This window comes from Acinetobacter uliginosus, assembly GCF_044130295.1.
Lineage (GTDB): Bacteria > Pseudomonadota > Gammaproteobacteria > Pseudomonadales > Moraxellaceae > Acinetobacter.
On record NZ_JBIQOC010000002.1, the window covers coordinates 55,916 to 106,847 of the forward strand.

Genomic DNA, 50,932 nt, shown 5'->3' on the forward strand with positions numbered 1-50,932 from the left:
CAGTTGGGTCATCAAAATCTGAATATCATTGGACAGGTGAAATTCCCTCATGCGCAGGGTGAAAACTTAAGCAAAAAATTTGCGGATGCAGACCAGTTTTATGATTTTATTTTAAACCATTATACCTCATACCGTCAGGCTCAAGAGATTATGGGTTTTGGCTGTAATTTAAAAGCGGCGCTGCATTAATTAAAAATAGGATAAACAAAAAAGCCCATTCAGTGATGGGCTTTTTATAGGCTGAAATTCGGATTTAACAACCAGTTAATTTTCCAGGTTGTGGTCGTTTGTCCGGGAAGAAAACTGGACGAAGTTTGATGCCAATACTGTTACCCAGTAAGGCAAAGATCAACCATAACCAGCCATGCAAACTCCTTGAAGCAATCCTGCTGAAGTAAGCACCAGATATACAGTCATATGTGAGACGAACACCGTATCCGAGCAGTAATTCTCCAACTAGCGCAGCAATAAAGTATGTAGATATACACTACTGATAGCCATACCCATAATTAAGCTGGTCACGGAAATAATTCCGTCATTTGCTCCTAATACTACAGTACGTAATAATCTACCTGTTCTTTGAACATAATATTTTTCATGAAGATATGAATATGGTATGTGAACATGCTTTGAATCATTATTTCTTGCAACTATCATCGAAGTAATGTGCATAAAAAAGTCAGATTTTTCAATAAAAAAGCTCCTTTTTAAAGGAGCTTTTTTATTTCAACCATTCACATTATTGTTGAGCTTTTTCTCGAACATTCGAAGCACCTTCTTCCACAGCACCGGCAGTTTTTGCAGTAGCTTCTTTCGCTGCATTTTTAATATCTTTTGCTGCGGCTTCAGTTTTAGCAGCAGCTTCATCACTTGCTGCTTCAATTTTAGAGCTGGCTTCATCAGCAGCAGCTTGAGTTTTCGCTTCAGCTTCCTTTGTGGCATCAGAAATATCATGACCTGCTTGATTGGCTGCATTTTCAAGATGTTCGCCAGTAGTTGCACCTGTTTCTGGTGCTTCTTGTTTATTACAACCCACCAGGGCAACGCTAGCAGCAAGACCTAAAGCAATAAGCAATTTATTCATTTTCATTTCCTTCTAATTGTGGCACCCACCTAAATAGGGGTATTTTGAATATAGCTAAAAAAATGCACAAATTATGAGCTAAAATTGTTAATTAAATGTAATTATTTTTTATGAAAAAATGAGGGAAAAAAAAGGCTTATACCACATTGTGATATAAGCCAGATCAAACTATTTATGCTGAATATAGATTACTGTCCCGAACGGATAATGTAATCAAAGGCAGATAGCGATGCCTTGGCACCTTCACCTGTAGCAATGATGATTTGCTTGTACGGTACGGTAGTACAGTCACCGGCAGCAAACACACCCTTCACGTTGGTTTCGTTGCGCTCGTTAATCACGATCTCGCCACGATTGGTCAGTTCAACAGCGGTTTCTTTCAGGAAGTCCGTGTTTGGCAACAAACCGATCTGTACAAAAATTCCCGCCAGTTCAATCGTATGTTCCTCATCCGTTGCACGGTCCTTGTATTTCAGTGCAGTGACCTGTGAACCGTCACCGACTACTTCAGTCGACAGCGCATTCTTGATCACAGTGGTATTTGGCAAGCTGTTAAGCTTGTCTTGTAAGACCTGATCGGCACGCAGTTTGGTATCAAACTCCACCAAAGTTACATGCTCGACAATCCCGGCCAGGTCAATCGCCGCTTCCACACCCGAGTTACCGCCACCGATGACTGCAACGGGTTTGCCTTTAAACAGTGGACCATCACAGTGCGGACAGTATGCTACACCACGGGTTTTATATTCCTGCTCACCCGGAACGTTCATCTCTCTCCAGCGTGCACCGGTCGATAGAATGATGGTTTTGGATTCTAACTTCGCCCCATTTTCCAAAGTGACTTCAACTAGGCCATTCGCCGTTTCATCCGCACCTTTGATGTTGGATACACGTTGCAGGTTCATGATGTCCACACCATACTCACGTACATGTGCTTCCATCTCGGCGGCAAATTTCGGGCCCTGGGTTTTCTGCACGGAAGTGAAGTTTTCAATGTCCATGGTATCCATGACCTGACCGCCCATACGTTCCGCTACGATTCCGGTTTTAATGCCTTTACGCGCGGCATAAATCGCTGCGGTGTTACCAGCAGGACCGCCACCAATCACCAGCACATCAAACGCGTCTTTGGCATTTAACTTTGCTGCATCTTTGGCTGCAGAATTGCTATCCAGTTTGGCAATGATTTCTTCCAGCGTCATACGGCCCTGACCGATGTGGGCGTTGTCCTGGAACACCATTGGTACCGCCATGATCTTGCGCTGTTCCACTTCATCCTGGAAAAATGCACCGTCAATCATGGTGGCCGTAGTGCCCGGGTTATAGATCGCAATTAAGTTTAGGGCTTGTACCACGTCCGGACAGTTATGGCAGCTTAACGATACAAAGACATCGAAGTCCGCTTTAAGGTCAAGACCTTTAATGCTTGCAAGCACTTCATCTGACACTTTTGGGGCATAACCTGACACTTGTAACAAGGCCAGAATCAGGGAAGTAAATTCATGTCCCATCGGCAAGCCGGCAAAGAAGACACGCGGTTCTTCACCTTGTTTTGCCACCCCAAAGCTTGGGGCACGTTTATTTGTACCGTCGAAGCGTGCAGTGACTAAATCAGATAAGGCTGCAACTTCAGTCACCAGTTCTTTAATCTTGTCAGATTTATCTGAACCATCTAGAGTTGCGACCAGTTCAATCGGGCTTTCCAGACGTTCCAAGAGTGTTTTAAGTTGTGCTGAAGTATTTTGGTCTAACATGGCTAATGTCTCCAAGGGAGTAAATGCTGATTTAATAAAGCTATAGTAGGCTAAATATTTAAATAGGTAAAACATTTCATTTTTATAAAAACAATCGGTTTAATGGATTGATGGGTTTTTTACAAAAATACTGTCTTAAGTAAATGCTGATTTAGTGTGAATATTCAAGTATTAAGTTGAAATTAGAGCATTTTTAATAAATTGCTGCATATTTCTGGGTAATTTTGATTATGATGACCCTATGTTTTAACAAGGTTATAAAAATGCAATTCAAAGTCGGGATTTATCAACACTATAAAGGCAAGTTATATCAGGTCTTTCATGTTGCTACGCATAGTGAAACAGCTGAGAAACTGGTGGTATATCAATGTTTGTATGGCGATTATTCAATGTGGGTACGTCCCCTGGAAATGTTTCAGGAAATGGTCACACTCGATAATGGTACAGTTGTTCCACGATTTAAATTAATTCAAGCAACTTCATGAACTAGATTAACGACATCAATAAACGCTAGACTCAACAGAATAACAAGACAGGAATAGCTGTGATGAGCATGAGTGAAATATTCCAGAAGCGAATGCAGGAGTTGCATCAAAGTTTTATTAAATTTGATGCCTTACAAAAAGACCGTATTCAACGTTATCGAAATATAGAACCGGATTCTGCATTATTTTTAGCCATGCAAGTGCGCATCCAACAATCTAAAAATATTTTGGAGATTGGCACTTCAACAGGTTATTCGACTTTATGGCTGGCGAATGCAGCACAGACTTCACAAGGTCATGTCACTACTTTGGAAATTGATCCGGCACGTACCCAGCAAGCTCAGCAATATGCCAATGAACTACAATTGAGTGAAGTGATTGATTTTTGGGTAGGGGATGCACAAAGTTTTCTTGAAAAGGCCGAACAGCAATATGACTTTATTTTGTTAGATGCTGAACGGGATGCCTATATGGATTACTGGCAGTATTTGCCGCATATGCTGCATCCTAAAAATGGCGTCATATTTGTCGACAATGTCATATCACATGCAGCAGAAGTTCAGCAATTTATTGCACTGGTGAAAAGTGATGAACGTTTTATGAGTATGACTTTATCGATTGGCTCAGGTCTGTTGATGCTTTGCTATAAATAAATTTGTATGAATAAAAATATCTGTGAATCAGGGCAGAGCCCTGATCATTCAAGCCATGGAAATGCGAGTAAAATGTAAGTCATATTCTAAATATTTATGTACAAAAGCAGCCTTGTCATGACATCGGAGCATGTTGTTATAAATAAATTCCGGAACTGGATGGTACAGTTCTGCTGAACCATTGTTATAAAAAATTTTAAGATAACGTGATGAAGAACTGTAAGTATAGGAAGTTACAGTAAGTATTGATCCCATAAGCACTCCTTTTTTATATTATGTTTCACAGATTTTGTCTGTCATTTGACGTGAAGCTATAGAGGTTATGCGCTGTAGAGCAGCCTTGTAAAACATTCGTCACAAACCTGTATAAGACTTACATTACAATAAAAAGTGACAAAATATAATAGAAATAAATATATTAAATTGATGAATTATAGATAGATATATTTTGTATTGAAGAATAGGGCTGTACGCTATTCAGCTTTTTATTGTTGAAGTAAAAAATATAAATTCTGTTATGTTGACAATTATAGGAAATACTAAAGATATTTGAAAACAGTGTTTTATTCAAAATGTATAAAACCACGCAAAAGAGCGTGGTTTTTTACATCAGTTCAATCTAAATAGAGATTAGATTTTACCTACTAGGTCGATTGAAGGAGCTAGAGTAGCGTCGCCTTCTTTCCATTTAGCTGGGCAAACTTCACCTGGGTGAGCATGAACGTATTGAGCTGCTTTAACTTTACGAAGAAGTTCTTGAGCATCACGGCCAACACCACCAGCGTTGATTTCAACGATTTGGATTTTGCCTTCAGGATCGATAACGAAAGTACCACGGTCAGCAAGACCAGCAGCTTCGATTAATACGTCAAAGTTTTTAGCTAGAGTCCAAGTTGGATCACCAACCATTACATATTCAATTTTTTTGATTTCTTCTGAAGAATCATGCCAAGCTTTGTGCGTGAAGTGAGTGTCAGTAGAAACTGAATAGATTTCAACGCCTAATTTTTTGAATTCAGCGTAGTTATCAGCAAGGTCACCTAATTCAGTTGGGCAAACGAAAGTAAAGTCAGCTGGGTAGAAGAATACAACAGACCATTTGCCTTTAAGATCAGCTTCAGTCACTTCAATAAATTGACCGTTTTGGAATGCAGTTGCTTTAAATGGTTTAACTTCAGTATTAATTAAGCTCATCATTGTCTCCATGATTGAGGTTTGTATTTGATTTCCAAAAGGATAGCGAATTTTTTCTTATTGCTGAAACAGTATTTTTACATTATTGAAATCGGAAAAACCGAATTAACTAATATAAAGTCTACAATTCCACCAAATCTGATTCTTTATCTATTTAATCATTTAAAGATGATTATTAAATGACAAATATGCAGTTTTTCAGCTTGTCTAAGAACATGAAGGCTTGAGACTTAAAATTCAAGGGTAAATTTTTTTAAATTAAATTTATTTTTGACGCTCGAATCATTTTTAGGCTGAGTAATGGTGATCAGAAGATGTGTGTGAACATCATTAAAGATGGTGAATAGTGTAACTCTTGTTATACGTGGCGGATTTTAGCGTGGTTGATGATCTATTTTCCATGCTTTTGAATATTCTTTACCTCAAACGCCATGAATAAATATTTGCCTGTCTTTCTCTCTGCGGCGTTACAGCGTAAAATATTCAGTTCAATTTTTTGTTTTGGGATAAATTATCTGTGTTAAGTCATTTAAATGTAGATCAATGGGTCATGGCACGTGACCGTCATCGTTTAAATCGACTACGCAAAGGTAAAGATGCCAACGAGAAACAGTATCAAGAATTATTAGAAAAATCGAATCATAAAGTGCGTGAGCGCCTGTCCCGTGTTCCGAACATCAAACTCAATCAAGACCTGCCTGTTACCCAATATAAAGATAAGTTGATTGAAGCGATTCAACAACACCAGGTGATTATTGTGGCAGGGGAAACTGGTTCAGGTAAAACCACGCAATTACCACAAATTGCCATGCTGGCCGGTCGCGGTTTAACCGGAATGATTGGTCATACCCAACCGCGTCGATTGGCTGCGCGTAGTGTATCGCAGCGTATTGCCGAAGAGGTGGGTGAGAAGCTGGGTGAATCCATCGGTTTTAAAATCCGTTTTAACGAACAGGGTTCGCAAGACTCGATAGTTCGTTTGATGACGGACGGTATTTTACTGGCTGAACTAGCCAATGACCGTTATTTGACCAAATATGACACCATTATTATTGATGAAGCGCATGAACGTTCATTGAACATCGACTTCATCATGGGCTATTTAAAACAGCTTCTACCACGCCGCAAAGATTTAAAAGTCATCATTACTTCTGCAACCTTAGATGTAAACCGTTTTAGTAACTACTTTAACGGTGCACCTGTTTTTGAAGTGGAAGGGCGCAGTTATCCGGTAGAAGTGCGTTATCGTCCAATTTCAGAAATGAGTATTGGCGGTAGTGATGACGACGAGTTTGATGACTTTGAAGAAAACTTGCCGCGTGCAGTGGTACAAGCGGTAGAAGAATGTTTTGCCGATGCACAGCAAAAAGGCCATCCTGAACATGCCGATATTCTGATTTTTGCCAGTACCGAACAGGAAATTCGTGAATTGCAGGAAACCTTGCAAAAGCATAGTCCACGGCATACTGAAATTTTGCCTTTATATGCGCGTTTAGCCATAGCTGAACAGCAAAAGATTTTCAATCCTGGCGGTGGTGGACGACGCATTATTATTGCCACCAACGTGGCTGAAACAGCTTTAACCGTACCCAATATCCGTTATGTAATCGACAGCGGTTTTGCCCGTATTTCACGCTATAGCTACCGTTCACGGGTGCAGCGCTTACCGATTGAGGCAGTATCACAGGCGGCTGCCAACCAGCGTAAAGGCCGCTGTGGCCGTATTGCGCCTGGTGTTTGTATCCGGCTGTATAGTGAGGAAGATTTCCAGAGCCGTCCTGAATTTACCGAACCAGAGATTAAACGAACTAACCTGGCATCGGTTATTTTACAGATGCAGAGTTTAAATCTGGGTGATCTGGAAAGTTTTGACTTTATTGAGCCACCAGATCATCGCTTGGTTAATGATGGCCGTAAGTTGTTGATTGAACTGGGTGCTTTAAACGAGAAGAAATCAGAACTGACAAAAATCGGTCAGCAAATGGCAAAAATGCCAATCGACCCGCGTCTGGCACGGATGATTTTAGGCGGTGCGCATTTTGGTGTGCTGAATGAAGTCCTGATTATTGTCGCAGCTTTGGCCGTGCAGGATCCGCGTGAACGTCCGGCCGATAAACAGATGCAAGCCGACCAGAAGCATGCCTTGTTTAAAGAAGGTGACTCTGACTTTTTGTTCTACATCAAGTTATGGGAAACCTTGCAAGCTAACCGTGCCTCGATGAATGAGAACAAGCGTCGTAATTTTGCACGGCAGCATTTTTTAAGCTGGTTACGTTTACGCGAATGGAAGAAAACCCATGAACAGTTGACGGAATTGGCGCAAGGCTTAAAGCTTTCCTTTAATGATAAAAAAGCCAGTTATGAAAACTTGCACCGTGCCTTATTGACCGGTTTGCTTTCGTTTATTGCCAATAAGACCGATGAACGCAATATGTTTATGGCCGTTCGTCAGCAAAAAGCCCGTATTTTCCCGGCATCGACTTTGCATAAAACCAATACGCCGTGGGTAATGGCCTTTGAGATGGTGGAAACCTCTCAGGTATATTTGCGTACCTTGGCGAAGATCGAACCGGAATGGATTCTGCTGGCTGCGCGTGACTTACTGAAACATCACTATTTTGAGCCACATTGGTCGAAGAAAGCCGGTATCGTTAATTGTTATGATCAGATTTCCTTGTTTGGTTTAATTATCGAACCGAAACGTTTGATGAATTATGAAAAGGTTGATCAGGCGGCAGCGCATGAAATCTTCCTGCGCGATGCTTTAACCACAGGCAATTTGGGTATCACCCCGCCATTCTTAAAGAATAATCTGCTCAAGCTGGAAGAAGTGGAACGGGTAGAAGATAAGCTGCGTCGTCGTGATCTGGTGGTGGATGAAGAAACCATCTATCAGTTTTATGCCGAGAAAGTACCGCCAGAAGTGGCGAGCCGTCGAAGTTTTGAAGACTGGCGTGCGACAGTTGAGCCGCAAAATCCGCGCTATTTATTTGTCGAAGATGATGCGCTGTGGATAAATGACCGTCCGACCACGCAGCAATTTCCGGATTATTTGCATAATGACGCTTTGCGTCTGGCAACGAGCTACCGTTTTGATCCAAGCCATGATGAAGATGGAGCGACGGTTAAAATCCCGCTACAGGCCTTGCCACAGGTCGATGAAGGTATCTGGTCATGGGGCATCCCAGGCTGGCGTGAGGACTTGATTGAAGCCTTATTGAAATCCTTGCCTAAAGACAAGCGTCGCAATCTGGTGCCGATTCCGGATACTGCACGCAAACTGATGAAAATCATTGATGCAGTTCATTTACGTGAGCATATCTTCAAGTTTTTGGCTTTCCAGTTGCGTGGCGAACAAATTAGCGAAAAAGACTTTTCCTTTGAACGGATCGAGCAGTATTTGCTGCCGTTGATTAAAGTGATTGATGAAAAAGGTCGGGTGATTGAAAAAGGTCGTGATCTGCCAGAACTGAAAGCACGTTGCCGTACCGAAACACATAGTCCGGTCAAGCAGCTCAAAGGCGAATTTAAAGTTTTCCCTGAAAATTTTACTTTTGAAGCTTCACAAAAAGTGACCGGTGTTGTGGTAAAGCAATATCAGGCGCTGGTACCGACCAAAGCATTTGCAGAACTAGATGCCAAAGATGAATCTGGTGTGGTGATTCAAACCTTTAATGACCAGGCGGAAGCGATTAAACAGCATCGGGAAGGGGTCATTCGTCTGGTGTATATGCAGCTCGGCGATCTGGTACGTCAGCTGAAAAAACAGATTTCCAAACCGCTGGCTTTGGCTTATTCGCCTCTGGGCGATAAGGCCCAACTGGAGCAGATGTTGGTTTATGCCACCCTTCAGATGGCAATAAATGAGCTTCCTGTCAATACTGAAGAGTTTCAAAACTTGCTTTTAAATGTAAAAAAATCTTTCCTAACGCATGGTCAAGTGGCATTATCTATACTGAGCGATATTTATATTCAATGGCAGGATATTCGTCGAAAATTGTTGGTTTTAGACGATTCTATCTTTGGAAAAAATATTGATGATCTTGAAGATCAGCTTGATTTAATGAGTCTTTCCAACTGTGTGTATGTCAAATCTTTTGATATATGGCAGGAATTTCCACGCTATTTAAAGGCCTTGGTCTTGCGTCTAGAACGCTTGCCAAATAACCTGCAAAGGGATAATTCTGCCATTGAGCAAGTTGACCCATGGATGGAAAAATTGTTTAAGTTTAAAAATGACGCTCGCCTGAAAGATCTGTACTTTATGGTCGAAGAATTTCGTATTTCCCTGTTCTCACAACCAATGAAAACAAAAATGCCGGTTTCTCCAACCCGCCTGCAAAAAGTATGGCATCAATTGGGCATTAATTAACAGAGCGCAAAATTAACGGGAGTTTTACATGGGCATTCGTATTACCGGTACCGGTCTTTATCATCCAGAAGAATCCATTAGCAATGATGAATTGGTTGCAAGTTTAAATGCTTATGTGGAACAGTTTAACCACGACAACGCGGACAAAATTGCAGCGGGTGAGATTGAAGCGCGTCGCGGTTCAGATGCAGAATTTATCGAAAAAGCATCCGGTGTTAAAAGTCGCTATGTTGCTGAAAAGTCAGGTATCCTTGATCCGAAGCGTCTATATCCGCGTTTACGTGAACGTAGCAATGATGAACTTTCCATTCAAGCCGAATGGGGTGTGATTGCTGCTAAACAGGCGATGGAAAATGCAGGGGTTACAGCTGAAGATATCGACGTTGTGATTCTTTCATGTTCAAACATCCAGCGTGCTTATCCTGCTGTTTCAATTGAAATTCAAACCGCTTTGGGCATTCAAGGCTATGCCTATGACATGAACGTTGCCTGTTCTGCTGCAACCTTTGGTTTAAAACAGGCTGCGGATGCAATCAGAAGCGGTGCACGTCGTGTCTTATTGGTCAATGTAGAAATTACCTCTGGTCATACCGATTTCCGTTCACGTGACTGCCACTTTATTTTTGGTGATGTGGCGACAGCATCGATTATTGAAGATACGACTACTAAAACCGGTTTTGATATTTTAGATACGCATTTGTTTACGCAATTTTCTAACAATATCCGTAACAACTTCGGTTATTTAAATCGTAGTGAAGATGCAGTGGTGGATGACAAGCTGTTCCGTCAGGACGGTCGTAAAGTGTTTAAAGAAGTGTGCCCGCTGGTTGCAAAAATCATTACCAAACAGCTGGAGAAAAATAACATTGCACCAAGCAATGTGAAACGTTTCTGGTTACACCAAGCCAATGCCAGCATGAATGACTTGATCTTGAAATATGTAGTCGGTAAAGATGCTGACCGTGCGCTAGTACCTATTATTCTGGATGAATTTGCCAATACCTCTTCTGCAGGTGTGATCATTGCATTACACCGTACTGCACATGAAGTGAATGATGGTGAATATGGTCTGCTTTGTTCATTCGGTGCGGGTTATTCTGTTGGCTCGGTTCTGGTGCAAAAACACGTTGTAGCATAAGGAATCATCTATTGCAGGTTAAGCATGATGCCAGATGGATTAAATGCCTCAGTGCGTTGTCCAAACTGTATTTCACCCCAACCTTTTTAGGGGCTGAACAGATTGATGCTGCCAAACCTGCAATGTATGTCGGGAATCACACCCTATATGGGATATTTGATTCCCCGATTCTGATTGATTATTTATATAATCATCATCAAGTGGCTGTGGTCAGTGTTGCTGATCATGGCCATTTTTATTTGCCTGGCTGGCGTACCCTGTTTAAGAAATTCGGTGCTGTCGATGGTGAAAAAGCCTATATTCGTGCAGCGATGCAGCAAGGTTATTCGATTCTGGTCTTTCCCGGAGGCGGGCGGGAAGTTTTAAAAAGAAAGGGCGAAGCTTATCAACTGATCTGGAAACAGCGTTATGGTTTTCTAAAACTCGCGCAAGAATTTAACTATGATATTGTCCCTTTTGCGGCTTTAGGCGGCGATGAAGTTTTTGAGCTGGGATTCGATGCCAATCGGATTATTGAAAGCGCGTGGTTTCAAAAATTGTTAAAGTTGCCGCAACTGGATAAATTGTTGCGTCATGGTGATGTCATTCCATCCTTGCCTAAAAGTATCATTCCGAAGCGTCTGCCTTTTTATTTTCAATTTATGCCGCGACAAAGCTTGATGCATATCAAAAATACGGAACAATTAAAAGATTTTCGTGATCAGATTCAGCAGCAAATTTATGCAGGTTTAGACGATTTAAAACGACAACGTGACCACAGAAAAGTTTGACTAGGTTTGGCCTGTATTTCATTTCCACAAGTATAAATGGATGAAGCAGTGATTGGGTTTTAGCAATTGATCAGGCAAATTTGCTTAAATTTTGAACTCAGCATACAGTATCTTTACTAGATTACTATATGATTAACATGATTAAATTCATCTTAGGATGATTATTCAATTTGAGGCGAGTATGGAACAGGATCGTTTAGTACCGCAATATCAAGGGATTGCGAAACAGTTACTCAGAATTTCTAAAAGTCTAAATGACATTCTTCAACATCAGCTCAATATTGTCGGTGGGCTGAATGCACAAAATATGTTTCGTATTGATCAGGAATGGCATACGGTACAAGTGGCCAATGGTCTGTTTCAGTTACAATTTTATGCCCCTGACTCTGCGCAGAAAAGCATTTTGCATGGTGATTTTACTTATCTTGGACAAAAAGCTGAACTACTGGAAGAGTTTATCCTTCATGATCTGTACTTTCTCACCAATGATTTAAAGCCGCAACATTCTTTGTATCTGCGTCAAAAAGCCCAGCAGCTGCGACAGCTCTTGCTTGATCAGCTGTATCTGTGGGTGCATGGTGCGGAACGGGTGCGAGCCTATCTGAAAAATCTTTCATTGCTTGAAGCTGAAATTATTGATCAGCTGATGATTAAAGCCAATATCTATTCTTTTGCTGTTTTGACAGATTATGTGATGAATAAAACCGCATTGCCTGAAACGCTCATCCAGTTTTTACAAGAGATGTGTTCTATTCAAAAGGTGTATGGAGATGAATTTTTACCCTTGCAGCCTTTAATGGAAGCGCTGGATGAGTTTTGTTTTAGCGCTGCGCAGTTTTTACCTGTGGCCATGTACCGCATTATGGCACTTTCATTTGAAGAGCGTTTTAACTTGCATGAGTTAATGGAACATCAGGATGATATCCATTTGCTCTATCGGCATGCCCAGGAACAACCTGCCTTGCTTGGCTTTGTGCGTTTAATGCGGCGTGAACTCTGGCAGCGTGATAATTTACTCTCAAAACATAATTTTCTGCATGGCTCGACTGTGGTCTGGCAAAAGAAAGTTGCAAAATTGCCGTTATTTGATTATCCGCGAGTGGTAAACTGGCTGTTTAAACAGTCTGCCGAGGTTCTGGACTGGCTGAGCCGTAATATTCAGCACAGCAGTGTCCGGGTAGCAGTCACGGCATTCAGTTTTATCGATAGCAGTCAGGTTCACCCCCAGGTCATTCTGGCAACTTTACAGTACTTTCAGCATTGTTCAGCACGCATGTTTATTCATAGCTGTCATTATTTTGCCCTGCAGGAAGCCTGGTTTGAGCATGAATATAATCAGAGTATGATGCTTAAAGGACAGAGCCAGTCTCTGGAAGACCATCGCATTGCTATCAGTCCTTCCATTTTGTATCTGGATGAATGGATGGACTTAATGCGCAATGTCACACAAGGCAATGAGCAAACAGTCAAGAAAATCTATTTGCGTTTAAGTCGGGTGATGCAGGCCTATATGTTGTATCTGCACAAAATAACCCGAGGTTTCGGCAATGATTTAATGGCATATATCCGACCGGAAACCCATCAAAATCGCGAATTTTATAGCGTATTGCAGCACTACAAAATGCGTCAGGATGAGTTCCGGCAGATTTTTTATCTGCGTGGTCGAAATATCCGGGTGTCGGTGTTCGACTCCTATGTGCGAGATTATCTGGTTGAGTTTTTTAAGGATAATCAGCCTGTAGCGAAAAATACCAGCTGGATCGGGTTTTATCATCAGGCCACGGATTGGCATAATCACATCCAGAAGCGGGAAATTATCAGCCAGCTCAGGAAAAATTATGCGGTGTCGGTCTGGCAAGCTGTGATGCCGGAAAAATTCATGCACTTTTCCAGCTGGAGCTTTGAAGAATTGACAGATCTGGACCGTCTTATTGAAGAGTCGCAGAGATGTCAGAATTGTCTGGCGGCAAGCTATGCACAGCGCATTATGGAAAGAGAGTATGTGGCTTTTCATATGGTTTCACAAACCGGCAAGCTGCATATGACCTTAGGCTGCTACCTGCGAGAAGGTCAGCTGATCTATGACCAGCTGGAATATCCGCATAATAGAAAAACCGAATATCTTTTTGTCAATATTGCGTTGCAATTTATCTCCTGGTTAAACCAGCAGTTTGCGCCGTTTAAGTGACAGTGGCTGTCGCTAAACTTTTTTCTGGGCTTAACTTTTAGGGAAAAAATCGGTAGGCTATAGCCGTTAATTTACGGTTATAGGTCTTATGAAACAAGAAACTGCACTCAAGCTTTTGAAAGCGGGCGAAAATGTCTTTTTAACAGGTTCGGCAGGTGCAGGGAAAACCTATACACTCAATCAGTACATCAATTATTTAAAAGCCCGTAAGGTGCCTGTGGCGATTACGGCATCAACCGGGATTGCTGCAACGCATATGAATGGCATGACCATTCATACCTGGGCGGGAATCGGCATCAAGGATTTTTTATCCGATGCTGACCTGAAAAACATGAAAGAGCGCAAGTACCTTAAAGAGCATTTAGAAAATGCCCAGGTACTGATTATTGATGAAATTTCCATGCTGCATGCCAAGCAGCTGAATCTGGTCAATCAGGTTTTAAAATATTTTAAAGAAAGTGATGAAGCCTTTGGCGGGATTCAGGTCATCGTTGCTGGCGATTTTTTCCAGTTGCCACCGGTAGGTAAAAATGAAGAACGTAACCGGGATAAATTCTGCTTTATGTCGGATGCGTGGGTGGAAGCCAAATTTCGCGTTTGTTATCTGACCGAGCAGCACCGACAAGGTAATGACTATTTAAATGATATTTTAAATGCCATTCGCAACCAGAGTATAAGTGTCGAACATCTTCAGGCTTTGGAGCAGACCCGCCAGCAGAACGTGGGAGAAACCTTTACCCGTTTATATACCCACAATATGGATGTGGATAGCATCAACTTTAAGCATCTGAATGCTATTGATGCCGAAAGCAAGCAGTTTGACGCCATCTGTGATGGCAATGACAAGCTGATTGAAACCCTAAAATCTTCGGTTCGTGCGCCTGAAAACCTGACTTTAAAGAAAAATGCCAAGGTCATGTTTGTCAAAAACAACTTTGATATGGGCTATATTAACGGCAGTCTGGGCGAGGTCATTGGCTTTGAAGAAGATGATGAATATGGCATTTTGCCAAAAGTAAAATTAACCGACGGTACGGTACTGCTGGTGGAACCTGAAACCTGGTCAGTCGATAATGATGCAGGTAAAACTATTGCCAGTTTTCAGCAGATTCCATTACGTCTGGCTTGGGCCATTACTATTCATAAGTCGCAAGGCATGACGCTGGAAGCGGCCGAGATTAATCTGGCGCATACCTTTGAGAAAGGTCAGGGTTATGTGGCGTTGTCGCGTTTAAAAGCATTAAGTGGCTTAAAGCTGCTGGGTATGAATGAACAGGCTTTGGAGTTGGACAGTTTGGCCATTAAGGCCGATCGACGTTTTCAGGAACTGTCTGAAGAAGCGGAAAATCACTTCCAACTGATTGATTTAACACCGCAGCATAAAGCTTTTATTCGTCACTGTGGTGGTACCTTGAATGAAGCTGAAATTCAGCGTAATGAAAAGAAAATAGCGAAAAGTGGTGGCAAAACCAATTATGCGACAGCCACACTGGATGAAACTCGTGAATTGTTTGAAGAAGGTTATGAAATTCAGGATATTGCCGTTGAGCGTGGCTTGACTCCTGCGACCATTATCAATCATTTGGCGAAATTACATAAAGAGCAGGGCTTGGACATTTCCGTGGCTCATCCGGGGGATGAAGTGGTGGAACAGGTGCGTAAAATTTATAAACGCTTGATGAAACGTCAAAGTCCTGAAAACTTTAGTGAGGATGGTGCAATTAAGCTGCGTCCGATTGTAGAAGCGACCAGTCCACGTATGGGCTATGACCAAGTACGTTTAGCTTTGCTTTTTGTTGAATAAATTGAAATAAAATAAAATGAATGCGTGATGAGGGCTTCTTGGCTTGTCACGCATTACATCTTTTCCAACTTGGGTTAAACTACAGCCTTTAAATTACAACATGTACGGCTATGGCATTTAGCACGTGGTATACACTAAGAAGATTCGTTTATAACAATTTACATAATGAAGACTACGAAACCAGGTTTAGTCGGACGATCAACTATTTTTTAATTTTATTGATCCTGGGTAATGCGGCAGCCATATTATTGGAGTCGGTAAATGATGTGTATCAATCCTATGCGGCATTTTTCGATTTTTTCGAATATTTTTCTATCTTCATTTTTTCGCTTGAATATTTACTCCGTTTTTGGTCAGTTGCCGAAGAAAATCCATTTTACAGTGCCTGGAAGAATCGCCTGAACTGGGTCAAAAGTGGTGCAGCAATCATTGATTTATTTGCCATCTTGCCAGCTTATATTAATTTCTGGGTGCCGATTGATTTACGCTTCCTGAGAATTTTACGGCTCATGCGACTGTTAAAGTTGACACGCTATTTTGTCTCCCTGCAAATTCTATTGCGCGTGATTGAACGTGAAAAAGGGTCTTTTCAGGCGGTTCTCTTTATTTTAAGCATCATGATTGTGATGGCTGCCGCCTGTATTTACGTGGTCGAAAGTAAAGCTCAACCTGAGGTGTTTACTTCAATTCCAGCATCGATGTGGTGGGCGGTAGTGACCTTGACCACTGTGGGTTATGGAGATGTAACACCGATTACTCCTTTGGGGCGTTTTTTGGGCGCAATTATTACCATTTTAGGCGTGGGGCTGGCCGCTTTACCGGCAGGTATCTTGGCAACCGGCCTGACCTATGAACTCGAACAGCGTAAGCAGAATCTGGAATTGAAATTTAGAGAGTTATTGCAAAGTTCTGAAATTGATCTATTCAATGATCAGGAAAAAATAGAAAGTATGCGTAAAGAGGTGGGACTCACTTCAGAGCAAACGCGCAATATTATTTTCCAGTTGCTGCGCGAGCAACGAGAAGAAGCATTGAAGCAAGAACGCGAGCAATATGCCTATTGCCCACATTGCGGAAAAAAATTGCCAGATTAAGCTGATATTTAGGTTCTGTTGACATTTCATACATGGCTTGCATTGCAAAAAATCATCACTTTGAGTTAGAAAAATAATTTGTTATGTTATTTGTGAAGAACAATAATCTGTATCAGTTTTAAAGTTGAAAAAACAGGATGATTTTTTCATTAACTTAAAATAAAAATTAAAAGGAAAATAAATGAAACAGTATCAGCGAGCGGCTTTGGCTTTGGTGGTGGCCAAGCTGGAATTCGGCAATCATAAGTCAAATATTTATGATTACAATGAAAGTGCCTATTCTCAAATCAGCGGCAACGTCAATGCGGGCGAGGCAAAACTTTATGATTATCACCGATCAGCTGTTTTTGAGGGACGAAACACCGGCCGTGAGTTTAACCTGTATGATTATGGTCATAGCGAATTTATCAGTTTAAAAAAGAAAGGCATAAAAAAATACGAAGGCTATCATTATGGCAACTCAAGTTACTACGAAATTACCATTTCTGGCTCGACCATAACGCTGTATGATTTTAGTACAGGACAATATTATAATTTTAGTTAGTTCATCCTGAATTGGATGCTAAAAATAGCTCCGATAAAGGAGCTATTTTTATTGTGCAATCTGGATTATGCAGCTTGCAGCTCTTTACGTACTTCTTTGGCCATTTTCACTAGCGTTGCCAGTGCTATTTTCGTCTCAGCCCAACCACGTGTTTTTAAGCCGCAGTCCGGATTGACCCATAAACGTTCAGCAGGAATGGTTTTTAATGCACCATCAATCACGGTACGCATGTTGTCACTGGTAGGGGTACGTGGACTGTGAATGTCATACACACCTGGACCAACTGCATTGGGATAACCTTGCTCGTGGAACACGTCTAACAGCTGTAAACCTGAACGGGAAGTTTCAATCGTGATGACATCTGCATCCATCGCTGTGATTTGTGGCAGGCAGTCTTTAAAGTCTGAATAACACATGTGGGTATGAATTTGCGTATCCATACGTGCGCTGCTTGAACAGTGTTTGAACGATTTTACCGCCCAATCCCAGTATTCAGCCTGATCGGCTTTACGCAGGGGTAAACCTTCACGGAATGCCGCTTCATCAATCTGGATAATTTCGACACCAGCATCTTGCAGATCAGAGACTTCCTGACGGATTGCTTCAGCCAGCTGTAAACATACTTCACGACGAGTCCGATGCGCAGGAGGGAATGACCAGTTTAGAATAGTAACCGGGCCGGTCAACATGCCTTTGACAATCTTGTCAGATAAGGTATTGGCATACTCAATCCATTTCACTGTCATTGCATTTGGACGAGTGATATCCCCCACGATGATTGGCGGGCGAACACAGCGACTACCGTAAGACTGAACCCAACCAAACTTGGATAACCAGAAGCCGTCCAGCAGACCTGCAAAGTATTCAACCATGTCGGTACGTTCGGCTTCACCATGTACCAGAACATCTAGACCAAGTTCTTCTTGCTGTTGAATCGCATATGCGATTTCTTTTTTCATTGCTGCTTCATAGGCATCGTTGGTCAAATTTCCGTTATTCCAGGCTGCACGTGCTGCACGAATTTCAGCAGTTTGTGGGAATGAACCGATGGTCGTGGTCGGGATCAAAGGCAACTTCAGTTTTTCTTGTTGGGCCTTGAAACGAATTTCAAACGGTGCTTGGCGAGATTGGGCCACTAAATCAAATGGTGCATCCACAGCTTTAGAAAGTTTTCCATTTGCATAAATGTGACCGTTTGCTAAGGCGACAAGCTCCTCTAGTTTTTGGCGGGCAAAAGCAAGTTTGCCATCTACTTCAGCAGGAATAGTTTCAGAACGCAGATCAACCGGCACGTGCAGCAATGAACAGCCCGTAGCAAGCCATAAACGCTCACCTAAAGATTTTTGTGCTGTTTGAACAATATCATTCAGGGCCACTAGGTCACTTGCCCAAACACTACGACCGTTGATTAAGCCCAAAGACAAGATTTTGTGTGTGGGTAATTGGTCAATGACTTTTTTCCAGAAAAACTCACCCACTTTTTCACGGGTAATGTCAATGTGTAAGCCTGCAACTGGGAGATTGACAGCAAGATTTAAATTGGCACCTAGAGTTTCAAAATAACTTGCCACAATCAATTTTAAACCATCATGACGTTGTAACAGATAATAAACCTGTTCAAATGCAGCTTGCCATTCTGGTGCAAGATCAAGTACTAAAGCCGGTTCATCGACCTGTACATATTCTACGCCGCGTGCTTTGAGTTCATCGAATAATGCTGCATAAATTGGCAGCAATGCATCTACAAATTTTAAATTTGTCTGATCTGCGCTTATGTCAGCATGATCATTTCCACATTCACAGGCATGTTTTTCTGCTTCTGCTGTATTTGCATCGACAATACGGGATAAATACAGAAAGCTGACTAAACCAGGGAGTACCACTTTAAGTGGTTGATTCAATGCCTTGGCGCGATCGACTTGCGCCAGTAAATCAGAAAAATCAGCTTTAAACTGTTGTGCTGAATTTAATTCAGGTACTAAGTAGTGGTAGTTGGTGTCAAACCATTTGGTCATTTCTAGTGCAGCAACATCGGTGCAGTGGGGTGCACGACCCCGTGCCAAATAGAACTGTTGATCAACTTGATTTAGCTTTTCAGCTTCTTTAAAGCGGGCTGGAATTACTCCTAAACGCACGGCATGGGTTAAAATACTGTCATAAAATACAAAGTCACCCACAGTCACCAAAGATAAGCCGGCATCTATTTGTGCTTGCCAGTTACTTGCTTCTAGCGCTTGGGCTTTTGCTAAAAATTCTGCTTGAGTTATTTCACCTTTCCAATAGCTTTCTTCTGCAAATTTAAGTTCACGTTTTGCACCAATGCGTGGGTAGCCCAAAATATGTGTAGTTAAAGTCATGATATTTCCAGGGAGATAGATGATCTCATTTTGTTGCAACTATCATGAACAAAAATAAAGATGAATCAAACTCATTATTTTCATGTTAAAATTATTTTTATTCATTATGTGATTTTTTGCTTTTGGGCTTCACGTACAAGGCCTCAAAAATTATGCTCTGTTGGAATGACTATTAATATGTTAGAAATTCGCCATTTAAAAACACTGACTGCTCTGCGTGAACATGGTTCACTGGTGGCTGCTGCCAATGACTTGTGTTTAACACCATCGGCTATTTCACATCAGTTAAAAGAACTCGATCACTGGTATGGGGTAGAGGTGGTCAATCGCCGTAGCCGACCGGTCACTTTTTCCAATGTGGGGCAGCGTTTGCTCAAATTGGCAGATGATGTACTGCCACAAATTCAGATTACCCAGACAGATATTACCCGTATTGTGCATGGCCAGACTGGGCGTATTATTTTCTCCTCTGAATGTCATAGCTGTTTTGACTGGTTAATGCCACTGCTCAACCAGTATCGCCACTTATATCCAGATGTAGATCTGGATTTTGCTTCCGGCTTTGAAGCCAATCCACATGAACTGCTGCAAAATGCCGAATTTGACCTGTTAATTACGGCAGATCCGATTGCCTTAAAAGGCATCGAATATTTTCCGATTTTTGAATATGAATCACGTCTGGTCTTGTCGAACACTCATCCACTGGTTCGTGCAGAACGTATTACCGTGCAGGAATTGGCAGAGGAAACTCTGATTACTTATCCGGTAGATAAGCACCGTCTGGATATCATGGCGAAACTGTTTATTCCTGCCAATATTCAACCCAAACAGATCCGGACCACGGATTTAACCCAAATGCTGATTCAACTGGTGGCCAGTGGGCGAGGTATTGCTGCACTTCCAGACTGGGTGGTGAATGAATATGAACAAAAGGGATGGGTGACTTCGCGCCGTTTGGATTGCGTTTCTGCGAGTGGTTTGCGCCGGACCTTGTATGCGGGTTATCGAACTGAAGAAAAAGAAAAAAGCTATTTTGAGGGTTTCCTGAAACAACTGGAAAAATTCTCGCAAAAGCGTAATCCGTATTATTCTGCTTAAAAAATCGTGCTTGAATCCTATATAGAATCAAAGCCTTATAGGGAATTTTTTCATGATCCGAGTCAATGCTAGATTGATTGTTGCAAGCTCTTAGCTTATTCAAATCAACGATAAATAATCGTTTTTATTCTTGCTAGTCTAACGCTGGAATTGCCGAAGGAGAAGGTTGTGAGTGCCGTGCGTTGGCTCAGCAAAGATTTATGGATTATTGCAGCAGGATTTGTCGCTGCCATGCATGTAGGCAAGTTGCCACCCGCGGTTCCTGTACTCCAAGCCGAGTTAGGCATCAGCTTGGTACAAGCCAGTTTTTTATTATCTCTGGTACAGGTTGCCGGTATGTGCATGGCACTCGTGCTGGGTAGTTATACCGCTAAAATTGGCTTAAAACGCTGTGTACTATTGGGCTTGAGTTTACTCGCATTCGCCAGTTTTACTGGTGGTTTTGTGCAGGAATTCCCGGCATTGCTGGCACTGCGTGTGGTTGAAGGTTTCGGATTTTTACTGATTACCTTAAGTGGTCCTGCTTTTATCCGCCAACTGGTTCCGCTCGAGCAGTTACAAGCCAAGATGGGGCTATGGAGCGCCTATATGGGAGGCGGAATGGGAATAGGCTTGCTGTGTACGCCATTCCTGATCAATAGTATGGGCTGGCAAGGGGTTTGGATATGTTTCGGGATATTATCACTGGCTTTGGCAGCTGTGATTTACAGGGTTATTCCCGCAGTGCAGACCCATACCCAGTTGGTTGCAGTATTTGATTTAATTAAACTGACTTTAAAACATCCTCCAGCCTGGATTCTGGCCGCTATTTTTGGTGTATATGCCGGACAATGGTTGAGTCTGGTGGGATTTTTGCCCAGCATTTATCAGCAATATCAAATTCCTTTAGCCGTGGCAGGAGCCTTAACGGCAATCGTGGCGATTGCCAATGCTGTTGGCACCTTTGTGTGTGGTTTAATGTTACAGCGTGGTTTGCGGCCTCAAACTTTAGTCCAAACCGGTTTTGCCACCTTAATGGTCTGTGCCCTGAGTTTTTATCTGTTACGCGAATTTTTGCCCTTTATTCTGCAATTTATATTGGTTTTGAGCTTTTCATTATTTGGCGGTTTGGTCGCAGTGGTCGTGTTTTCTCAAGTATTAAATTTTTCCGCAAAGCCGATTGCCATTACCACTACAATAGGATTAGTCTTGCAATTTTCCGCCACATCTCAATTTCTGTTGCCGCCTTTGATTGCCTCAATTGTACTGGCCACAGGTGGATGGTTTTGGGTGGGAATTTTAATGGCAAGCCTATCCCTGATTGGCATGCTTTTAACCAGAATTTTATTTCGAAAAGCTGCATAAAGTGTGCAGATCAAGCCTGTCAATCATCCGTTGTCAGGCTTAAGAATAAAAAATCAAGAATGACCAATAAACAGGGTTAATATCCCTGCTGCAATTAAAGGGCCGACAGGAACGCCGCGCAATACTGCCACACCTGCAACCGTACCAATCAGCAAGCCTGCAACCACGTCAGGCTGATTGCTCATCAGTTTGACTCCGCGTCCACCTAGCCATGCGACCAGTACGCCAATGGCGATGGCAAGTAAGGATTTAAAACTCAAGAAGGATTTTAAAATGGCATCGCCGGGAATTTTGCCACTGGCAATCGGAGTCAGAACGCCAATAGTTAAAATAATGATGCCAATATTTAAACCATGTTGTTGCAGATAGGGAAAATATTCACTCAGCGGGGTAATGCGAAAAACGATCAGTACACCTGCAGCAATCGTTACGGCACTATTATGGCTAAAGATACCACAGGCCAATAAAACCAGCAGGACAATCAGGTTTAAATCGAGATGGGACATTATTTCAAGGGAGAAATTTATAAATCATTACTATTGTATAAGGTTTTGATGGAAGATTTGCCCGAAAAAGCAGGAACAATAAAAATACCCCTCATTTCAGTATAGAATGCGCATTCCGTGAGAGTAAAAGGTTAGGTCTATGTTGTTGGAAAAGATGTTGCAATCCCAGGGTTTTGGTTCGCGTAAACATTGCCAGCAGCTCATTAAAAACGGAGCGATTGCCATTCAAGGGGAAGTCATCAGCAATCCAAAACATAAACTGGATTTAAAGGATTTAACTTTTACGGTCTATGGTGAAACATTTGATTATCGGGAAAAAGTGTATATTGCCTTAAACAAGCCGCAAGGTTATGAGTGTTCACATCAGGCCACCCATCATTTTAGCGTATTTGATTTATTTGATGATGTGCTGATGAATCGTGGCTTGCAGTGTGTGGGTCGTCTAGATCAGGACACCAGTGGATTGTTGTTATTGACTGATGATGGACAATTTCTACAGGCCTTAACCCATCCGAAAAAACATGTGGCCAAAGTTTATCGTATGCAAACCGCTGATGCTGTAACGGAAGAGCATATTCAGCAGTTAAAGCAGGGAGTGGAATTGCGCAATGAATCGGGTATTTTTGCCGCGACTGATATCATTCTACTGGCTGAACATGAATTGCAGCTGACTATTCATCAGGGCGTTTATCATCAGGTCAAACGCATGCTGGCCGCAGTGGGGAATAAAGTAGAGCGATTGCATCGTCAGCAGATTGGCGCTTTGGAGTTAACAGATTTAGAAGAAGGGCATTGGATCTATTTAAGCCCCGAACAGGTGGAATTAGCCAAGACAAGAATGACAGCTTAATTGTTATTTCAGGAAACAATGATAGGTTTGGAATTCATCATCTTTGACAAAACCCATTTTTTGATAAAGCTGATGGGATTGATAATTATTCTTTTGCGTTTGTAGGCTGATACGTTGAGCGTTTTCATGACGTGCAAATAAAATCGCAGTATCGATGAGCTGTTTGGCTGAACCCTGACGACGAAAAGTCGGGGTGACGTAAACATCATCCAGAATGTAATAGGTGCTACAGGCGACTGATGAAAAGCCGAGATATAACAAAATAAAACCGGTAAAAATATCATCTTTTACATGAATGAAAATGATGCTTTCCTGATTTTGAAATCGCTGCTTTAAAAATTGATAAGATACATCCAGATTAGAAGAAGCACCATAAAATTGACGGTATTCATCGAATAAAACAGCAAGGGGGTGTAAATCTTCTAAAGAGGCGCGTCGTACGATCATGCGATACTCCATGCTTTTTTTTTTATAGTCTTTGCATGAAGCATACCTAAGTTTTTATGAGAATTTTTCTAAATTTTGTTTGTAAATGCGACAGTGTTAAGTTTTGTCACTTTCACCCAAAATGGCATTCAGTTCTTCAAAAAGGTCAAGATGGTCGTCATCCAGATCGAAGTCCTGATCATGAGAAACAGCCTGTTCTGTAGAGCTGTTTGAAGGGTTTTGTTGTTGCTTTAATTTTCGGATTTTTTGCAGTTGATCAAGGTTAATATTCTGATTTTCAATAGAAAATGGAATAGATTTTGTTAAAACAACTTGTTTGAAAAATAGTCGGACTGCTTGTGCTGGCGTAATGCCCAATTGTTTAAATACTGCAAAAGCATGCTTTTTTTCTTGGGAATCCAGTCGTATTTGATAAACTTCGGTTTTTCTCATGATTTTTTAAATACGTCTAATTACTTAACTTTTCAGCATTTATTTTAATCAAATTGAATGTAATTTCAATATTCATACGTTCGATTTACCAAAATATTTTGTAATGACAAAGATATTACAACGTTAGGTCAAAATGGGATGAAAAAGTCATGTTCTGTCCACTCAGGGGATCAATAAATGCAATATGTTTGGCTAACAGTTGCAGTGGTGCAGAAAAATCATCTTCTCTTTTATGTTGTACTGTTGGATAAAATGGATCGTTTTTAATGGCAATGCCTAAACTACTTAAGTGCAGCCGCAGTTGGTGTTGCTTGCCGGTGGTTGGTCTTAGCTCATATTTTCCCCATGCTCTATCATGTTCGATCAGATCAATCTCTGTTTCACTATTTATTTTGCCTTCAACCACTTGCATGGTATAGAAGGGTTCACCTTTTTCCATACGATAACGTGTATAACATGGAAATGTTAAAGTGGCATGAAACGGTGCAATAGCGTGATAGGTTTTTTTTACCTCACGTTTGGCGAACATCTCCTGATAGATTGCACGGCTGGCAACCTGTTTTGAGAATAAAACCACACCGGCAGTTTCGCGATCTAAACGATGAATCGGGGTTAGAAATTCATTGCCGGTCTGTTTTTTTAATCGTACCAGCAGGGTTTCCTGTACGTATTGCCCCGTCGGACTGATGGTTAAAAAATGTGGTTTATCGATGACCAGCAAATGTTTGTTTTCAAATAAAACTTTATGTTCAAACGGAACGGGTATTTCATGGGCTAAAAAACGGTAATAGAACACATGACTATTTTCATTATAAGGTGCATCAACCGTTAAGATATTGCCTGCGGCATCATAAATTAAAGCGTCAGTAAAACGTTGTTGCCATTCAGCAGGCTTGATATGCGGAAATTGCTGACAAAGATATTGATATACACTGTCTGGTGCAGTAGAGGTTTTAGGAAGAAAAACTTTACTTGCGCTAACACCATCAATCATGGGCGGAAGAAATTCAGTACTGGTCATGTGATTTGTCGTAGATCAATCTGCTGTGCATAAAATCACTGCTATTTACAATGAAATGCAGGAAAAGTTCCATATTTGGAAGTGTGAACATGGGCAATAAAGCGGTGCGATGCTATCATAATTGTTCTTTTGAATCTTGTCGTGAGTAATATGCAGTATTCATTTAATTTGGCTTTAAACAATGAAGACGATACCCAAAATTTAGCACAGGTTTTGGCGCAGCATTTTACAACGGGTGTAATTTATTTAATTGGTGATTTAGGCGCGGGTAAAACCACACTGACACGCTATTTTTTGCAAAGCTTAGGCCATCAAGGGGCGGTAAAAAGCCCCACTTATACCTTGGTGGAACCGTATAATATTCATGGAAAAGACATCTTCCATTTCGATTTATACCGTTTAAATGACCCTTATGAACTGGAACTGATGGGCATTCGTGACTATTTGGAAACGCTGAATGCGCTATTTTTATTTGAATGGCCATCCAAAGGTGGCGATGAAATTCCACAGCCTGACCTGATTATCAATATTGAAAAGTCTGAAGATGAACTGATGCGTACTGCTAGTTTAAGTTTCTCGTCTGCAGCATTAAACCAAGCATTAGAGAGCCATTTTAACAATGCGTGATAATTTAAGCGAACGTCGTATTCATACCCTTAATCCTGCACTGGCGAACCAGATTGCAGCAGGTGAGGTGATTGAACGTCCAGCATCGGTGGTCAAAGAATTATTAGAAAATTCAATTGATGCAGGTGCGACGGAGCTTATTATTCGGGTTGAGCAAGGCGGCAGTACCCTGATTGAAATCATTGACAATGGTCATGGGGTTCATCCTGACGATTTGGCTTTGGCCGTCATGCGGCATGCCACCAGTAAAATCCAGACAGCAGAGGATTTACAGGCCATTGTTAGCTTGGGTTTTCGTGGTGAAGCTTTGGCATCGATTGCTGCGGTGTCACGCCTGACCCTGATTAGCAGTCAAAATGATGAAGGTATCGGTTATCAGGTGGAAGTGAATGGCACAGCTTTTGATCATCAGGAAATTCAGGCGGTTGCAGCACAAAAAGGCACCCATATTCGGGTGCAGGATTTATTTTTTAATGTGCCCGCACGTCGAAAATTCTTAAAAAAACAGGCGACGGAATTTGGTCATATTGAAGAAATCGTGCGCCGTCTGGCATTGACCCATTTCGATATCCGTTTTGTATTGGAGCATAACAACACTATTCGTCTCAATTTACCGGTTGCAGATAGCGGTGAGCTGCGTTTTCAGCGTGTGCAGCAGCTCTTGGGCCGACAATTTACCGAAAATGCGTACTGGATTGATGCTGACAGTATCAATATGCGCTTGTCTGGCTGGTTAGGGCATCCCTCAGATGCGCGTGCTCAAGCCGATTTGCAATATGTGTATGTGAATGGTCGGATTGTCAAAGACAAAACGATCTCACATGCCTTGCGTATGGCCTATGATGGTATTTTGCACGGTCATCAACATCCGGCGTATTTGCTGTTTTTAGAAGTTGATCCTGAAAATATTGATGTCAATGTGCATCCAACCAAACATGAAATCCGTTTTTTAAACCAGCGTGAAGTACATGAGTTTGTACGTCATTTTGCTAAAGAAAAATTGTCTGAATTTCAAACGGCCACAGCAGAACTGGCTTCGGCCATGAAAAGGGATGAAGCAGACCAGATTGCTGCGCTGCAGCCGCAACCACGTTATCAGGAACAATTTCAACTGCATAAAGCGGTAGATGCGTATACGCCACAACCGGAAGCGCAAATTTCCACCGATTTGCTCAGTGATTTTAATGCCAGCAGTCCGCAAACGGTACATTATGCTTCATCTCCGGCTGCAAATAGCTATGTGGGTTCACAACAGCTGAATAATGCCCTGAAAAGCTATCTGGCACCGTTAAGAGAAGAAATTGATACTGCTTCTTCTCAAATAAATAGCCTAAGTAATAGTGATAATATTGAAAAGCTGCAATCGACCTATGTAGATGAGCATCCACTCGGGATTGCAATTGCACAGTTACATGGCATTTATATTCTGGCACAAAACTCTGAAGGCCTGATTATTGTCGATATGCATGCCGCACATGAACGCATTGTGTTGCAGCAAATGAAAGCCGCATGGGATAAGCCTGAATTCTGGACATCACAACAATTGCTGATTCCTAAAGTAATTAGTATTAGCCGTATGCAAGCCATGCGGGTGGATGATTTAAAAGAACAGTTGGCACGTTTGGGCTTGGAAATAGATCAATATGGCGATGAGCAGGTGATTGTGCGCGGAGTTCCTGCCATTTTGCACAAGGCAGATTTTGCTGCTTTGGTTCCTGAATTGCTCAATGATCTCGATCCCAATGATGAAGCACAGGGATTGTTGCAAAAGCGTGACCAAATTTTAGCAGGTATGGCCTGTCATGGTGCTGTACGTGCGCATCGTATTTTAAGTCTTTCGGAAATGAATGCCTTGCTGCGCCAGATGGAACAAACCGAATTTGCCAGTCAGTGTAACCATGGACGTCCAACCTGGCGTGCATTTCCACTTTCACAATTAGATAAACTTTTTGCTCGAGGAGAGTAGTTGTACATGTCGAATCAATTGCCGGTCATCAATTTAATGGGACCAACTGCAAGTGGTAAAACCGCTTTGGCATGTGAACTTTATGAGCAGGGTCATTTTGAGCTGATCTCTGTTGATTCTGCGCTGGTTTATCGAGATATGGACATTGGTACCGCGAAGCCAACGAAAGAAGAGCAGGCACGTTATCCGCATCATCTAATCGATATTATCACTCCATTAGAAGTGTATTCGGCCGCCCAGTTTGTAGAGGATGGCTGTAGCTTAATTGATGATATCCATGCACGTGGTAAAACACCTATTCTGGTGGGTGGTACCATGCTGTATTTCAAGGCTTTATTAGAGGGATTGTCAAGTAATTTGCCCAGTGCCGATTATGCAGTACGTGCAGAAATTGAGGCTAAAGCGGAGCGTGAAGGCTGGGAGTCGGTTTATCAGGAATTATGTGAGGTTGATGCTCTGGCGGGGCAGAAATTTAAGGTCAGTGATAAACAGCGCATCATTCGTGCTTTGGAGGTATTTAAGCTGACTGGACAGCCAATTACAAAACTACAAGCTGAACAACCCAAAAATATACCATATCGCTACACATTTCATAATCATGCCTTATTACCTGATCGTGTAGAATTACACAAGCGTATCGAACAACGGTTAAAAATCATGTGGGATATCGGATTTTTACATGAAGTGGAAGGGCTGATTGAAAAATACGATTTAAATGATAATTTGCCATCCATGCGCTCAGTTGGTTATCGTCAAGCTCTAGAATTTATACAAAAAAGTGATCTAAGTATCAAAAAACGACAGGAAATGGAGGATAAGTCTTTATTTGCAACACGACAACTGGCAAAACGTCAATATACTTGGTTAAGATCTTTGCAAGAATCGCATAATTTTAAAACATATTTGACGGTCAAGCAGGCCCAAGAAGACTTGCGAAAGTGTTACGGATAAAGCAAAATTTAATAACTATCTTTTTTATAATTTTTATTGAGAAATAAAGATAGTTTTTTGCGCTGATTTTTAATTTTTTGGAGTTATAACATGTCTAAAGGTCAAACTTTACAAGATCCGTTCTTAAATTCTCTCCGTAAGGAACGTATTCCTGTTTCTATCTTCCTTGTGAATGGTATTAAATTACAAGGTCATATTGAATCATTTGACCAATATGTAGTTTTGTTAAAAAATACTGTAAGCCAAATGGTTTACAAACATGCGATTTCTACAGTTGTTCCTGCACGTAATCCACGTCCTGCTGGTGCTCCTGCTGGTGCTCAAGGTGCTGGCGGTTTTGGTGGTGGTCAGCCTCAAGGTGGCTTCGGTGGTCAAGGTGGCTTCGGTGGTCAAGGTGGCTTCGGTGGTCAAGGTGGCTTCGGTGGTAATCAAGGTGGTTTCGGTGGTCAAGGTGGCTTCGGTAGCCAAGGTGGTTTCGGTGGTCAAGGTGGCTTCGGTAGCCAAGGTGGTTTCGGTGGTCAAGGCGGCTTCGGTGGTCAAGCAAACCCAGGTTTTGAAGGCGAAACAAAATTTGAAGATTCTCAAGACGATGAAAATAATCGTTAATTGTTAATTCTTAAAAGCCTCTCTTTATGAGAGGCTTTTTTATTTTGAAGCAAATGAATGGACTAAAGACTGTAGACAATTCATCTATGCTTGCTCAATTTGGGCATAAATTTATATATGAAATATCAATAAACCTTAATCAGTTTTCTTGTGGGTAATAAAAAACCAGTTGCTTAAACAACTGGTTTTTGGGCTCAAATCAATTGAGGCTTATTTATTTTTTTTACGGTCTAGATTTGGGTCTTTGACTTCTACAAAGGCATTACTACGAATTTCACGTAACCAGCTATCCAGTTCAGCATCGAATTGACGTTCACCCAGAATTTGACGTGCCATGCGTTGTTGATATTCACGCGTCATATCTTGTTGGCGCATATCTGTAACCTGAAGAATGTGCCAGCCAAATTGAGTCTGGAAGGGTGCACTGATCTGACCGACAGCCGTGTTTTTCATTTGCACCTCAAATTCAGGTACCATAACGCCCGGGTTCACCCAACCTAAGCTGCCGCCATCACGTGCAGAACCTGGATCATTGGAAAAAGTTGATGCCAATACGGCAAAATCTTCACCCGCTTTTAAGCGGTTATGGATACTGTCAATTTGTTGTTTGGCATTTTCAGGACTTACTACTTCCGAAGGCTGAATGAGAATGTGACGTGTCTGGTATTGCGATACGATCGCTTTTTGCGCACCACCTTTACGTTCAATCAATTTTAACACATGAATACCGTCTCGCACTGGAATCAGGTCTGTAGTCTGACCTTCTTGCAACGTACTTACACGGGCTGCCAGTTCAGCCGGGATATCAGACAGGCTTCTAAAGCCCATATCTGCACCCTCCACTTTAACTGTCTTGGTAGTGAACTTTTGGTCAATCGCTTTAACATCATTGCTGTTATTCAGTTCAGCTTTGACAAGTTTTGCAGTTTTTTCTAAGGCTGCTTGGTCATCACCAGATACACGGATATGAATAACATGCGCTTGGTTCCCTAAAGCGGCTTGACCTTGTGGCGTCTTTAAGAAGTTTTCTACATCCTGATCGCTAATTTTAATACGGGACATCACCACTTGTTGACGCAGGCGATTAATTGCTAAATCTTCTGCAATGCGATTGCGCAAGGATTCGTAAGTCCCCGGTGCAATACCATCAAGCTTTTGCTGGAAGGCTTCTAAACTTTTGCTTCCAGATTGACCTGCAACCTTAAGCACAGCTTCATTCAGTTCTCTTTCATTCGGCTTAATATTGTAGCGTTTAACCTGTTCAAGTTGTGCTTGACGAATAATGAGCTGGTCAAGTGCCTGTTGCTGTAAATATTGTTCTGGTGGCAGCTGTTTTTTTTGTGTTTCTAATTGATGTTTGAGTTCTGCGATACCTTGTTCTAAATCACTTTTTAAAATGACACTGTTATCTACCACTGCAACCACTTCATCTGAGGATTGAGCAAATGTAGTCATTGATGAAGATAAGGCTAAAGCAAGCGCAGTCGCTTTAAAAAAATGTTTTAACTGTATTGTCTTCATTAACGTTGTGTCCAAGATTGATTAATATTATTGAAACCTAAAATACGGTTTTCTAGTAAAGATGAAAGCTTGTTGTTGAAGCCGCCTAAGCCTTTGAGGCTAATTTCCGCCATAATGGCACGTTTGGGTGAAACACCATCATCGTTCACGTTGTCCAGGTCATTATAGTAAGAGCGGCCATATACCGAAATGCCCCAGCAACAGGACTCATAATTTACACCGAGTAAATACTCACGAGCGACATTATTGTCCATATCATATTGTGCATGACCTAAAATACGCCAGTTATTTGCTACAGGTTGAATGAATGATGCGACAACCTGATCATACTGGTCTTGACGGTTCGGAATGTCTTTGCGGTAGAAATAACCCAGATTATAAAGATTTCCCTGATTACCTGTGTAATACAATTGCAGATCACGCTGTGCATTATCACCATTCGACATCCATGCAGAATTTGCACCAACGGTGAAATTTTGTGACAGTTGGCTAGAGACACTTAAAATAGGGCCGGTACGACGTTCAGTATCAAACTGATCAGCTTTATTTTCTAGCGTTACCCGGCGATCTTCAAAAAAGAAGCTTTGACCCACGCTGGTTTTTAAGCGTTCTAAACCTACTTCATCAAACAGACTATAACTTAGTCCTAAAGACAGAAAATTATTGTCTTCTAAACGGTCATGTCCATAGAAACGACGTGGACTGAATAACTGATCATAATTGATGGAGGCAGGAGCCGAGTCAAAGTTTGGATGTCCATCCTGGTTTTTATACGGTGCATAGGCATAAAAAGCGCGAGGAGTAAGTGTTTGCAGATATTTACCTTCTTTTTCAAAGGTTAAACCGGTATCTAAAGTGAATTGGGGGACGGTGACGGTCTTTGTTTCATCTGATGAGCTAATATTCTGAGCAGCAATCGTATTTTGATCATATACGGTATTTATATTGCGCAGTGAAATCTCAGGAATCATAAATGACCAAGGAGTACGATAGTTGTAACGCACTGCAAAATCATTGTAAATACGGGTACCGCTTGGTTCGTTGTTTGGGCTATTGAAATCAGTAATATCTTTTTTAAAGTAAGCGGTGTCATTATTGAATTCATATTGCAAACCTAAGGGATTGCCAGTTTTATAATTCAATAAAAATTGTGGTAGACGTGCATAAGGGCGGTCTACAGATGAAACGGTATTATCGAGCGTTTGGAAATCTTCAACTTTGAGTTGCGCAGATAATCCTGGAATTCCATTACCGTAATTGAGCTGCCAGGCACGGCGCAAGTTTAATTCTGTTTTTGAGTTGGGATTGTTATTTAAATCAGAGAAATAGTCTTTATCTGAAACATAGTTATATTCAATATTGGTAGAAAACTGGTTGTTGATTTGCCAGTTATGTAAGAATTGCAAGCCTTTACGGTCTTGGTCATTGTATTCGTTATCTGCAGCCAAGTAGCCGCCCGATACTCTGCCAGTGCCGTAATTTTCCGTTAAATAGCGGAATTCGCCTTCAAGCATTGCGCCGCGATTACCGATATAGCGCGGTGTAAGGGTTGCATCGTAATTAGGTGCCAAGTTTAAATAAACAGGAACTGTAAGTTCTACGCCACCATCGTTGGTAAATCCAAAACCTGGGGTCAAAATACCGGTAGTGCGACGGTCATCAATCGGGAAGTTGAAATAAGGTACTGCAAGCACCGGTACTTCTTTGACATAAAGTTTGGTGCCGCGCGTTTCACCGCGTCCGGTTTCTTTATTTAAGGTAATTTTATCAGCCTGAATTTTCCAGCCTGGTTTTTCATCGGGTGGACAGGTGCTGTAGGTAGCGTTATTCATCACCACCACATTTTCTGAAGTGCGGGCAATTTTTTCTGCACGGCCATGTGCATGCTGCTCTTCAGAAATATAAAAGCTGTTATTTAAATCGCCTTGCTGGGTCTTTAAGTTGTAATTGATCTGGTCACTTTGTGCCAGTAAGCCGGCTTGTGCCATTTGCACGCGACCTTGTGCATTGGCGTAGGTTTGGGTCTGGTCGATGGTAATTTTATCTGCACGAATTTGGCGGCCTTGCTGGTCAATTAATACATTGCCTTCAAGAACAGAGTCGCCATTCGGGTCAAAATGACCATAATCTGCAGTCACTGTAGATGTGGCATTGTCTGGATCTGCAGCTTTGGTCTCCGGACTGATTGGTGTAATCCAGGCGCCTTTGCAATAAGCAGAGCTCAAATACTGTCCTTGACGTTGTTGAGCTTCAGGTGCTGATTTGTCTACATAGTATTGTTCAAAAAATTGTTGTCCAGGATACGACTCCTGAATACTGTCTTTCATTTTTTGGTTGTCGACAGTCGAAGCTGGAATTGTAGATTCAGCATAGCTTGAGATCGAGCTGCCACATAAAAGGGTTAAAATAGCAGTCGCTAAAGGATTAAATTTAAACTGATGCTTCATTTGTATCATTAACCAAGTATGCTTAATCGCAATTAATTATTCTCGCATCATAGAGAAAAAGTTGATAAGTGGCTACACTTAGCACTTTAAAAACTCAGCCTGTATTAGAATTTATCGCAAATGAATACACAACGTGAACAATTGATACAAACATGGATTACATCTGTACTTGGTTCAGATCAATTTGAGACGCATTTTTTGGCAGGCGATGCAAGCTTCCGTCGTTATGCACGAATCAAATTGAATAATAAAACATTTATGCTCATGGATGCACCACCAGAAAAAGAAGATTGTGGGCCTTTTGTGACGATCGATGAATTTTTTGATCATAATGGTGTGCGTGTGCCGCATATTGTTGCCAAAGACCTGGAATTGGGCTTCTTGCTACTCGAAGATTTTGGTGATGTCTTACTTTCGACTTTGCTGAATGAGCAAACTGTAGATGCTTATTATGCGCAAAGTTTTAAACAGCTGATTCAATTACAAGCCATTGATGGGACAAATCATTTTCCAAATTATTCTTATGAAAAACTGATTTCTGAAATGGAACTGTTGACCGACTGGATGTTGCCGTCATTGCAGATTCAGCCAACAGCAGAAGAAAGTGCCTTAATTAAACGAACCTTTGCTATTTTAGCCAACGCGGCTTTGGCGCAACCGCAAGTCATTGTACATCGCGACTTCCATAACCGTAATTTAATGAAAATTGCAGGCGAAACCGATCTGGGTGTGATTGACTTTCAGGATGCTGTAATTGGTGCAGATACTTACGATTTGATTTCAATTACCCGTGATGCCTATGTGCAATGGAATGCTGACCGTGTTTATACATGGTTTAAAACCTTCTATGATCTGTTGCCTGAATCGGCAAAACAGGACCGTGATTTTGAGCAGTTTAAAAAAGATGCCGACATGATGGCGATTCAGCGTCATATCAAAATTTTGGGTATCTTTGTGCGTCTGTTCGAACGTGATGGCAAGTCTGGCTATTTAAAAGACCTACCTCGTGTGATGTGGTATTTACTTGAAGAAAGTAAGCCTTATACAGAATTACAGCCGTTTATGCAGTTTATTGAAGCCAGGGTTATGCCGAAATTTGAAGCAAAATACGGTGGTTATGAGGTTGCTGCATAATGAAAGCCATGATTTTAGCGGCAGGGCTGGGTAACCGTATGCGTCCACTGACCCTGCATACGCCAAAACCCTTGCTGGAAGTGGGTGGAAAGCCCCTGATCGTTTGGCATATTGAAAAACTGCAAAGTATTGGCGTCACTGAAATTGTCATCAATACGGCCTGGTTGGGCGAAAAACTGGCCTCAGCTTTGGGTGATGGGTCAGAGTTTGGCGTCAATATCTTGTGGTCACATGAAGGTGAAGGACTAGAAACTGCGGGGGGGATTATTAATGCCTTACCGCTTTTGGGCGAAGAACCTTTTATTCTGGTCAATGGTGATGTCTGGACCACCATGGATTTTGCGACCTTATTTGATGTGAAATTGCAGGATGACCTTGCTCATCTGGTTTTTGTCGATAATCCGGCTCAACATCCCAACGGTGACTTTATCCTTGCTCATGGCCGGGCTTATACTTTTGATCAGGCACAGCAAGGTGAAGCACTGACTTATAGTGGCGTTGCGGTGATTCATCCTGCGATGTTTGCAGGCCTGGAAAATGGTAAACGACCACTGGCACCTTTATTAAAGCAAGCGATGCTTGAACAGCAAATTACTGCATCCAAAATGCAGGGTGTCTGGGTAGATGTTGGCACTCCCGAGCGATTAAATGTACTGGATCAACAAATTAAGCAAGGCTTGTACGATTAAGTGCATATTCACTAAGCACAAGCTACTGTGACTTGTTGTATAAATCGGTATACTTCCATTAACTTTTCGAGACGTTATTTGTATATGCACCAGTTTTTCAAAGAACTTAAGCAGGGTAGTCAAGCTTTGGGTTTGGAGCTTAGCGATGAGGCTTTAAATTTATTACTCAAATACCAGGATGCTTTGGTACTGTGGAATAAAGCATATAACTTGACCGCGATTCGTGATCCGAAAGAAATGCTGGTCAAGCATCTGCTGGATAGCTTGAGTATTTTGAAAGATTTGCCTCAAGGTCGTTTGCTGGATATCGGAACCGGTGGAGGTATGCCAGGCATGATCATTGCATTATGTCAGCCTGAGCGTCAGTGTGTGTTGCTAGACTCGAACGGTAAAAAAATCCGTTTCCTGAAACAGTTTATTGCCGATTTAAAACTAAAAAATGTGGTTGCCGTACAGACGCGTGTCGAAAATGAGGAAAGCATTCAGGAGCTGGGTCAGTTTGATGTCATTACCAGTCGAGCATTTGCCTCTTTAACTGATTTTGTTGCCGCTTCTAAACCTTTTATGCATGCGCACAGTATTATTGCATCGATGAAAGGATTAATCCCTGCGGATGAAGTAGAGGCTTTAAAAAATGAATTCAGTTTTGAGATTATTGAACTGAAAGTTCCGCGTTTAGACGAACAACGTCACTTGCTTTTATTGAAACATATTTAATTTTTTCGAAGGATTGGGGTCACCATGGCACAAATTATTGCGATTGCGAACCAAAAAGGTGGCGTAGGTAAAACCACAACCGCAGTAAATTTGGCAGCATCGTTAGCTGTTTTGAAAAAGCGCGTTTTACTTGTGGATATGGATTCACAAGGCAATGCCACGATGGGGTCCGGGATCCAGAAAAACGATCTTCTATATTCGGTTACTGATGTGTTGTTGGGTGAAGTTCCGATTGAGACTGCAATTACCAAATCAGAAGTCGGTTATAAAGTTCTCGGGGCTAACCGCGATTTGGCGGGTGTAGAACTGGCGATTGCCGAACAGGATGGCCGCGAATATATTTTGCGTGAAGCATTGCAAGAAATAGAGTCTTCTTTTGATTATATTATTGTTGACTGTGCGCCCAGCTTAAGTCTGATTACGGTGAATGCCTTGGCTGCCGTACACGGTGTAATGATTCCGATGCAATGTGAATACTATGCTCTGGAAGGTTTGGCGGATTTAACCCAAACCATTGACCGTATTCAGCAAGCCCTAAATCCGGATCTGCAAATCGTGGGCGTTTTGCGCACTATGTACGATGCACGTAATGCTTTAACCCGTGATGTTTCAGAAGAGCTGGAGCAGTATTTTGGTAAAAAACTCTACGATACGGTGATTCCGCGTAATGTACGTTTAGCTGAAGCTCCTGCACATGGTTTGCCGATTATCTATTTTGAAAAAAGCTCCAAGGGTGCAGTTGCTTACCTGAATCTGGCAGCTGAAATGTTAAAGAAAAGTAAAGTAAAAAAAGGAAGTAACGCATGACCACAAAAAAACGCGGATTAGCAAAAGGTCGTGGTCTGGATGCCTTGCTTGGCTCAATCCAGAAAGAAAAATTACAAATGGAAGCTCAAGCGTTAGATCATGGTCAGCTGAAACAGATTAATGTCCATTTACTCAAGCGCGGTGAATATCAACCGCGACGTTTTATTCATGAGCAAGATCTTCAGGAACTGGCAGCATCGATTGAAAAGCATGGGGTGATGCAGCCGATTGTGATTCGTCCAATTGATGATGAAAAGCATCCCTATGAAATTATTGCCGGTGAGCGTCGCTGGCGTGCAGCACAACTGGCGGGTTTGACAGAAGTTCCTGCAATTGTTCGTGATTTGAATGATCAGGTTGCCATTGCCTTGGCATTGATTGAAAACATTCAACGTCAGGATTTAAACCCGATCGATCAGGCGATGGCACTCCAGCGTTTTCATGAAGAATTCGGTTTAAGTCATCAGGAAATTGCTGATACTGTCGGTAAGGCGCGTACTACAGTCAGTAACTTGTTGCGTTTACTGACACTGGCTGAATCGGTAAAAGACTTCATGCAGCAAGGTTTGCTGGATATGGGGCATGCGCGTGCTATTCTGACTTTAAAGGCTAAAGATCAGCTTAAGGTTGCAGAGCATGTGATTGAGAAAAGTTTATCTGTACGCCAAACCGAACAACTGGTGCGCGACTTGAATACGCCAAAACAAGAAAAACCGAAAGCTGAAATTGCACCCGATATTCAGCAACTGACACAGCGTCTGGCAGAGCGTTTCAGCGCAGATGTGAAAATTGATCATAATAAACAAGGCAAGGGGAAGCTTGTCATTCAATACCATTCACTTGATGAATTGGATGGGATATTAAATATCTGCTTTGCAGAATAATTTTTAAAATTTTTATTGGGGAAAACATATGTGGGAATTAGTTAAGGCGGGTGGGTGGCTCATGCTTCCCCTTGTTTTATGTTCAATTTTTACTGTAGCAATCACGATTGAGCGCTTTATTCGGTTAAAAAGAACAATGATCTTGCCTAAGGTATTGCTGTTAAATCAGGTGCAAAATATTGATATGGTCATGCAGCAGTTAAAGCAGGATCAAGCCTTACAAAGCAGTACTTTGGGGCGCATTTTTATGGCGGGTTATCAAAGTAAAAATCAAAATGAACAATTTGCCCGTGCACAAATGGAAACCACTGCTTCTCAAGAAATTGGTTATCTGGAAAAAAACATCAACTTCTTGGGAACCTTAAGTGCGGTAGCACCACTATTGGGTTTGTTGGGTACCGTACTGGGTATTATCGAATCCTTCTTGGTGATTGATTTAGGCACCAATAGCAATCCTACTCTAATGATTCCGGGTATTTCAAAAGCGTTGATCACAACGGCAGCCGGGATGTTTATTGCCATTCCGGCACTGTTTGCCTATCGCTATTTTCAGCGTTTGGTACAAGAATATATTGCAGAACTTGAACAGCAATCGACCTTATTTCATGCAGCGCTTTTCTATCAAAATTCTACAGATGAAGAACAAGATATTAGAAAAGCAGGTTAAGGTGGTGAAACATGAAATTCAAACGTACACAAGTTGAAGATATTCACATTAACCTGACACCCATGATTGACTGTTTGCTGTTTATCCTGGTTTTTCTACTGCTATCCACCACATTCAACCAGTTTAGCCGCATGAATTTAACCTTGCCGGATGCGCAAGGGGTGCCTCCCAAGCAGTATGATCATAAAATTGAAGTGGTGGTAGATGCTTCTGGACACTATTCTATTAATGGACAATCGATTGCCAGTAAGGAAGTGGTCGACTTAAGTACCGCAATTAAACAGATTTCCAATGATCGGCGTGATTTAATGTTTGTTATTGCTGCGGATGCCAAGGCAACGCATCAGGATGTCATTCGTGTGATGGATGTAGCAGGACAGTTAGGTTTTGTGAACGTCAATATTAGTACCAAAGTTCCGTCTAGGGGTTATGAGTGAAGCAAGATTTTAAGGTCTATCTGCGTCTTTTAGGATATCTGAAACCTTTTTGGGGTGTGGCAATACTGGTTTTTATCGGTTTTGCAATTAGTGCAGCGACTGAGGTTTCCATTGCGAAATTACTGGAAAAAATCATCACCGCCATCCAGCACAGAGACCAGAACTTTACTTCTATATTTCCTTTTCTGGTTATTTTATTGATGTTTTTTCGCGGTTTAGGTTCCTTTATTGGAGGCTATTATACCGCAGTCATCTCACGTAATCTGGTGTTTAATATCCGACAGGAAGTTTTTGGAAAATTACTTAAACTTCCATCGCAATATTATCTGGATAATACCAGCGGACATATTACCGCTAAAATCATGTATAACGTGGAGCAATTAACGGCTGCTTCATCTGAATCTCTAAAAACCCTTGTCCAGCAAGGTCTGATTACCCTCGGATTGTTAGGGTATCTGCTATATAGTAATTGGCGACTTACTTTTATTATTCTGATTTTTGCTCCACTGATGGGATTTCTGGTTCGTCAAGCCTCAAAACGCATGCGTAAATTATCCCTGCAAGTTCAGGACACTATGGGGGATGTTAACCATGTGGTACAGGAAACGGTGAATGGGAATTTAATTGTTAAGGGTTTTGGCGGGCAGGAATATGAACAAACGCGTTTTCGTGAAAACTCGCTGGAAAACTTAAGACGCGGTTTGAAAATGGTGGTGGTGCAGCAACTGAATAGCCCGGTTGTGCAGTTCATTATGTCCATTGCCATGGCAATTATTATCTGGATTGCATTGCGGCCAGAAATTTTACGCGATACCAGCGCGGGTGAATTTGTCGCGTATATTACTGCAGCAGGGATGTTGAGTAAGCCAATTAAAGCTTTAACCGATGTCAATGAAAAATTACAACGTGGCATGGCTGCAGCACATTCCGTTTTTGAGTTGCTGGATTTGCCGGAAGAGCAAAATACCGGTACGGCTACGCCAATGCTGAAAGGCAATATTCAATTTCAGCAGGCTAATTTAATTTATCCAGACGGTCATCATGCGATTCAGGATTTCAACCTGAATGTCAAGGCTGGAGAAACCATTGCATTGGTCGGTCGTTCAGGTGCGGGAAAAAGTTCTCTGGTCAATTTGCTGGTACGTTTTCAGGAATTGAGTTCTGGCCATATTTATCTGGACCAGCAGAATATTCAAGATATAGACATCAATGCCCTACGTACCCAAATTGCCATGGTGAACCAGCAGGTGGTATTGTTTAACCGCACTGTACGTGAAAATATTGCCTACGGCCAGCTTGAAAATGCGACCGATGCAGACATCATTGCGGCCGCAAAAGCTGCCTATGCCCATGACTTTATCATGAGCTTGCCACAAGGGTATGACACGCAACTGGGTGCACAAGGCTTGAACCTTTCGGGTGGACAGCGCCAGCGTATCGCCATTGCACGTGCCATTTTGAAAAATGCACCGATCCTGATTCTGGATGAAGCCACCAGTGCACTGGATAATGAATCAGAGTATTTTATCCAGAAGGCATTTGATGCAGCCATGCAAGACCGGACAACCATTGTGATTGCCCATCGTTTATCCACCATTGAAAATGCGGATCGCATTGTGGTGATGGATCACGGTAAAATTGTCGAACAAGGTACGCATGCAGAATTGATTGCCCAACATGGAGCTTACTATCAATTGCATCAGCGTAATTTCGAGGAACACTGATTTATGTCATTCGCACAATTTATTCAAGATGCTTGGAATAGACAGGCCAAGTGGTTGATTGTGCTTAGACCTTTGTCATGGATTTATCGTGGTGGGTTTTTACTGAATAAAAAACTGTACCAATGTGGCGTTAAGGCCAGCTATCAATCTCCAGTTCCGGTAATGGTGATTGGTAATATTACCGTTGGTGGCAGCGGTAAAACGCCGCTGCTGATTCAGTTGGTTAATTATCTACAAAGCCAAAATGTCCGTGTCGGTGTCATCAGTCGCGGTTACGGTGGAAAAGGACCATTTCCAGCCTATGTGGATTTGGAATCGCTCCCCGAGATTGTGGGAGATGAACCCTGCCTGATTGTGCAGTCAACTGGTGTGCCCATGGTGGTAGGTTCAAACCGTCAGCGTAGTATTGAATATCTGTTGTCTAAACATGAGCTGGATTTAATTATCAGTGATGACGGTTTGCAGCACTGGGCTTTGGCACGCCAGATTGAGTGGATTGTGCTGGATCAGAATCGTGGTTTGGGTAATCAAAAGTTATTGCCTGAAGGATATTTGCGCGAACCGCCAAGCCGCTTAACAACAGCGACGGTCATTGAGCATGCCAGTCAGCCCAATTCCGAACTGAATATGCATTTAGAAGTCGCTGCGCCTTATTTGCTGAATGATGCGGAAGATGAAAGATCTTTTAATCCGGCGGATAATTTTTATGCTGTCGTGGGTATTGGTTTTCCGCAACGTTTTTACAGCACCCTGGATTCCATGGGGATTCACCAGTTTCAGTGCCATGAATTTCCTGACCACTATGATTATGAAATTACGGATCTGCAGTTTGAAGATAACAATCCTATTATTACCACGGAAAAAGATGCGGTAAAACTGCTGCCCCTATTAAAGCAAAATCCAAATTTTAAACGGGAAATCTGGGTGGTTCCTGTTGAAGCAGTGCTTTCACCGCAATGCTACGATGTCTTGCATCAACAGTTACAGCAACTTGGCATTCCAATCTCTTAAGGTTCATTGTTTATGAAACATATTGTTATTCCAGCACGTTTTGCAAGTTCCCGTTTGCCGGGCAAGCCGCTATTGGAAATTCATGGTCGTCCCATGATTCTACGAGTGGTCGACCAGGCAAAAAAAGTGGCTGGTTTTGATGATTTATGTGTTGCAACCGACGATGAGCGTATTGCAGAAGTTTGCCGTGCAGAAGGCGTGGATGTTGTCATTACAAGTGCAGATCATCCTTCTGGCACCGACCGTTTAAGTGAAGTTGCCCGCATTAAAGGCTGGGACAGCGAAGACATTATTGTCAATGTACAAGGTGATGAACCTCTGCTTCCGGCTCAATTGGTGCAGCAGGTGGCGCAATTATTGGAATCGCAACCAGAATCTTCCATGTCGACACTCTGTGAGCCGATTCATAGTCTGGAAGAGTTTCAGCGCGACAGTATTGTAAAAGTGGTAATGTCCAAATATAACCAGGCTTTGTATTTTAGCCGTGCCACGATTCCTTATGATCGTGATGGTGCCAAACAAGAAATTCAGCAATTACATCAGCAGGCATATCGTCATTTAGGCTTGTACGCCTACCGTGTGAATTTGCTGCAAGAATATGTGTCCTGGGATATGGGTGCGCTGGAAAAACTGGAAAGTCTGGAACAATTACGTGTACTGGAAAATGGTCACCGTATTGCCATTGCCATTGCAGAAGCCAACTTGCCACCGGGTGTCGATACACAGGCAGATTTGGACCGTTTAAATCAGATGGATGTTTCTTGCTTCGAATAAGGTGGACTCCTCCATGCAAAATAATGTTGCGGCACAAGTCTACCCATGGCAGCAAACGGTTTGGGAGACTTTGACCGGACGCTTTCCCAAACTGGGGCATGGCCTACTTTTTTATGGTAAAAAAGGCTGTGGCAAGGAAGCTTTTGCACAATATTTTTTGGCTTGGGTGCTATGTGCCAATCGTCATGAAAATAATGCTCCTTGTGGTGAATGTGGCAGTTGTTTGTGGTTAAAGTCTGATACCCATCCCAACTATGTTCATATCAGCACAGATGAAGACAATAAAAAGCAGAATGCCAAAATCAGGATTGAAAAAATCCGTGATTTATTGCCCTTTGTGCAGCAAACTGTAGATGGCTGGCGTGTGATTGTGATTGAACCGGCAGAAGCTTTAAATATCGCCTCTGCCAATGCATTACTCAAAACCTTGGAAGAGCCGGGTGATCGGGTAGTGATTATTTTACTGGCTGATCATTACTTAAAACTTCCAGCCACGATTCGTAGCCGCTTGCAGCATTTTGCGCTGGACCGTATTTCTTCTTCGCAAGCAGATGCGTATTTAACCGAGCATTTACCCAATTTAGATCAAATGCAAAAACAACTGTTGATGAATTTATCTAATCAGATGCCATTACAGGCCATGCAGCTAGCTGAAACGGAGTGGTTAAATAAGCGACAAGAATTTTTAACGGACTGGCAAAAACTGGTCACGCAAAAAAATATGCCGATGGCTGTCGCAACCAAGTGGAATAAAGTCTTAAATTTTAGTGACTTTGCGCAAATGTTTGAATACTTGTTGTCAGATTTAATTTGTGTCAAGCTCAGTCAGCAAGTTAAAAATTCCGATCTTGATTTGAGTGTATTATCCGAACAATATACCTTGGAATTTTTATTTGCGGTTTATTCTGATTTGCAGCAAGCTAAACAATATATTGAGCAAAATGTACAAAGCAATTTAGTGCTTGATCAATTGTGTATAAAACTAATGAACATTTAAATATTTTTAAGGGGAATAAAAATGCAACCACGTATGGGCGGTATTATTCATGCCAATATCCCGGATAGAGAAACTCTGTATGCTAGTTATATGCCGTATGTTGTCGGTGGAGGATTATTTATTCCGACCAAACAGCCGGTTAAGCTTGGTGAAGAAGTGTTTGTGCTGGCAACCTTACCCGAACAATCACAAAAAATTCCTTTAACAGGCAAGGTCATCTGGGTCTCTCAGAAACAAAATGGCATCAAATTACAAGGTTTTGGCATGCAATTGACCGGAGAAAAAGGCGTTTATTACAAATCAGAAGCTGAAAAGTTGCTTACAGGTCTTAAGTCTGAAGGTCGAACTAGTTACACTATGTAGATATTTAAAAGATTTAGGAAATCACTGTGTTTGTAGATACTCACTGCCATTTAACCATGCTGGATCTAACACCTTATGATGGCAATCTGGACTTGGCATTAGCTCAGGCGCGTGAAGCAGGGGTATCCAAATTCATGACGATCTCTGTTGATCTGGATGACCATATCGAGCTGGCTAAAATTGCCTCACGCCATGCTGATGTGGGCTACAGTGTCGGTGTTCATCCCTGTGAAGACCCTGCGGTCATGGAACGTGCCACTACAGATTATCTGATTGAACTGGCAAAGCCTGAAAAGGTCTGGGCGATTGGTGAAACCGGCCTGGATTATTTTCATAGCACCGATTTTATTGCTGAACAAAAAGAATGTTTTGCCCGCCATATTTATGCCTCACAGGCAGTAAAAAAACCGGTGGTGGTGCATACCCGTGCAGCGAAACACGATACAGTCGATATCATTCGGGCTGAAAAATCCACGCATGGTATTTTGCACTGTTTTACTGAAGACTGGGAAACCGCGAAAGCTGTGCTGGATTGTGGTTATTATGTGTCATTTTCCGGCATTGTCTCTTTTAAAAATGCGCAGGATTTACGTGATGTGGCCAAGCAGGTTCCACTAGATCGGGTGCTGATTGAAACCGATAGTCCTTATCTGGCACCGATGCCATATAGAGGAAAATCTAATGAACCAAAATACGTGCCTTATGTAGCCAAAGCCTTAAGTGATGTATATGATAAGTCTGTTGAGGAAATTGCTTTCATTACAATGCAGAACTTTGAAAACCTCCTTAATTTAAAGTAAATAAATTAAATTGATATAAGCGCAGAAGAGAATTACAGAGTGAAGATGGATCGTCAGGCTCAGTTTCGAGCAAGAGAAGCGTTAATTTTTCAGGTTGCAGAGCAGTTGCTGTTAGAAAATGGCGAATCAGGGATGACACTGGATGCGTTGGCAGCAGAACTCGATTTGGCGAAGGGAACTCTATATAAGCATTTCCAGAGTAAAGATGAACTGTACATGCTTCTGATTATTCGTAATGAGAACATGTTACTCGAGATGATTAAGGATGCAGAGAAGGCTTTTCCCGAGCATCTGGCATTCTTTATGTTGCATCATTTACATCATCCTGAGCGCACGGTACTCTTCCATCAAATTGAAGAACGTTTGTCTACGACCGGTATTGGGATCAATCTACTATTTAGTGAACTGTATCAAGTGAGAAAACAGCGTTTACGGATTATTATCCGTATGACTGAAAGCTATCTGGAAAGTATTCAAAGCAGCATGTCGACACGCGATTATCTGGCCTCCATTTGGGCCCTAACTCATGGTGCTGCGGCTATTCTAAATTCCAGTTTTTACCAGCGTTATTTGGGTTCACGTGACACATTGCGCGTAGCCTATATTGATCAGGCACTGGCAATGCCAAAACAGGTCAGTTCTGCGGAACAGTTTGCTTAAAGGTATGCCATGAAGCCAATCCGACCATTATCAGTTCGTGGTTTTACCTTAATCGAGTTGATGGTGGTCATTGTGATTATGGCAATCATGGCTTCTTTAATTTTGACCAATATTAACGGGGTAGACCAGCGTAAAGCGATGCAGGCACGGGAAGTGTTTATTATGGATTTACGCAGGATTAACCGTGAAGCCAATGATCAGGCGCGCATTTTCGCCCTGGATGTGCACAGCGCGACAGATGTATCACCATTCCGTTACGGGGTGGTTGAATACATCATTCCTTCCATTCAAACCGTAGCCCCGCAAATTGTTGAAGAAAACAAAAAATGGCAACCATATGCGGAATTTGCTCAAAGGGCTTTACCTGAGCATGTTTCTTTTAGCATCACTTCACTCGATCATGCTTATGAAAATGCCAATAATGAGGATTTATTGAATTCGAATGCACCGCAGCTGTTGTGGCTGGGCAATGGTGAGACCAAGCCGGTACGAATTCAATTTTATTTTGAACAGCGTCCGATTGGCGAAGAAATCGAGATTGATCATCTGGGTAAAATCAATGCAAGCTAGATACTCTAGGCATCACGGCTCTCCAAATAAAGCTTTCGGACTTTCTTGCGAGGCGACACCGTTCAGGTCGAGTGTTACTCGACTTAATCATGTGCATGCCGAGCATAGCTCTTTGTCTTGCGCAGCGGTGAAACAGCGTTTCACTCATCGCTGCTCAGGTTTTACGCTACTGGAAGTCATGGTTGCTTTGGCGATTTTTGCCACTGCTGCAATTGCTTTTACCAAAGTGGCGATGCAATACACCCAGGCAACATCCAATGCCATTTTAAGAACCAAGGCGCAATTCGTGGCCTTGAATGAAGTCGCCGTGATGGAAATCAATCAGGAATGGTTGCAGGGAACCCAATCCAAACAGGTCACCCAGCAAGGTGAAACCTGGCAAATTGACAAATCTGCACAATCAACCATTAGTCCAAATGTACAACGCATAGAAGTACAGGTCAGTTTGTTTAATGTGGAAAGTGGCAAGGTTGAATCAGGAGTGACGCATTTGGTTTTCTTCAACCCGAAGGCCAAAGCATGAAAAAGCAGACTACGAAAAATAAAAAAGGTTTCACTTTGGTTGAACTTTTGGTGGCAATTGCCATCTTTAGTGTGCTTTCCGCATTGGGCTGGAAAGTCTTTGATTATTTAATTAAAGTCAAAGACCGTAATGCTGAACATGAGATCAATTTGGGTCAGCTGCAGGAAGCCTACCAGCAGATTCTGCGTGACACCGTTCAGGTTGTGCCACTGAATGCTAATATCAATGGCGATATTCAGCCAGCTTTGGTTTTGCAAAATGGTCGATTTAATTTTAGTAAAACTGGGGTCACTGATCCTTTACAGCAAGGTATTTCTCCGGACGAGCGTGTGGAATATCAATATCGTGCCGATGAAAAGAAACTGTACCGACTGAAATACCGTAATTTAAACAGTACAGGGCGGGATCAGCCTGAATCCAGTGTACTGTTAAATGATGTTGACCAGTTTGAAATTGTGGTGTTGAATCCGAATGAACTCAATGCATGGCCAGAGGGTCAGGTAGATTTAAACGATGTTACACAAAAACAGATCTTGCCGAAGGGCATTAAAATTAAACTGACCGTCAAAGATGTGTCCTATGAGTGGATTTTTAGTTTATTAAATACCGATTATTTAAAACAGCAAACTGGCACTTCAAATAACAATGCAAATAGCAATACAAATAACTCTACATTATAAGGTTTGGTCCAATTGAACATAAAGTCGCAACAGGGTGTTGCCTTAATTACGATTTTGGTCATGGTGGCATTAGCCACCATCCTGGCTGCGACCATTGCCAAAAGACAGGCCAATACAGCTGAAAATACGGCATATTTAATGCGCCAAAATCAATCCTTGCTATATGCCAAAAGTGCTGAAGCCTTTTTTTCAGAGCTTTTGGTCGATGATGCTGAAAATGCTGGTGCTATTGATCATTTACAGGAAAACTGGGCCAAACCGATGCCGGCTTTTCCTGTAGAGGACGGTTTTATTGCGGGCACTTTAGAGGATCAATCAGGCAAATTTAATTTAAACAGCTTGGTGAATATGGATGGTACGCCCAATCCTCAGGCAAAAGCATGGTTTGAAAAACTGCTGCTACGTGTGGGATTACCTGAAAAGTTAACTGAGGCAGTGATTGACTGGCAAGATGCCGATAATGAAACCATTGGCTCGATGGGTGCAGAAGCCAGTTATTATCAGGGATTGGCACAAGGTTATTTACCGGCAAACAGTAAATTCCATAATGTGGAAGAACTGAAACTGGTACGTGGCTTTGAGGGAAAAAAATATCAGCAAATTGCTGATTATGTCAGTGCTGTTCCAACCATGGATAGCAAGATAAACATTAATACAGCTCCGGCGATGCTGTTGGCCAGTCTTGATCCCAAGCTGGATATCAAGGCGGTGCAGCAGGTTTTACAACAGCGCCAGGCCAAGTTGGAGCATTTTTCCAGTGTGAATGAGTTATGGGGTATTGAGCCGTTTAGTCAGGTTGGTGCCGATGTGAGAAGTGAGACAAGCAATTTGCTAGATGTAAAATCTGCGTATTTTAAAGCCAAAATTGAAGTGCAGCTCGGCGGACGTAAACGCCAGTTCAGTAGTGATCTGGTACGAAAAGATAAGTCGGTGTATATCGCATCTCGCAGCATGGCTCCATTCTAATCAGATCCCGAGATATGATGAAAAATGAGAAACACATCCATTCAACTGCATGTGTTTCTCCAATGCTATTGAACAGTAAAATTAATGTTCAGAATTTCACTTTTGCTTTATAACTTTCACTTTTGCTTTATAATCAAATTTAATTCACAGATTTTTGATTGCATCACGGCACATGTTAATTCGTAAGTTATTTAAGTTTGAAAATGCTCATATTGTGCGAAACTGCACATCGGATCGCTGTAAGCGTTCGATTCATGGTCATAGCTATAAAGTTGAATTGTTGCTTAAAGCGTCCAAGCTTGATCATGGTCAAATGGTCTATGATTTCGGATTATTAAAAGGCGTAATCAAAGATATTTTTGACAGTTTTGATCATGCGATCTGCTTCTGGCAATATGATGATGCTGAATATATTGCCGCTTGCAAAAAATTTAGTGCCCGCTGGGTATCTTTACCTGTTTCACCTTCTGCAGAACAGTTCTCACGCATTTTCTTCTATCTGGCACAACAGGTGCTTGTATCGACCATTACCCAAAATGGGGAAGGCGACGTAGAGGTTTATTCGGTGATTGTGCATGAAACCGATACCGGTTATGCGCAAAGCTTTATTGAAGATATTGAAAATGAACAAATGGGCGTGCTCAGTCTTGACCAGATTGTATTTTCTGAACAGGTCCAAGCGGAATGGGCAGATCCTGGAATGTATGAAAAATTACAACAAGGCATTAAATTCCAGAATCCAGCGGTCGATCTTCAAGTACAAATTTGAAGAAAATGAAAAAAGTTTGGGCTGGTCAAAAAAAAATAGGAAGCAAGTATGTCTTTAACGGAACAACAGCAAGCTAAACTCGATAAAATCCAGTTAGATGCAAGTTGGAAAAATGCATTGAGCGATTTTTTGCTCAGTGCCAAAATGGATGATCTAAAACAGTTCTTGCTGACTGAAAAACATGCCGATAAAATTATATATCCCCCTAATTCACTCATTTTTAATGCCTTAAATACAACACCTTTCAACCGTGTTAAAGTCGTTATTCTGGGTCAGGATCCTTATCATGGGCCCAATCAGGCACATGGATTAAGTTTTTCAGTACAAAGAGGGGTTGCATTACCGCCATCTTTACGTAATATTTTCCATGAATTAAATACTGATCTGGGTATTCCTGTTCCCAAGCATGGCGATTTAACCCGTTGGGCTGAACAAGGTGTGTTATTGCTCAATGCGGTATTGACTGTTGAAGCAGGACAACCGACATCACACCAGAAACGTGGATGGGAGGATTTTACTGATCATGTGATTGATGCTTTAAATGAGCAGTGTGAACATATCGTGTTTATCCTTTGGGGAGCCTATGCACAACGTAAAGGACAACGTATCGATCAAAATAAACACCTAGTATTGAAAGCTGCACATCCTTCGCCTTTGTCAGCAAATCGTGGTGGTTTTTTTGGTTGTAAAGTATTTTCAAAAGCAAATAATTATCTGAAACAAAATGGCATTAAGCCGATCAATTGGCAGCTGGACGCATGACACAATCTCCTGAACTAAAAAGTTATCATCCTGATCTGATTGTAGAGGAAGCAATCAACGGCTGGCGCATTGTTCGCCTGAACCGGCCGAAATCTCTACATGCCCTGGATGAATCTATCGTTACTGCACTCTTAGAAGTGTTCCAAGATTTTCACCATGATGATGCGGTAAAAGCGATCTGGCTGGATTCGACCACCCCGAAGGCTTTCTGTGCTGGTGGTGATGTCCGTAAACTTCGTCAGTTGGTCATTAATGATGAAGTTGCAACCGCAAACAAATTCTTTGAACAAGAATATGCGCTAGATTTATTGCTGCATAACTATGCCAAGCCAGTACTGGTTTGGGGTGAAGGTTATGTAATGGGTGGTGGTCTGGGCCTGTTTATGGCTGCACCATTCCGCCTGGTGACGCCTTATTCGCGTTTGGCAATGCCTGAAATTAATATCGGCCTGTATCCGGATGTCGGTGCGACACGCTTCTTGGCCGATCGAGGCGCGATTGGTCTGTTTACTGGTTTAACTGGTTCCATTATGACCTCTGCCGGTGCATATGGGATTGGCTGGGCAACCCATATTTGTGATGCACAGCGTGATAATGTGCTGGACAAAGTGCTGAATATTGATTGGGGGCATTATCCGGCAGGAGATTTTCGTGCCATTGATGATACTTTAAACAGTATGCACCGTCCGGTAGGTCCCGGACCTTTACAAAATTCACTGGATGTCATTCATAGCGTTTGCCGTGGGGTGAACTTTGAACATGACTATGAATCTATTATTGGGCTGAGTGATGCACGCAGTGATTGGCTTCGTCAAGCGAGTGAAAATCTGCAAAAAGGTTCGCCTACTACAGCAGCATTAACCTGGTTATTATGGCAGTGGGGCAAGCGTGTTCATTCTTGGAATGAAGTTTTTGAGCTTGAAACGCAAATCTCCAACTGGAAGATTCGTCACCCTGATTTCGTCGAAGGTGTACGGGCGCGTCTGGTTGATAAAGACCTGTCTCCGGAATGGATAAAAGGCAGTGATTTCTCTTTAAAAACCATCTTGTCTGACTGTCCGCCTGTGACCAATATTCAAAGCTGGAATGATCTGTTGAAGCATTACGGTATCATCAGTTAAGCAGATGACTGATGCTACACAATTGACTGATGAATACTGGATGCAATTTGCGTATGAGCAGGCTGCTATTGCCGCTTCAAAACAGGAGATTCCTGTGGGTGCAGTCATCGTCAGTCAAAATCAGATTATTGGTGCAGGACATAATGCACCTATTTCTTTAAATGATCCCACGGCTCATGCTGAGGTTCAGGCTTTACGCCAAGCCTGTACAAATCTGAATAACTACCGATTACCTGAAGACGCGGTACTTTATGTGACTTTAGAGCCGTGTACCATGTGTGTTGGGGCTTTGATTCATGCACGGGTCTCCAAGGTCGTGTTTGGTGCCACTGAACCGAAAGCAGGTTCCTTAATTAGCGTGCGTCGATTATTTGAAACCGGTTACTACAATCATGTTTTCGAGTATGAGGCAGGGTGTATGCAAGAACAGTGTTCCCAGCAGCTCAGCAATTTTTTCAAGATGCGCCGTGAGCAAAAAAAATTGCAGAAGTTACAAGAAAAATCTCTAAATAATCAAAATCATTAGGGTCTGTTGACATTTGTTGCTTAAAAAAATAGCGAGATAGTAAAATTAAATCGCCAAACCCAATTTTACTCTCGCTATGCCTCGTACAATGCTGAATG

General features: G+C 42.0%; 50 protein-coding genes and 2 pseudogenes (1 of these 52 only partly in view). 39 read left to right on the top strand and 13 right to left on the bottom strand.

Features of this window, described 5'->3' with window-relative positions:
* On the top strand, positions 1-189 hold the final stretch of the coding sequence (locus ACE01T_RS00960; protein ID WP_131288125.1) for a putative periplasmic lipoprotein. The gene continues 330 nt to the left of window position 1, outside the view; 189 of the gene's 519 nt are visible here — the last part of the coding sequence; its start codon lies off the left edge, out of view; the stop codon is at positions 187-189.
* A 64-nt stretch (positions 190-253) separates the two neighbouring features.
* On the opposite strand, the pseudogene ACE01T_RS00965 reads toward ACE01T_RS00960, so the two are convergent.
* The 4 genes and pseudogenes from ACE01T_RS00965 to ahpF all read right to left on the bottom strand — a co-directional run.
* Positions 254-469: pseudogene (locus ACE01T_RS00965) on the bottom strand (YeeE/YedE thiosulfate transporter family protein); the annotation flags it as partial.
* Positions 463-618, bottom strand: a pseudogene (locus ACE01T_RS00970) (VIT1/CCC1 transporter family protein); the annotation flags it as partial. The pseudogenes ACE01T_RS00970 and ACE01T_RS00965, both read right to left, overlap by 7 nt.
* A 121-nt stretch (positions 619-739) precedes the next feature.
* Complete coding sequence (locus ACE01T_RS00975; protein WP_180176789.1) at positions 740-1,084, bottom strand: hypothetical protein; 345 nt, start codon at positions 1,082-1,084, stop codon at positions 740-742.
* Positions 1,085-1,272: 188 nt separating this feature from the next.
* Positions 1,273-2,838 (bottom strand): alkyl hydroperoxide reductase subunit F, encoded by a 1,566-nt coding sequence (gene ahpF / locus ACE01T_RS00980; protein WP_300044639.1) that lies wholly within the window; start codon positions 2,836-2,838, stop codon positions 1,273-1,275.
* A gap of 263 nt (positions 2,839-3,101) precedes the next feature.
* Between ahpF and ACE01T_RS00985 the strand changes: the two genes are divergently transcribed.
* Entirely contained in the window at positions 3,102-3,323 is a 222-nt protein-coding gene (locus ACE01T_RS00985; protein WP_131288113.1) for a DUF1653 domain-containing protein, read from the top strand.
* A 62-nt stretch (positions 3,324-3,385) separates the two neighbouring features.
* Complete coding sequence (locus tag ACE01T_RS00990; protein WP_131288110.1) at positions 3,386-3,976, top strand: O-methyltransferase; 591 nt, start codon at positions 3,386-3,388, stop codon at positions 3,974-3,976.
* 48 nt (positions 3,977-4,024) lie between these two features.
* Here the strand turns inward: ACE01T_RS00990 and ACE01T_RS00995 are convergent, their stop codons facing one another.
* Positions 4,025-4,231 (bottom strand): KTSC domain-containing protein, encoded by a 207-nt coding sequence (locus tag ACE01T_RS00995; protein ID WP_086195511.1) that lies wholly within the window; start codon positions 4,229-4,231, stop codon positions 4,025-4,027.
* 375 nt (positions 4,232-4,606) lie between these two features.
* Positions 4,607-5,170: an alkyl hydroperoxide reductase subunit C gene (gene ahpC, locus ACE01T_RS01000; RefSeq protein ID WP_166168833.1), complete on the bottom strand. Its 564-nt coding sequence runs from the start codon at positions 5,168-5,170 to the stop codon at positions 4,607-4,609.
* 550 nt (positions 5,171-5,720) lie between these two features.
* Here ahpC and hrpA point away from each other — a divergent pair.
* The 7 genes from hrpA (at position 5,721) to ACE01T_RS01035 (ending at position 17,080) form a co-directional block, all read left to right on the top strand.
* Entirely contained in the window at positions 5,721-9,542 is a 3,822-nt protein-coding gene (gene hrpA / locus ACE01T_RS01005) for an ATP-dependent RNA helicase HrpA (protein ID WP_395518572.1), read from the top strand.
* 28 nt (positions 9,543-9,570) lie between these two features.
* Positions 9,571-10,680 carry a beta-ketoacyl-ACP synthase III gene (locus tag ACE01T_RS01010; RefSeq protein ID WP_086195508.1) on the top strand — a complete coding sequence of 370 codons (1,110 nt, stop codon included), beginning with the start codon at positions 9,571-9,573 and terminating at the stop codon, positions 10,678-10,680.
* An 11-nt stretch (positions 10,681-10,691) separates the two neighbouring features.
* Positions 10,692-11,450, top strand: coding sequence for a lysophospholipid acyltransferase family protein (locus ACE01T_RS01015; RefSeq protein ID WP_180174669.1), 759 nt, complete (start codon positions 10,692-10,694; stop codon positions 11,448-11,450).
* A 181-nt stretch (positions 11,451-11,631) separates the two neighbouring features.
* Entirely contained in the window at positions 11,632-13,638 is a 2,007-nt protein-coding gene (locus ACE01T_RS01020; RefSeq protein ID WP_300043531.1) for a hypothetical protein, read from the top strand.
* Positions 13,639-13,726: 88 nt separating this feature from the next.
* On the top strand, positions 13,727-15,442 hold the full coding sequence (locus ACE01T_RS01025) for an AAA family ATPase (protein WP_180041706.1): 1,716 nt from the start codon (positions 13,727-13,729) through the stop codon (positions 15,440-15,442).
* A 110-nt stretch (positions 15,443-15,552) separates the two neighbouring features.
* On the top strand, positions 15,553-16,536 hold the full coding sequence (locus ACE01T_RS01030) for an ion transporter (protein WP_086195505.1): 984 nt from the start codon (positions 15,553-15,555) through the stop codon (positions 16,534-16,536).
* A 181-nt stretch (positions 16,537-16,717) separates the two neighbouring features.
* Complete coding sequence (locus ACE01T_RS01035; RefSeq protein ID WP_180041704.1) at positions 16,718-17,080, top strand: hypothetical protein; 363 nt, start codon at positions 16,718-16,720, stop codon at positions 17,078-17,080.
* Between the two features lie 65 nt (positions 17,081-17,145).
* Here the strand turns inward: ACE01T_RS01035 and metE are convergent, their stop codons facing one another.
* Positions 17,146-19,437 (bottom strand): 5-methyltetrahydropteroyltriglutamate--homocysteine S-methyltransferase, encoded by a 2,292-nt coding sequence (metE, locus tag ACE01T_RS01040; RefSeq protein WP_300043536.1) that lies wholly within the window; start codon positions 19,435-19,437, stop codon positions 17,146-17,148.
* Between the two features lie 177 nt (positions 19,438-19,614).
* Here metE and ACE01T_RS01045 point away from each other — a divergent pair, with 177 nt between their 5' ends.
* Together ACE01T_RS01045 and ACE01T_RS01050 are read left to right on the top strand one after the other, a co-directional pair.
* A complete protein-coding gene (locus ACE01T_RS01045; protein ID WP_086195502.1) occupies positions 19,615-20,535 on the top strand; it encodes a LysR family transcriptional regulator in 921 nt (306 codons plus the stop codon).
* Positions 20,536-20,703: 168 nt separating this feature from the next.
* Positions 20,704-21,879, top strand: coding sequence for an MFS transporter (locus ACE01T_RS01050; RefSeq protein WP_300043538.1), 1,176 nt, complete (start codon positions 20,704-20,706; stop codon positions 21,877-21,879).
* A gap of 53 nt (positions 21,880-21,932) precedes the next feature.
* On the opposite strand, the gene ACE01T_RS01055 is transcribed toward ACE01T_RS01050, so the two are convergent.
* Complete coding sequence (locus ACE01T_RS01055; protein ID WP_218944694.1) at positions 21,933-22,385, bottom strand: DUF441 domain-containing protein; 453 nt, start codon at positions 22,383-22,385, stop codon at positions 21,933-21,935.
* 139 nt (positions 22,386-22,524) lie between these two features.
* Here ACE01T_RS01055 and ACE01T_RS01060 point away from each other — a divergent pair, with 139 nt between their 5' ends.
* Positions 22,525-23,235, top strand: coding sequence for a pseudouridine synthase (locus ACE01T_RS01060; protein WP_300043540.1), 711 nt, complete (start codon positions 22,525-22,527; stop codon positions 23,233-23,235).
* A 3-nt stretch (positions 23,236-23,238) separates the two neighbouring features.
* Here the strand turns inward: ACE01T_RS01060 and ACE01T_RS01065 are convergent, their stop codons facing one another.
* The 3 genes from ACE01T_RS01065 to ACE01T_RS01075 form a co-directional block, all read right to left on the bottom strand.
* Positions 23,239-23,682 carry a GNAT family N-acetyltransferase gene (locus ACE01T_RS01065; protein WP_086195499.1) on the bottom strand — a complete coding sequence of 148 codons (444 nt, stop codon included), beginning with the start codon at positions 23,680-23,682 and terminating at the stop codon, positions 23,239-23,241.
* A gap of 96 nt (positions 23,683-23,778) precedes the next feature.
* Complete coding sequence (locus ACE01T_RS01070; protein WP_180041695.1) at positions 23,779-24,114, bottom strand: type II toxin-antitoxin system RelB/DinJ family antitoxin; 336 nt, start codon at positions 24,112-24,114, stop codon at positions 23,779-23,781.
* A 115-nt stretch (positions 24,115-24,229) separates the two neighbouring features.
* Positions 24,230-25,135, bottom strand: a complete 906-nt coding sequence (locus ACE01T_RS01075; protein ID WP_180176144.1) for a pseudouridine synthase — start codon at positions 25,133-25,135, stop codon at positions 24,230-24,232.
* 150 nt (positions 25,136-25,285) lie between these two features.
* Here ACE01T_RS01075 and tsaE point away from each other — a divergent pair, with 150 nt between their 5' ends.
* From tsaE to hfq, 4 genes are all read left to right on the top strand, one after another.
* The gene (gene tsaE / locus ACE01T_RS01080; protein ID WP_180080434.1) at positions 25,286-25,762 is read left to right on the top strand and encodes a tRNA (adenosine(37)-N6)-threonylcarbamoyltransferase complex ATPase subunit type 1 TsaE; all 477 of its coding nucleotides are present in this window, start codon (positions 25,286-25,288) and stop codon (positions 25,760-25,762) included.
* A complete protein-coding gene (gene mutL, locus ACE01T_RS01085; RefSeq protein WP_180080377.1) occupies positions 25,755-27,728 on the top strand; it encodes a DNA mismatch repair endonuclease MutL in 1,974 nt (657 codons plus the stop codon). The genes tsaE and mutL overlap by 8 nt, the downstream gene beginning before the upstream one ends.
* 6 nt (positions 27,729-27,734) lie before the next feature.
* Positions 27,735-28,679: a tRNA (adenosine(37)-N6)-dimethylallyltransferase MiaA gene (gene miaA / locus ACE01T_RS01090; RefSeq protein ID WP_180080374.1), complete on the top strand. Its 945-nt coding sequence runs from the start codon at positions 27,735-27,737 to the stop codon at positions 28,677-28,679.
* Between the two features lie 90 nt (positions 28,680-28,769).
* Positions 28,770-29,285 carry an RNA chaperone Hfq gene (hfq, locus tag ACE01T_RS01095; protein ID WP_086195493.1) on the top strand — a complete coding sequence of 172 codons (516 nt, stop codon included), beginning with the start codon at positions 28,770-28,772 and terminating at the stop codon, positions 29,283-29,285.
* A gap of 210 nt (positions 29,286-29,495) precedes the next feature.
* Here hfq and ACE01T_RS01100 read toward each other — a convergent pair whose 3' ends face one another.
* Both ACE01T_RS01100 and ACE01T_RS01105 read right to left on the bottom strand, forming a co-directional pair.
* A complete protein-coding gene (locus ACE01T_RS01100; RefSeq protein ID WP_180176143.1) occupies positions 29,496-30,806 on the bottom strand; it encodes a peptidylprolyl isomerase in 1,311 nt (436 codons plus the stop codon).
* On the bottom strand, positions 30,806-33,253 hold the full coding sequence (locus ACE01T_RS01105) for an LPS-assembly protein LptD (protein ID WP_180080368.1): 2,448 nt from the start codon (positions 33,251-33,253) through the stop codon (positions 30,806-30,808). Before ACE01T_RS01105 ends, ACE01T_RS01100 begins: the two co-directional genes overlap by 1 nt.
* A 120-nt stretch (positions 33,254-33,373) precedes the next feature.
* Here ACE01T_RS01105 and ACE01T_RS01110 point away from each other — a divergent pair, with 120 nt between their 5' ends.
* From ACE01T_RS01110 to tadA, 22 genes are all read left to right on the top strand, one after another.
* Entirely contained in the window at positions 33,374-34,387 is a 1,014-nt protein-coding gene (locus ACE01T_RS01110) for an aminoglycoside phosphotransferase family protein (RefSeq protein WP_395518569.1), read from the top strand.
* A complete protein-coding gene (gene murU / locus ACE01T_RS01115) occupies positions 34,387-35,076 on the top strand; it encodes an N-acetylmuramate alpha-1-phosphate uridylyltransferase MurU (RefSeq protein WP_180080362.1) in 690 nt (229 codons plus the stop codon). The genes ACE01T_RS01110 and murU overlap by 1 nt, the downstream gene beginning before the upstream one ends.
* 84 nt (positions 35,077-35,160) lie before the next feature.
* On the top strand, positions 35,161-35,793 hold the full coding sequence (gene rsmG, locus ACE01T_RS01120; RefSeq protein ID WP_180080359.1) for a 16S rRNA (guanine(527)-N(7))-methyltransferase RsmG: 633 nt from the start codon (positions 35,161-35,163) through the stop codon (positions 35,791-35,793).
* A 24-nt stretch (positions 35,794-35,817) separates the two neighbouring features.
* Positions 35,818-36,600 carry a ParA family protein gene (locus ACE01T_RS01125; protein WP_180080356.1) on the top strand — a complete coding sequence of 261 codons (783 nt, stop codon included), beginning with the start codon at positions 35,818-35,820 and terminating at the stop codon, positions 36,598-36,600.
* On the top strand, positions 36,597-37,484 hold the full coding sequence (locus ACE01T_RS01130) for a ParB/RepB/Spo0J family partition protein (protein ID WP_086195486.1): 888 nt from the start codon (positions 36,597-36,599) through the stop codon (positions 37,482-37,484). Before ACE01T_RS01125 ends, ACE01T_RS01130 begins: the two co-directional genes overlap by 4 nt.
* 28 nt (positions 37,485-37,512) lie before the next feature.
* A complete protein-coding gene (locus tag ACE01T_RS01135) occupies positions 37,513-38,151 on the top strand; it encodes a MotA/TolQ/ExbB proton channel family protein (RefSeq protein WP_180080352.1) in 639 nt (212 codons plus the stop codon).
* A gap of 11 nt (positions 38,152-38,162) precedes the next feature.
* Entirely contained in the window at positions 38,163-38,588 is a 426-nt protein-coding gene (locus ACE01T_RS01140; protein ID WP_092818364.1) for an ExbD/TolR family protein, read from the top strand.
* Positions 38,585-40,312, top strand: a complete 1,728-nt coding sequence (gene msbA / locus ACE01T_RS01145; protein ID WP_180080347.1) for a lipid A export permease/ATP-binding protein MsbA — start codon at positions 38,585-38,587, stop codon at positions 40,310-40,312. Before ACE01T_RS01140 ends, msbA begins: the two co-directional genes overlap by 4 nt.
* Before the next feature lie 3 nt (positions 40,313-40,315).
* Entirely contained in the window at positions 40,316-41,323 is a 1,008-nt protein-coding gene (lpxK, locus tag ACE01T_RS01150; protein ID WP_180080345.1) for a tetraacyldisaccharide 4'-kinase, read from the top strand.
* 12 nt (positions 41,324-41,335) lie between these two features.
* Positions 41,336-42,097, top strand: coding sequence for a 3-deoxy-manno-octulosonate cytidylyltransferase (gene kdsB / locus ACE01T_RS01155; protein WP_180080343.1), 762 nt, complete (start codon positions 41,336-41,338; stop codon positions 42,095-42,097).
* A gap of 13 nt (positions 42,098-42,110) precedes the next feature.
* Positions 42,111-43,094 (top strand): DNA polymerase III subunit delta', encoded by a 984-nt coding sequence (locus ACE01T_RS01160; RefSeq protein WP_180080340.1) that lies wholly within the window; start codon positions 42,111-42,113, stop codon positions 43,092-43,094.
* Between the two features lie 21 nt (positions 43,095-43,115).
* Positions 43,116-43,457, top strand: a complete 342-nt coding sequence (locus ACE01T_RS01165) for a PilZ domain-containing protein (protein ID WP_180080337.1) — start codon at positions 43,116-43,118, stop codon at positions 43,455-43,457.
* A 26-nt stretch (positions 43,458-43,483) separates the two neighbouring features.
* Entirely contained in the window at positions 43,484-44,257 is a 774-nt protein-coding gene (locus tag ACE01T_RS01170; protein WP_180080334.1) for a TatD family hydrolase, read from the top strand.
* A gap of 45 nt (positions 44,258-44,302) precedes the next feature.
* Positions 44,303-44,917, top strand: a complete 615-nt coding sequence (locus ACE01T_RS01175) for a TetR/AcrR family transcriptional regulator (protein WP_086195477.1) — start codon at positions 44,303-44,305, stop codon at positions 44,915-44,917.
* A gap of 9 nt (positions 44,918-44,926) precedes the next feature.
* Positions 44,927-45,487, top strand: a complete 561-nt coding sequence (locus ACE01T_RS01180; protein WP_086195476.1) for a type II secretion system protein — start codon at positions 44,927-44,929, stop codon at positions 45,485-45,487.
* 127 nt (positions 45,488-45,614) lie between these two features.
* Complete coding sequence (gene gspI, locus ACE01T_RS01185) at positions 45,615-46,010, top strand: type II secretion system minor pseudopilin GspI (RefSeq protein WP_300043586.1); 396 nt, start codon at positions 45,615-45,617, stop codon at positions 46,008-46,010.
* Complete coding sequence (gspJ, locus tag ACE01T_RS01190; protein WP_180080331.1) at positions 46,007-46,690, top strand: type II secretion system minor pseudopilin GspJ; 684 nt, start codon at positions 46,007-46,009, stop codon at positions 46,688-46,690. Before gspI ends, gspJ begins: the two co-directional genes overlap by 4 nt.
* Before the next feature lie 18 nt (positions 46,691-46,708).
* Positions 46,709-47,656 carry a type II secretion system minor pseudopilin GspK gene (gene gspK, locus ACE01T_RS01195; RefSeq protein ID WP_180080419.1) on the top strand — a complete coding sequence of 316 codons (948 nt, stop codon included), beginning with the start codon at positions 46,709-46,711 and terminating at the stop codon, positions 47,654-47,656.
* Positions 47,657-47,828: 172 nt separating this feature from the next.
* On the top strand, positions 47,829-48,425 hold the full coding sequence (locus ACE01T_RS01200) for a 6-pyruvoyl trahydropterin synthase family protein (RefSeq protein ID WP_180080328.1): 597 nt from the start codon (positions 47,829-47,831) through the stop codon (positions 48,423-48,425).
* 48 nt (positions 48,426-48,473) lie between these two features.
* Positions 48,474-49,187 carry a uracil-DNA glycosylase gene (gene ung / locus ACE01T_RS01205; RefSeq protein ID WP_180080325.1) on the top strand — a complete coding sequence of 238 codons (714 nt, stop codon included), beginning with the start codon at positions 48,474-48,476 and terminating at the stop codon, positions 49,185-49,187.
* Positions 49,184-50,308, top strand: coding sequence for an enoyl-CoA hydratase/isomerase family protein (locus ACE01T_RS01210; protein ID WP_086195472.1), 1,125 nt, complete (start codon positions 49,184-49,186; stop codon positions 50,306-50,308). Before ung ends, ACE01T_RS01210 begins: the two co-directional genes overlap by 4 nt.
* Before the next feature lie 4 nt (positions 50,309-50,312).
* Positions 50,313-50,834, top strand: coding sequence for a tRNA adenosine(34) deaminase TadA (gene tadA, locus ACE01T_RS01215; RefSeq protein ID WP_180080322.1), 522 nt, complete (start codon positions 50,313-50,315; stop codon positions 50,832-50,834).
* The last annotated feature ends 98 nt before the right edge of the window (positions 50,835-50,932 follow it).

Excerpts from the sequence above, each read along its gene's own strand:
- ACE01T_RS00975 (WP_180176789.1), bottom strand. The coding sequence starts at position 1,084 with ATGAATAAATTGCTTATTGCTTTAGGTCTTGCTGCTAGCGTTGCCCTG.
- ahpF (WP_300044639.1), bottom strand. The coding sequence starts at position 2,838 with ATGTTAGACCAAAATACTTCAGCACAACTTAAAACACTCTTGGAACGT.
- ACE01T_RS00985 (WP_131288113.1), top strand. The coding sequence starts at position 3,102 with ATGCAATTCAAAGTCGGGATTTATCAACACTATAAAGGCAAGTTATAT.
- ACE01T_RS00990 (WP_131288110.1), top strand. The coding sequence starts at position 3,386 with ATGAGCATGAGTGAAATATTCCAGAAGCGAATGCAGGAGTTGCATCAA.
- ACE01T_RS00995 (WP_086195511.1), bottom strand. The coding sequence starts at position 4,231 with ATGGGATCAATACTTACTGTAACTTCCTATACTTACAGTTCTTCATCA.
- ahpC (WP_166168833.1), bottom strand. The coding sequence starts at position 5,170 with ATGAGCTTAATTAATACTGAAGTTAAACCATTTAAAGCAACTGCATTC.
- hrpA (WP_395518572.1), top strand. The coding sequence starts at position 5,721 with ATGGCACGTGACCGTCATCGTTTAAATCGACTACGCAAAGGTAAAGAT.
- ACE01T_RS01010 (WP_086195508.1), top strand. The coding sequence starts at position 9,571 with ATGGGCATTCGTATTACCGGTACCGGTCTTTATCATCCAGAAGAATCC.
- ACE01T_RS01020 (WP_300043531.1), top strand. The coding sequence starts at position 11,632 with ATGGAACAGGATCGTTTAGTACCGCAATATCAAGGGATTGCGAAACAG.
- ACE01T_RS01025 (WP_180041706.1), top strand. The coding sequence starts at position 13,727 with ATGAAACAAGAAACTGCACTCAAGCTTTTGAAAGCGGGCGAAAATGTC.
- ACE01T_RS01030 (WP_086195505.1), top strand. The coding sequence starts at position 15,553 with ATGGCATTTAGCACGTGGTATACACTAAGAAGATTCGTTTATAACAAT.
- ACE01T_RS01035 (WP_180041704.1), top strand. The coding sequence starts at position 16,718 with ATGAAACAGTATCAGCGAGCGGCTTTGGCTTTGGTGGTGGCCAAGCTG.
- metE (WP_300043536.1), bottom strand. The coding sequence starts at position 19,437 with ATGACTTTAACTACACATATTTTGGGCTACCCACGCATTGGTGCAAAA.
- ACE01T_RS01045 (WP_086195502.1), top strand. The coding sequence starts at position 19,615 with ATGTTAGAAATTCGCCATTTAAAAACACTGACTGCTCTGCGTGAACAT.
- ACE01T_RS01055 (WP_218944694.1), bottom strand. The coding sequence starts at position 22,385 with ATGTCCCATCTCGATTTAAACCTGATTGTCCTGCTGGTTTTATTGGCC.
- ACE01T_RS01060 (WP_300043540.1), top strand. The coding sequence starts at position 22,525 with ATGTTGTTGGAAAAGATGTTGCAATCCCAGGGTTTTGGTTCGCGTAAA.
- ACE01T_RS01065 (WP_086195499.1), bottom strand. The coding sequence starts at position 23,682 with ATGATCGTACGACGCGCCTCTTTAGAAGATTTACACCCCCTTGCTGTT.
- ACE01T_RS01070 (WP_180041695.1), bottom strand. The coding sequence starts at position 24,114 with ATGAGAAAAACCGAAGTTTATCAAATACGACTGGATTCCCAAGAAAAA.
- ACE01T_RS01075 (WP_180176144.1), bottom strand. The coding sequence starts at position 25,135 with ATGACCAGTACTGAATTTCTTCCGCCCATGATTGATGGTGTTAGCGCA.
- tsaE (WP_180080434.1), top strand. The coding sequence starts at position 25,286 with ATGCAGTATTCATTTAATTTGGCTTTAAACAATGAAGACGATACCCAA.
- mutL (WP_180080377.1), top strand. The coding sequence starts at position 25,755 with ATGCGTGATAATTTAAGCGAACGTCGTATTCATACCCTTAATCCTGCA.
- miaA (WP_180080374.1), top strand. The coding sequence starts at position 27,735 with ATGTCGAATCAATTGCCGGTCATCAATTTAATGGGACCAACTGCAAGT.
- hfq (WP_086195493.1), top strand. The coding sequence starts at position 28,770 with ATGTCTAAAGGTCAAACTTTACAAGATCCGTTCTTAAATTCTCTCCGT.
- ACE01T_RS01100 (WP_180176143.1), bottom strand. The coding sequence starts at position 30,806 with ATGAAGACAATACAGTTAAAACATTTTTTTAAAGCGACTGCGCTTGCT.
- ACE01T_RS01105 (WP_180080368.1), bottom strand. The coding sequence starts at position 33,253 with ATGAAGCATCAGTTTAAATTTAATCCTTTAGCGACTGCTATTTTAACC.
- ACE01T_RS01110 (WP_395518569.1), top strand. The coding sequence starts at position 33,374 with ATGAATACACAACGTGAACAATTGATACAAACATGGATTACATCTGTA.
- murU (WP_180080362.1), top strand. The coding sequence starts at position 34,387 with ATGAAAGCCATGATTTTAGCGGCAGGGCTGGGTAACCGTATGCGTCCA.
- rsmG (WP_180080359.1), top strand. The coding sequence starts at position 35,161 with ATGCACCAGTTTTTCAAAGAACTTAAGCAGGGTAGTCAAGCTTTGGGT.
- ACE01T_RS01125 (WP_180080356.1), top strand. The coding sequence starts at position 35,818 with ATGGCACAAATTATTGCGATTGCGAACCAAAAAGGTGGCGTAGGTAAA.
- ACE01T_RS01130 (WP_086195486.1), top strand. The coding sequence starts at position 36,597 with ATGACCACAAAAAAACGCGGATTAGCAAAAGGTCGTGGTCTGGATGCC.
- ACE01T_RS01135 (WP_180080352.1), top strand. The coding sequence starts at position 37,513 with ATGTGGGAATTAGTTAAGGCGGGTGGGTGGCTCATGCTTCCCCTTGTT.
- ACE01T_RS01140 (WP_092818364.1), top strand. The coding sequence starts at position 38,163 with ATGAAATTCAAACGTACACAAGTTGAAGATATTCACATTAACCTGACA.
- lpxK (WP_180080345.1), top strand. The coding sequence starts at position 40,316 with ATGTCATTCGCACAATTTATTCAAGATGCTTGGAATAGACAGGCCAAG.
- kdsB (WP_180080343.1), top strand. The coding sequence starts at position 41,336 with ATGAAACATATTGTTATTCCAGCACGTTTTGCAAGTTCCCGTTTGCCG.
- ACE01T_RS01160 (WP_180080340.1), top strand. The coding sequence starts at position 42,111 with ATGCAAAATAATGTTGCGGCACAAGTCTACCCATGGCAGCAAACGGTT.
- ACE01T_RS01165 (WP_180080337.1), top strand. The coding sequence starts at position 43,116 with ATGCAACCACGTATGGGCGGTATTATTCATGCCAATATCCCGGATAGA.
- ACE01T_RS01175 (WP_086195477.1), top strand. The coding sequence starts at position 44,303 with ATGGATCGTCAGGCTCAGTTTCGAGCAAGAGAAGCGTTAATTTTTCAG.
- ACE01T_RS01180 (WP_086195476.1), top strand. The coding sequence starts at position 44,927 with ATGAAGCCAATCCGACCATTATCAGTTCGTGGTTTTACCTTAATCGAG.
- gspJ (WP_180080331.1), top strand. The coding sequence starts at position 46,007 with ATGAAAAAGCAGACTACGAAAAATAAAAAAGGTTTCACTTTGGTTGAA.
- ACE01T_RS01200 (WP_180080328.1), top strand. The coding sequence starts at position 47,829 with ATGTTAATTCGTAAGTTATTTAAGTTTGAAAATGCTCATATTGTGCGA.
- ung (WP_180080325.1), top strand. The coding sequence starts at position 48,474 with ATGTCTTTAACGGAACAACAGCAAGCTAAACTCGATAAAATCCAGTTA.
- ACE01T_RS01210 (WP_086195472.1), top strand. The coding sequence starts at position 49,184 with ATGACACAATCTCCTGAACTAAAAAGTTATCATCCTGATCTGATTGTA.
- tadA (WP_180080322.1), top strand. The coding sequence starts at position 50,313 with ATGACTGATGCTACACAATTGACTGATGAATACTGGATGCAATTTGCG.